This window comes from Oceanobacillus sp. MO10714A (assembly GCF_037072045.1).
Lineage (GTDB): Bacteria > Bacillota > Bacilli > Bacillales > Amphibacillaceae > Oceanobacillus > Oceanobacillus indicireducens.
In genome coordinates this window covers 344,668-401,516 of the sequence record NZ_JAXHDC010000001.1, presented here as the reverse complement: position 1 = coordinate 401,516, position 56,849 = coordinate 344,668, and the positions used below count along the sequence as shown (strand labels likewise).

Below are 56,849 nucleotides of genomic sequence, written 5' to 3'. Positions count from 1 at the left end.
GCTTCTGCCGATCAAGTTTTCCCAGAATAATGATTGCGACTCGTGAATGCCCATGGATGTTCCGGTGGCAAGTGGTGTGTGGGCAAGCTGTGGATGGATATTTTGCTCGTATAAAGCATGACCACCTTCGTGAATAATTCCAAACACTGCCATGCGGAAATCATTTTCGTCGTATCTCGTTGTAATCCGAACATCGTGCAGATTTAATGTAATTTCAAACGGATGAATCGTATCATCTAATCTTCCCGCTTCAAAGTCATAGTTCATCTGCTTTAATACATCAATTGCAAAGTTACGTTGTTGTTCTTTTGGAAAATAACCAAGTACAATGGACGAATCAACATTAGCCTTACTATTATTCACTTTTTCCCGTAACTGAGTTAAGGATTCACGTAGTGCTGGGAATACTTCATCGAGCGTTTTTACGGTCATGCCTGGCTCATATTGATCTAATAGAGCATCATAAATATGGCCTTCGTATCCCCAATAATTCGCGAACCTTTTATTGAATTCCACTAACTTTTCCAAATAGGGCTGGAATAATTGGAAATCAGCTTTCTCCCTGGCTTCTTGCCATGCTGCTTCAGCTTGTCCTTGTAAAGTGACATATTCCTTGTACTCGGCTTGAGGAATCTTATGGTTCCGTTCATAATCCAATTCACATTCTTCAACTGCTTTTTGAATGACTTCATCATCCGTCTTGTTCTTTAGTTCGTCAATGAATTGTTTCATTTTATCAGATGTCTGCATCTCATGAACTTTAGCAGAAAGAATTCCAATTGCTTTTGAACGGGATTCAACACCTTTTTTTGGTATTTTCGTCCGTAAATCCCAATGGGCGAGTGAAATTAATTCATGATAAGCATCAATTTCTTGTAAGTATGCCAGAAAATCTTTTTCCAAATTGCTTTTAGTCATCATTTATTCCCCCTTTACTTTTTTACCAAAATATTGATAATAATTCGTTTGGATAAAACCATTGAATAACTTTCTCTTCTTCGTTGCCTGCTGACCATATTGTTTTTCAAATGTCTCAAATGCTGTAATGATATAGACACTCCAGGATGGATAGTTCCTCATCACTTGACCAAGGTCATTATACATCTGAATGACTTCATCCCGCTCATTTAGCCGTTCACCATACGGCGGGTTACTTACCAAATATCCATTTTCCTTCTGTATAGACAGATCTGCTACTTGCATTTGTTTCCATGTTACAAGATCGCTTAGCCCCGCTTCAATTGCGTTTTCACTTGCTGCTTGGATCATCTTATGACTGATGTCAGAACCTGTTATATCTAAAGGCTGATCATAGTTGGCAAGATCTTCAGCTTCTATTAAAGCTTCATCCCAAAACTTGCTTCTAATCCATGACCATTTTTCTGAAACAAATTCCCGGTTAAAACCTGGTGCGATATTCTGTCCGATAAGGGCTGCCTCAATTGGAATGGTTCCCGAGCCACAGAACGGATCGATAAACGGCTCATCCGGCTTCCAGTTCGTTAATAAAACGAGGGCTGCAGCAAGTGTTTCTTTTAAGGGAGCTTCCCCTTGTCCAACCCGGTAACCGCGTTTATGAAGACCTGCTCCAGAAGTGTCTAATGTTAATGTCGCCACATCATTCAACAGGGAAATTTCTACTTTAAATAATGCTCCTGTTTCCGGCATTTTAGAGACCATGCCATATTTCAATTTCAATCGCTCTGCAATTGCTTTCTTCACGATTGCTTGACAGTCTGGAACACTATATAACGTTGATTTAACGGATTTGCCACTTACAGGAAATTGTCCATCCTCTGCAATATAATTCTCCCAATTTAATGCCTTCGTTCCCTCGAATAATTCATCAAATGTTTTGGCTTCAAATTCACCTACGATAATTTTCACACGGTCTGCTGTACGCAACCATAAATTACAGCGCGGGATTGCAGAAATAGGAGCTTCAAAGATCACTTTTCCATTATCTACTTCTACTTCATAGCCTAATTGCTTAACTTCCATTGCGACAATTGATTCAAGTCCCATCGCTGCTGTTGCAAGTAATTTCACCTTTTGCATACATGATAATTCCCTTCATTTACAGATTATTTTTAGTGTACCATATCAAAGTAAATAAAAAACCTATTTCAGCTACAAAATGTAGCTGAAATAGGTTTTATCATTTTTTATGGAAGACCGTTGAATACTCGATAAGCCATGTTCTGTCCCGCTGTACTGCAAACGGCGGTCTTTAACCTCGTACATTGGGTGTAATCATCTATCTACAGACAAATGTCTGTCCCTCTTTCGGTTCAATTCCCTAATCAAGAGTGCCCCTACCAAAGTTTGGGTTGCTCACTCGTGGGGTTTACCTCGTTCCACCTGAATTGTTTCCAATCCAGCTCCGTCTCTGTGGCACTTTCAAGGAGTGTCTTCCTTATCGTTAGACTTAGGAATTTCTCCTGCCGTTAACCAAATTGGCTACCTTGACTTATCGTTTCGTCAAGCACGAACACTACAAGCATCTCAGCCTGTGTGAGCATGGACTTTCCTCTGCGCAAACGCAGCGATTACATGAGTACTCAACTACCTGCTTACTTTATTTTAGCATAAGATCATCAGAAAGACAATGCACGGCAGTACTTACCAACTATTCCTCAGAGTTGGAGACTTTCTTGCCAAAAACTGCTTTTTCAAGATTGGACAAGCGTTTTAACACATCATAATTCACTTGTGTATTCTGTTGCGGAGCACGTGTTCTCGTATGCTGTTGTTCCACAGAAGATTTCTTTAGTCGATCATTTTCTTGTTGCAATCGCTGGATTTCTTGTTGAAACGCGTCATAATCTTGAATGACAACATCTAAAAATTCATCTACTTCCTTTTGGCTGTAACCACGGAACTCTGCTTTAAAATCTTTTTCATAAATATCTTTCGCATTTAATTGGATTTGATCGAAACTCATCTCTATCACCTCTTATTTTACGATTTTCCAGTTTCAATTATATGATATTATTTGGTTATAGATTCATTACATTATATATCATAACACATTCGCTTATCAATGGTTATTATTTAAGCGAATGAAGTCAGGATGTATCAATGTTTCTAAGGTTTTAACATTTATGTGGTTATTAAATAAATGTATTTAAAACTATTCATTTGGGGGAGATTTGGGGGAGCTTTGGGGGAGCTTTGGGGGGTATATAATTTCAAAATAAATCGTGGACAGGTGCTTAAAAAACTAGACCGCTAACCCAGCGGTCTTTTCTAATCTATCCAAACACCAACAATCGCATCCAACGGCAACTCCATCCCCTCTAATCCTAAATAATTATTCAGCGGATCAACAGCCAATAACTTATCTCTAACTTTGTGATAATCGTGTTCTTTAAAATACTCAACCTCAATCGTCAAATCATCTTTAAGAGCAAATTGTAGCTTTAATAATTTCCGCCAATAGTTGTTCATCGAGCACCGGCTTTTTCCTCCGTTCCTTTTGGCCTCACATTTCTTTCAATAAATTTGCTTACTCAAGAAGCATCATTGATATCCATTGGATTGTTCCTCTGTCGATTACCATTATTACCTCCCTTTCTAATAACATAATTTGATTATGCAGGAACGTTTATTCTCTAACAAGGTAATTTTTTTATTTTTTTAAGATTATGTTTGACAAATTAAGTTTATGGTGATAATTTATAAGTAGCTCATCTACCAAGATGTAGAAGGAGACCGCTGGACTTCGCAATGCGATAACCAGCTTTTTTTATGTTTAATTAGCAACTTCAATTGTTTCTTTTGCATATCTTACATAATCTTCTTTGAACTGTTCTTTGTTTCTCTTTGTAAAAACAGGGTATGCACTGATAAAATTATATTTCTGCGTATATCCTCTCTTTCTATCCTCTTTAAGTATTATTACATAATCGACAATGCCGGATTCATACCTAATGAAATGTTTATAAATCTTATTCTTGTGCCTATCAGTTGTAGGTTTTGTCCAAACAGTTATTCCTTCATCTTTGGTATTTGCCAAATTAATAATCTCTGGTATCCAATGAATTCTAGTCATTCTATATAAACATTCTGTTCTATTTATCTTTTTGAATTCAGTATGTGAATTTGTTAAGTTGCAGTACGTCTTGCACAAAGAGTATGTCTTATCATTATTACATGGAAATATTGTATAATTATGCTTATCTTCAATCGAACATATGTGAAGAAATCTTTCAGGGTATTTAAGTCTATTTCCATTTCCAAGATGAAACCTGTTCATATTAAAGAATATAAATTTCTCATTGTATAGAGCCCTAGCATCTTTATCCATAAATATAGTTGCAAAATATTCTTCTAAATTCTCCAGCATTTCAATAAAAGTGTCTCCCGTCAACACAAGCGGAGAACTTAACTTACCGTATATTCCCGACATTTTGAGGCCTCCACACAAATAAATTAAATTTATTAGTATTACGGGAAGTTGTGTGGTCAAGTTTGATATTATATTGATCAATAATCTTTTCAACAAGCATTTTTTTAGCAGGACTCGCAAATTTACCTCTAAATAATCCTCTATGATAATAAGATAGTACACCGATTAAAAGGTCACATAGTTGCATAACCTCTGATTCATTAGAATGGATTTGCTTTATATCTCTAACAACTCTTTGGCTAAAATCATAATGGCTATTACTCAAAACCTTATGTAATTCAGATACTTTTTTGCCACCGTTTGTATCCTTAATATCTATAAATATTTTATACTTCTCCTCCGGGCGAATCATTGGATTTAATAAGTAATAATACATTCTGTAGTACCAATCATCATACGTGTTTCCAAATTGTTCATGGTCTAATGTTTTCTTGTTAGTAGAGACAATTCCTCTAAAACTCAAATATTCATTTTCAAAGAAATAATCTATGAGTTCGGAATAAAAATCCCATTTCGCCTTAGAAACCTTAGTCCACTTAATTTCAAACCATGAACTAAGATTATGTCTCTCTTTTATATTTCTAATATCAACAAATACTTCTCTTTTCATAAACTCCGGGACGGATAAACCACCGAGCACCATAACGTCAGATAAATCATTCTCCAAGTGACAACTCTCATCACAATATATATATATCATTATTACACCTGCCTAATTTGATGTTTCGAGTTTATTTCCTATTATTCTATCATATATTACAATGTACCTACAATGAACTAGTTACTAAGTGAATTAGACTTACATATCTAAATTGCTATCGAATCCCCCCTTTCTTAAATTTGTTTCGATTGTATGGTTAGGAGGGGATTTTATTATGAGATCTAAAATACCAGGACATTTAGTAAACGGTTATCAGTGGAGTAAATGGGCTGATTATGAAAATTATGTATTTGATGATGAAAAAGCAAGCGGTGCTTTTAGTGGGTTTAAGGATACGCCCAGTAAAGAGGAGTGCGACAAATTATGTGCAGCCCTATCAGGAGAAGTTACTGTGTATAAAATGGCTTGAAAGAAAAACAGCCTCTCAACCGGAAATTAGTTGAGAGGCTTTTTAACTTTAGTAGGGTCGGTTACAACAATGACAGAATTCTCTTTTATGCCTTCTGTTGTGATTGTGTTTGTAACAGCGACACTCCTCATGTCTTCTCTTACAGGAATGACAATGATCATGCTTCTCTCTAGAACAATGTTCATGCCTCTTTTCAAAACATTCATCATGCTTCCTTCTATGGTCGGAATAACACATAACTTATCCCTCCTCTCACATTTAACATATGCGTTTTGAAAAGAGAAGGCTGGACAAAGTTACATAGTAGGAAACACAATTTTGCTGTTGCTGTATTTCGCAGAACATTGCAATTAATAGTCCATAATGTTGAAAAGAAGAAATTAAATAAGCCCAGGGTTTTCCACGCCCTGGGCTTTAGTGTGTTTCCTACATAATTATAACACCTTAATTACACCTTATTTAACTCTCAAACGCTGCCCCGGCTGAATAACATCACTAGTCAAGCCATTAAGGCTCTTGATAGCATTTACAGTAGTATTATACTGTTGAGCGATTCCCCATAAGGTTTCTCCACTTTTTACAGTATGGTAAACAGCACCGCCACCACTGACAATTAACACTTGTCCAGGATAAATATCATCAGATGTCAACCCATTTAAATCTTTAAGTTGCTGTACAGTCATGTTGTGGGCTTGAGCAATACTCCAAAGAGTATCCCCTTTTTTAACCGTGTACGTATTACCTCCACCGCCGGACTTTCTTTTCAATCCTAAGGCTTGAGCAATTCCATTTGCATGTCCCAATGCAATACGATTCAGGTATGCATCTGATTTGAGTTTATTTGCGTCGGCTACTGTATCAATAAAGCCATTTTCGGTTAACACAGCTGGCATACTTGACTCTCGTAACACATGGAAATTCGCACGTTTCTTCCCGCGATCTGCAAAATCGACCTGTTTCATCACTTCTGCATGTAACTTGTCACGGTACGCTACAGTGTTGCTGGATACACTACCGTTGTAAATATAATCTTCATATCCAGTTCCGCCGCCAGCATTGATGTGGATAGATACAAAAAAGTCAGCTCCCCAACTATTTGCATCATTTGTACGCTGGACAAGGCTCTTGGTAGTATCGGTTGTCCGACTCATTCGGATGCTATGCCCTTCATAATCCCGATTCAAAATATCGCGGACTTTTAGAGCGATTTTTAACGTTACATCTTTCTCCTTAAGTCCATTGGCTTGTGCTCCTGGGTCAGTACCACCGTGTCCTGGGTCTAAATAAATTTTACTCATTACAAATCTCCTCCTAGAATTTTTTATTATTAAAAAAGTGGCTTGCCCATTTGGACTAGCCACTTGATTAATCAGTTATTTTATAAAGTGTGTCATTAAAATCAAAAACAACTTATTAGGTGTTTACTTCTCCTTTTTGTCAAAAACATTTTTAAAGAACTCAATAAAAGGATCCATGCTCTTGTCATCCTCGGCCAGTTTAAAATGATTTAATACCGAATTAATTTCACTCAATAAATACCCTAAATAAAGTACATACAGCGCACTGATTCCCAGTGGCTCTGGCATCAATAAGGCAACCGGGATTGAATAAACAAGTAAAATAAATAAAAGCAACTTTCGGGCTATCCCAAAAATTGCTTTAGAACTTGAAAAATCTACTCTTGGATTAAACTTAGCGTTAATCCAACCGACAGTAAAGTCGATAATATTCGCCCCCATAATTAAAGCTAAAATATAAATTAATTTTGTGTTATCTGATTCCAAGAAACGCTGCAACCATTCTATCATTTGCATCTATACTCACCTTTCTTTGTAAAATTATTTTTATTGTATTTATCAAAAATTTAAGCACCCCCATTTGGAGTGCTTAAATTTTTTCTAAGGTTATTGAATTACCGCTGATATTTGTTACCATAAAATCACCCGCAAATGAAGAGTCTGTATTTTCACCTTTAAATTGGATGTGTTTTATTACGGTAGTGTTCCTTATCATTTTAGTAAAAATATGCGTTATAGAGTTTTCTCCCGCGTCAATGATTATGCCTTTTGAGATCCTCGAAAATTGACCTTCACCGACATGTTCAACTTCGTTCACAATAACCTTATTAAATCTTTTAAAAGACATTTTTTCCATCCCCTCCTATCTACCTATTCGACAAGAGGGGGAAAAGTCCTTCTTTTTATTCGCTTATTCCGTCAAACTTTGCTTATATTCGTTTAAATCCTCAACATAACCCTTGGCTTCTTCAATCTTTTTATCGACAACAAAAGTCCGCAAACCATCTGGTTTATCCTTATTTTGCTCATATTGCTCTTTGGTAATTTCAATCGGATCGTTACCACTAATCTTAAATCCATTCGCTATATACTGTAACTCTACACCCGTATATCCTTCGCTGTAACCATTAGCATACTTAAAATTAATTCCCGTTATTGTCACCCTCATCATTATCCTCTCCTTTTTCTAAATTAAATGCATCATATAAAACAGAAAGAGCGTAAGCATCGTTCCCAGAGAACTCCTGCTCACACTCTTCGCTTACTAACTCTTCAATTTTTGATTTGACTACATTTAATGGCTTTAGCATGTTCCCGCCTTCGACAACCACTGAATCTTCAAAGTAAGCCTTTAATTCTTTCTCGAGCTTTTTCGGATCATCTTTAAAATCTTCACGGATTGTTTTCTCACCTTCAATCACGGTATCCAATTCTTTACCAAGATAGTTCGTGAGCTTAGAGCGCATTACACTCTTCAATCCTTTAAAATTCTCCCGTTCCAGGAAACTAATTACCTTACTTAAATCAATATTTCTAATTTCAATTTTCATATCATGCTGCCTCCAATTTATTTATTCTCGCTTCGAGTTTTGCAATTTTTAATACTAGTTCTTCCTTTGTTAGATTAAGATTGTCATCTAATTCTTGGATGGCTTTCCACGACAACGACCGCATAGAATACCCGTCAACCGCATCGCCATCCACAATACAGCTAGGTGTTTCTCGCTCGATGACCAAGCCGATTTCTCTGCCATTTACACCCTCTTTCTCATAGTCATAGATGACAGACTGATTAATTAAGTCGAGTGCACTCCCTTCAAATTTACGAATATCACGCTTAAATTTTTCGCTAGATGTTTCGTAAACCTTGGATGTCCGCAAAGATCGATAGCTTGACGTGGATCCCGGTGCTGTTATTCGCACCTCCCCATCCGAACCTCCCGGTCGAATATAGATATGCTTACCACCAAGGGAGCTGTTAAATGCAAATACATTCCCGAGGATTTTCGCGGCTCGTACATCACGGTAAATGCTGCCTAGCCCTTTGTTAACTACTCTCAATTCGCTATCAGCACCGATATATGCGTTATCCGTGGACGTAATCATAGCTGTGTTGTATATACGTCTCGCGTAAATGTCCCGGTAAGTCGGACTGCCGGAGGAGTTTTCTAAATAGCCTTTATTGACGACATGCATCGCGCTATCTGTCCCCATCCACAAACTAGTGGAGGTCGTTCGGAATCCTGCCCCGTAATAAACGGAAGCCCGTACATCCCTGTATACTCCGCTACTAAGTAAGCCTTGTGACATTACTCGTAATTCTCCGCCATCCGTACCGATATAGAAGTGCCTACCAATTGGCGAGCGTATCGCCCTAGTACGTATATCGATGTAGTCATAGTCCGTACTACTACCGCCCCCACCTAGCGTGCTCCATTTAACAGTACGTACCTCTCCCACTTCTCCGGTATCATCCGCTGCTAAGTAGACGTTTAAATTAGAAGTGCCTAATGCGGCGCTCGTGACTAATTTTGCATCCGCCTGAAATCGCACACTACCACCTGCGTTGTATCCGTAAAAACCAGTAGGACTCATTTGCAAATATCTATTGTTGGCATTTTGCAAACGAATATTTCCGCCTGTTATTTCCATGAAGTCGGTACCGGTAGAAGATCTGAATCTTGAACCGTAAATATCTAATCCTCTAAGATTAATAAGCGTTACTTGTCCAGCATCTAATACTCCGGTAGTGAGTTTTCCCGCATCTATAGAAGTAATATTAGCATTACCAACTCGGAAAGTACCTGTGACTGTTGTGTCGCCGTCAAGGATAAGTTTCTTACCGCTGATTAAAACACCGCTTGTGTCGATGTTAATCTGGTTGATAACGTCGCCTTTCATTACCCTTAAATTGATGTTTTCGGCTAGTTGGCTAATTTGAGATTGGGTATAATTTATGGCATCTTCAGGAGATGGCTGCCATCCTGTAACTGGTCCCCTTTGCAACTGTTCCCTTGCGATTATAAAGCTTAAAGAATCTGATACATTTAACGCCTGAAATCTGGGTTGAAACCAATCATAATCTTTGCGTCTTTTCCCATGAAGGATAACGCGTTTGCTAACACCAGGAGCAATATCCTCCCCTTGTCCTCCACCAGTTGGCGATAATCCGTTTAGATAAACCCTGACAGTATTATTCCCTACGTTTTTAATATAGATCGAATAAGTGTAGTTTTCTTCTAATACCAATGGCTCGGTAGTATAATTTGCTGAAATGTATAGTGCCTTTATAGTATTAGTTCCTCCTGAAGTATCTAATCTATATGCTTCAGGAAATCCCCATTCTTCACTCATATCTACCTTTGTATAAGTGACTTTAGCACCTTGATAACCAGAGCCAAACTTTCCATTTAAATTTTCCGTTTGCTTGAGCAAATTCCGCCCGTCGAGGTTTTCTAAATCATACTTAACACTCTTAATCGCGCTATCCAAACTAGAAGCTGTCTGAGTGAGTATATTAATATTACCCTCGGCATCTTTCATTCTAGTTTGCAAGGTATTGGCTAGCTGTGTGACGGAAGATATGTCACCTTCTGCGTTAGTGATACGATTTTGCAAGCCTTGGGCCGTGTTGGATAACGTACTAATATCACCTTCCGCATTTTCAATCCTCCTGCCGTAACTCTCGGTAGTTTGATTGATTGTAGTGATGTTACCCTCAACACTCTGCATCCTGCTGGTTAACCCCTCGGCCGTAGATAAAGACTCCTGCGCCTTATCAAATGCTGTTTGGGCTTCAGCTAATGCTTCGTTTGCATTGCTTGTGGCTAAATTAGCTTTTTCAACGGCTTCATCTGCCCGATCATGTGCAGAGTTAGCAGTTTCTTCAATGTCTTTCACATCCGCACTAACAATTAGTTGCCATTGAATACCGTCATAACGATAGGTGCGTGTGTATTCGCCGTCGACTACCCTAAACCATATGTCATCAACATTACCTGTTGTCGGTTCATCTGGTCCATAATAGATGGTGTTTTTTCCATTGACAGCACGAATAGCTTGATTGGCGTTTTTATCTATTTCATCAACCTTGTCAATGATTCTTCCAACGTCATTAACTTTATCCGTAAAAGAAGCTTTTACATTACCGACATCGACAGCAATATTTTTCTCTGCAAGCACATCATACTCAATACGATTGACAATAGCCGTACCTTCTACTTTTAACTTGCCATGCCTGACCGTTATGGTGTCACCCATACCAACAAGCTCAAGGACAGCAACATCTTTGTATTCTTCTGTTTCCCAAAGATGTTCAAATTGGACTTCCATTTCAACTTTAGGTTTATCTCTGCCCGTCTCTTCGAACCAGCTACTGGCCACCTTTAATAAATCTTGACTGGTTTCAATGCCTTCTTCGCTCGAAAAGTCCACAGGAAGGATATAAGGCATTTCATAGTCATCAATGTGCGGGCTATCAATATACTTGCCAGGAACAGTGATTAATTGTTCTGGTTCATCTTCCGTGGCTTCTTTATAGACAAACGGAAAAATTCTTGTCTTTAAGCTGCTTATATCAAACTCGGCATTTAGTCCAGTAAGATTCTTTTTATAAATCACTAGGACACCATCATCAGAGCCGCGCCTGTCATGCATAACTAACCTAAAATTGTCGCGTTCAATTTGACCACCCCAGATCTGCAAGACAGAGCCTTCCATACCGCCAATCATTCGTAATGGATTAGTACGGTATAAGTTTGTGCTTGATTGCGTAGTTGTATTTGTGCTGGTCACATCAAACGGATGAGGATAGGCTGTGCTTGATCCGATTAGTTCCATGACCTGCTTCTTGGTTAGATTATTTGCATGTAATTCCTCAACAAAATTATTTCCCAAGTCATACGTGACATGTTGGCCAGCAATAATAAGATTGTCGTTTTCGTGATTTTTGGTGATGGAGTAAATTCTAAACAGCTGCTCTTCTTGCTTATCATTTGCTTTGGCTTTGATAATCATTTCTTCTTGGATAACATCAGCCAGGAAGCCTTCACTGTCATACTCCATATTTAATTCAAACATGCCGTTTAGTTCTTCGGTAGCAATGGCTGAAATGGTTCCGGTTAGTAATCCCAAGCCATTATGGATAAAGTTTGTTTCGTTAGCATTATAAAGCTTTGGGTACATTGGTTACCTCCTTTCTTTGTGACATAAAAAAGAGCCCTAGATAGGCTCTTAAATAAGACTTTTAAAACTTTCAATTAGATGTTTCTCTATTTCTTCAATAGAAAATTTCCCATGTTTACAATACGTTTTGCCATTATCAATGTTAATTTCATCAATATTTGTTACCTGACCATTTTCTTCTTTAGTAACAGATATCTTCTTGTCATCTAGTTTGTACTCTAAAGTAGTATCAAATACTTTAAGATTACACTTATATGCTGAACTACTTATCTGTACTTCTTCATAATGTCCTTCTAGCGCAATATCATTACTATAAAAATTTGATACATAAGTTATTATTTCACTTATAGTTTTCTGTGCTAGTTCACTATCTTTGTTTCTTACTCTTTCTGAAATTTTCCTTCCTAATTCTTCTTTGTCCACTACATTCCCCTCCTACGTAAACTATCTTAAATACATAGTTCAACATAAAAGGAGAAATTCCTTTTATTAATTATTAAATGTACCATGCTCTATTAAAGTAGTTCTGTCTACATGAATCTTATTTCCCTTAATTTGAATACCTTCTTCGCTTATATTAATGGCGCTGATTACCTCGTTTTTGTCGACTTTTGTATTGATTTGACTTTGAAGGTTGCCAGACGCTTGTGTGAGAGTGCTAATTTTCCCTTCTAAATCCTTTATTTTCAATTCCAACTCTTTAATTTTATCCTCCATTTTAGTCCCTCCCGAATTTTTTATAGTGACATTTTTCGCTTCTAATGTTCCGTTTTTTAAATCGATTGAAGTATTTCCATTTTCGCTAATCAACACCTACACCCACCTCCATCTCGGATTAATTTCTAACTTGCTTATGTCTCCATCAAAACTAATCACATTACTTCCATGCCCTAAAACAGGAAAATCACCAATCATATGGTTGTTAAGATTGGTGATAATGCCGTTGTTGTTTCTGTATGCATTCATCAGTTCTGAATCTATAATAATCGTGCCGTTAACGTCCTGTATGGTGATTACTTGGTCATTGATATAGATTTTACCTGTGCCAGTTGCATGCGCTGTGATGACTGGCTGGGATTCATAGCCGGGATTGTTTAGGGTAGTTCTTGTTGTGATGGTTCTGGAAGAATCGGCAATTTCGTATTGGAACGGATCGAGTGTGAAATCAACAATAAACTCACCAAATGTAACAATCTCATTCTCCGCCTCATTAATTTGCGCACTTTTAATTTTATAAAAAACTTCATCATCATCATCAAAAGTTATCATTTTAGCGTTTAGCAAATGCATTTTTGCTTTACGAAAGATCGGTTTGAAACTATCCTTATCTTTCATATAAAAACGTACGGGTAAAGGAATATCCTTATATCCGTACGTTTTTGTTAGTGTGCCGTGCCTTCCCCGTATTTCTACATGCTCGATGTCACGCTCTGGAGTGGGCACAACGATTCTCTCTTTCGGATGGATTCCGTAATCATCTGTATACACATCATTTATTTTAATCTTAGAAGCTTTTAACACTTAACCACCCCAAGCTGCGTTTTTTCTATTACCGATAATATTCAACCCCTCATCTACTTTTCGATTAAGTTTATATAAATCTAAGTCCTTACCTAACAATCTAGCTAGTAGATCGTTGGATTTTTTTAGATATTCGTTTTGCTCCATCAGAAGCTTTAGCACTTCACCATTATCATTACTATCACTTTCCCCACGGACAACAATGTTTGATTCGCTTGTTTTATTATATAAAGAAAGTAACCTGGCCAATTCACTGTTACCTAAAGAGCTTGCCCATCCATCAGTACCTGTTGCATAACGTGGAGCATTCTTAATGATTCTTTTTGTTTCTTGATGTGGTACAACATGCGCCCCTCTCGGCAAGTCCAATAGCGTGTGACTGCTAGGTGATAAAAATGATCGTCCGCTAGGTAATCTAACAAGCTCTGAACCTTTCTCACCAATAACAGCAGGACCACCAGGGTGACCGCTTGGAGGTGTCCCTTTTTCCCAAAATTTCAGCTTACTTAATCCCTTGCCCACAAAATTAATTACTTTCGTCACCGGACTTGATGCTTGCCTATTTACTTCGGCCACATTGCTTGCACGTAATTGGACAAGTTTACTTCTTGGTGCAATAGCTCGCTCATTCAATTTATTTACTGTATTGCCATCTGTGACAGATACCGTTTTACTGACATCTTTTCCAGCCTCTTTCGATCGTTCCTGTTCCTTCTTAATTCCTGCATCAGTTTTTTGATTATTTTTATCAATGGAATTACCTTGCTTATCAAGCTTACTCTTAGTTTGATCGGTAGCATTACCTTTTTGTTTTTCTTTTTCAGTGCCAGTTTCGATTGAATCTTTCACTTGATCCCAAACGCCGAGTTCTTGGAGAATCTTTTTAATCACGTCATCATTCTTTGCTTTTTTATCCTGGAGTGCACTAATCTGCTTATCTATTTCTTTTTTATTAGCACCCTCTTCTTTCTTTTGCTTTTCAAGCTTCTCGATACCTTTATCATACTCTGAATTTTTGTTTTGAAGCTGTTTTACAATGTTACCTTCTTCAACTTTGATTTCAGTTGATTTGGCAAGACTATTAATCTTTTGTTGCTCTTCTTCAGATAGTTTTGAGATTCTTCCTTCTACTAAAGAATTAAGGTCCTTATATAAATCCAATTCGGTATTGATAATATCTTTAGCCTCGTTCTGTCTTTCAACAGTGGCAGAAAGCTTATCATAACGTTCTTGTTCTTTCTCACTCAAACTACCGTTTTTTTCTAACTTACTTTCTAGGTCTTCTAATTCTTCTTTATTTTTATTTATTGCTTTATCAAGGTTAGCTAAACCTTTTTCGCCTTCTTCATTAATGCCTGCTTGTTTCAAGAGGATATTTGCATACTCCCAGTCCATTTCTCGTATTTTTGCAAGTTCTTCTTCAGAGGCTTCAACCGATTCTCTTTTACTTGTTAACTGATCTTGTAACATTAATCTTGCTTCATGTTCCTTATCTGTCAAGATGTCTCTTAACGCTATCTCTTCTTGGACTAATGCTTCTTTTAATTCAGCACTAACATTTTGATCTTGATAAAGTTCGCTTATTTCCTGTAATCTGCTTTCAATCTGTTCTTTACTCAAAAGTGAAGCATTATCAAGTAATAACATTCCTCTTTCGATATCTTCTATTTCTAGATTCTTTTTTGCTATTTCATCAAGTAATCTTTCCTCCTCTTTTAGAGCTATTTTCCTTTGATTCCCTAGCTCTACCCTTGAAGATTCTAGCATTGCCTGCACATACTCATTGACTCGATCAGTATTTTCAGCAAACGCATTTCCTTGTTCACTAATGGACGTTTTCAGATTGGGAGTTTGATCGATAATAGTTTCGTTCGCTTCAAACAGTTTCTTTAATTCATCTTTGGATAAGCCCGATTTCTTTGCTAATTCATCATATTGATTTTGTAGTGCTTCAATTTCACCAGGATTGCTTGATTGGGAAATACGAATATTTAAATCGTTTAATTCAGCTAATTCCGCATTACTTATCTTTGCCTTTCCTGATAACTTATCGAATGATTCGGCTGCTTTCTCAAGTTCTATAGCTTCATCTGTTAATGATTCAGCTAAATCCAGACTAACTTCATTCGCTTTTTTCTTTTCTTTGTACATGGAATAAGCTGCGCCACCGACAGCGGCTAGTCCTGCTACCGCAATACCGCCAACAGCCATTGGCCCTAAACTTGTTAGTCCTGCCACTAAACCGGCTCCGCGAGCAACTCCTATTGCTTTTGATAATTTACCCGTAACTTTTAAAACAGATCCAAGGCCACTTGTTAACTTACCAGCAAGTTGTAAAGCTGGACCGCCAGCGACAACCATTAATCCCAAACGATGAATCATTTGTTTTTGTCCATCATCTAAGTTTTGGTACCACTCGACGACATCCATAATTGAATCTTTCATTTTATTAAATGCTACTCTTGCTGTTTCTCCCATTTCAGCTGCGCGCTGTTGTATTTCTGGTGACTTAAGCATTTCGATAAAATCAGCGAGTGACTTCTTGGAATCTTGGAAAATACCACGCAAGAAATTTTCTCCAATAATGCCGATGTACGCTTTTGTATTGGCAACCATACCATCCCATGATTCGGCATAAGCACTAGCCATACCACCGGCAAAATCTTCCATAACCTTTAAAAAGTCTTTAGATGATACCTTGCCATCCGTAACCATTTCACGGAACTTTTCTGATGACACGCCTAAATGTTTGGACATAGCTTTACTAAATCCTGGCATACCTTGTTCAATGGAATTTAATTCCTGTGTCATCAGTTTTCCGTTACCTTGAACACGGTTGAAAATCATTGCCATTTCTTCAACAGGACGATTTGCACCTACTGCAGCATCACCAACAAGCTTGATATATCGTTCAAGTTCTTTACCTTCTTTTACTCCTGCAGCAAGTGCACCTGCTGCGACTGCTGTACCTTCTGCCATTGTGGTCATTCCACCATCAATAGCTGTCGTTACTTGGTCAGATATGCGTCCAACCTCTTTGGTACTGTAACCTAATCCTTTAAGTTGCGCTTGTGCCGCATCAAGACCTGTAAGGCGTTTCCAGCCAAGAGCACCAACCAATCCAGCTGCTGCGGTAGTAGCAACTAAAGCGGGCTTGGTTATTTTGTTAGTCATTTTGCTACCGACGTCATCCATTTGGGAGCCAAAGGTTTTCAGCTTACCGCCATAACTTTCCAGTTTATCGCCCATCTTAGTCCAATTGGAATTAGCAATACGTTGCTTTTTTTCAAAGTCAGCAAGCTCTTTTTTTGTTCTTTCGATATAACGCTCTAGGTTATTCAGTGCAGCTGCTTGGTTGTTATATTCACGGGCGGCCTTTTCAGCTTCCTTAGAACCATGTCCGTGCTCTTTGACCATTTCTTCATATTCTTTCTTGGCTTCAGCAACTGCACGTTTTTGTACTTCAAGTTTTTTGTTTAATCCGGATAGGCTCGTTTCATATTTTTTGACGCTTTTTTCACCAAAATCAAAAGCAGACATGTTACGTTTCATTTCAGAGTTGACTGTTTTTAAATTATCTTTTAAACCTTTAAGTCCTCTATCAACGGACAAATGGTCTAAATCTAGTTCAATAGCCAAACCTTTTATTTTTTCCAAGTCTGCACCTCCTAACCTAGTAAGTCAAAGAATGAATTTGCTTGTTTGACTTCGACTTTTTCTTTTAGAATTTCCATGACATAATGGACAGGCATATCAAGTATTTCGTTAATGTCCTTGCCTTCTTTCATCAAATCACGTGCAAATTTATCCATGCTCTTCATTAAAGCTTGCGGGGTTATTTCTTCCCCGCTAGGAAGTTTTTTGTATCATCACTCTGCTCCCCACTTGCAACAAAGAATAATATTCCTTCAAGCACCTCTTGAGCATTTCCTTGATCTGTGTAACCAGGTCCAGGAAAACGATTGTAAATATCATCTTTTGTGATTTTTCCGCCGAAAGCTTTTTCTGAAAGAAATTCAATGATTTTGTCATTTTTATCATCATCAGACATTTTGGTATTTCCGATAACTTCATTCAATAAGGACACTGCTTCACGAGACGTTTTAAACGATAAAAATGGCACAGTCCACACCTTTTCAATTTCCGGTTCATCACCGTTATTTACTGCTTCCGGATTTTTAATGAGTTCAATTTTTTCACGTTTTAAATTAGACATCTTCATTCCTCCACATAAAAAATAGAACAGACCTTTTAGGCCTGCTCTTTATTGATTCACCCCTGTATTACTCCCACTTTAAAGTTACTGTTTTATCGGTTGACGTGGCAGTAACATTTACGGGCTTAAGAGGGATTTTCTTCTGGTTTCTTTGCATCAGGATGTTCTACACCAAAAATGACTTTGTACAGCTTATCCCTGTTTTCAGTTTCTCCCGGTTCATCAGCAACAATGATAAAAGTCATATTCTCATCAAAACCATCAACTTCACGCGGCATGAATTCTCCCTCTGTATTATCTGTACCGAATTCAACAGATTCACCCTTCGTATTTCCTTCAACGTCAGCCATTTTGAATTTTCCTTTTGTAAAACCAATATGTTCCGTTGAACCATCTTCCATTGTGCGAGTGAACATACAGCTTACATACGGTGGATTAGGTGACCCAGACAAACCCACTAATTTACCACTCTTCTTCCATCCATAAATAATAGTTCTATCTTCTAGAGGAATTTTGTGGAATTGAGTAGTTAATTGCGTCGCATCAGTAGAGATCGCCATTTCAGCCGTCTCGTTGTCTCCATAAGCCTTAACAATATCTTGTGGTGTACTAATATTAATGTTTTGCAAAAACTTAATACGCTCTGCCTGATCCTCATTAATTCCTGTGTCATCATTTTTCGTTGTTCCATAATAAAAATCCGTTAACCCAGTAAAGGATAAATAATTCTTTTCTGTTTCTGGCATTTATATCACTCCTATAAATTATTAAAATCTTTTCGGTATGCCTTGCCACGATAACGACGAGCATCACGAAAAATGTCATACTCGTTGTCGTATTCATCCATACCGTCAATTTGCCTAAAATTAAGTTTCCACATAAAGTACTGTATTTTATTAGCAATTAGATTACGTTCGTCCATATCTTTTGACCACACGTCAATTTGAAACATGTAATCATCTGTTAACCAAGTATCATCAGCATAATCTCCAGGCTTAGGGACAACTAAAGGGTCAATGATGATATGCGTTTCTTTAATATCAGCAGGCTCTGGATATTCATAAAAATCAATTCTATCGCCTGCCAGATCACTGATAACTGCATCAGCAAGTAGCGCATTATAAATAGTCCATATCATTATATCCCCTCCAATACAGCTTGTTTAATAGCTTCGCGATATGCATTTTCAGCATTACGCATCGCTCGTGCAATTGCACCCTTACGTGGTGGATTCGGAATCTTAACAGTTCCCCATTCATTCAAATGTATAATTCGATAACGGCCATGAGGACCATTAAAATGTACTTTTACAACTTTCACGCCACCAATGTATTGAGGTCCAGATATTGTTATATCTTCAACTGTCCAACCTTTTGCGTATTTCCCACTGGTGCCGATTGATGCCTTTAATTCTTTAACAAAAACCTCTGCGCCTTTAAGTAGCGCCGCATCACTAATACGGTCCATATTCTCTTTACCAAAACGACGATCTAGTTCTTCTAACAGTTCATTAACACCCGTCATTTTAATATCAATCATGTTGCCAATTTCCCAACTATATTAATAAAATTAGGATCTTTAACGTCTGGCTGAACATGCTTAATATTGTAAGGGTCCGGATAAATACTATCCTCGATTTTGACAAAATGCTTATTCGTTGGTGTGTATGAGCCGATGGGATTACGGATGATAATTGTTACTTCTGATAGGGTTCCATTTTGCTTAGCGCGTTCTAAGTCTTTGAGCCATACTCCATCTATCTTGGCCAGGCATTCGAATAAAATTTTCTTTTCTTTTTGCCCTGGCAATGGTCCACTTTTTTCTCCATATTCATAAAAGACAACTGGTGTATTAAAATCGCCGCTTCGATAACGTGGCGGTTTATATTCATTCTTCCACATCTTCATCACCAGCCATTTCAAGACTCAAAGAGATAATTTCACTTAAAAAATTATCCTCAAAATATTCAAGAGCATCATTGTAAGCATAACGAGCACGTTCAAAGACTAGTTCCCTTGCTTTTGTGTGTTTCTTGATGTCAAACTTCCCTATTTTGGATTCGACAAAAGCAATAGAAAAGGACAACAACTCTTTTAAATTGTCATCCTCTCCATCGTGAAAAATATGCATCTTGTCTTTAAATTGTTTTAATAAGTCATCAGTGACCAAGTAGATCACCTCTCTTATTCTTCCGGATCCGGTTCAGGTTCGGTTACATTAACGGTAGCTGTATCAGATTTATTTTCAGCAGTAGCTGTTATTGTCGCTGTTCCTTCACCTATTGCCGTGACAGTACCGTTTTCAACAGTCGCTACTCCATCATCGCTAGATGACCATGTGACATCTTGTTTAGCTGTTGACGGTTCAACTGTTGCGTTTAGTTTACGAGTGGCACCAACTTCTAAATTGTTTGTTTTAGGTGAGACTGTAACTGATTCCACATCGCTATATTTTGTTTTAACAATAACTGGTTCTGATCGTTCAGATTCCTTTTCGCCAATAACTTCGGATACGGAAAAAGAGTACTCTGTGTTAGGAGTTAATCCTTCGACAGTGTACTCTTTACTTTCAATACCTTCCGCTATCAATTCGCCGTCTTGATATACATTATAAGGCATGTACATTCTCCTTTCTCATCTATTAAAAATAGCCCTGATTAAAGGCTAGTCCCACTGTAATTTGGCAGCGGTATCTGTTGCACTAGCCTTTAAATTTACGGGCTGCTTAGGGAGTTTCTTCTTCTCCTGGTACTGGAAATTGAATGTCCAAATCATATACGACTGCTGCTTTATTATCTTTCGGACGCCCGTTTGCGAAACGTTTAATCGTGTAAAGCGTTGCATCTTCAATGGCTAGTGTTTGGTCAAATTTCTTCAACTTGTACCCACCGGCAATAGCCGCAATGTATTCACCTTGTACAAAAAACAATGCTTTTCCAACTGGAATTTCTTCTGAATCAACTACCGTTAAGTTATATGGTAGGTTAGTTACAAATGTCCCTGAATCGTTTTGAATGGTGTGACGAGCATTCACTGCTAACAAATCAATTGGATTCACAACCATAACGACTTTATTTAACACTTTACGGTATTTGTCATCAGCATCTTTAGATAAATTAGAAAGCACTCCATACAATTCACCGACAACAACCTCACCACGTTCAGATGGAGCAAATGTTAATGTTCCACTTGATTCTTTATCTGTAACTGCTCCTGTATCTGGATTAACATCTTTGAGTAAACCAATAGGCTCATCTTGTGCAGGTCCACGACCGTTAACTAGTCCGTATTCAAGTCCAGCTGCTAAAGATTCGATTAAAAGAGTAACCATATAGCGGTCAACCCACACTGGACCAAGTTCTAACATGTCATTCGGGATTGCTCCAAATGCTGTTAATTTAAGCTGGGTAATTTTTTCGTCACGGAATGCAGTGTTAACTTGTCCGCTAATATCTCCCATGATTTCTTTCCATGCGTAAGCAAGTGTTGGGTCAGAATAAATGAATTTCGTGACAGCTCCTAGGTCTTGTAAACCAATAGCTTGTAACAATGGACGATCTTTTACTAGACCCTCAAAAATACGGTCTTGTACAGATTCCGGGAGAACAGACTCATCATTAAAGCCACCATCTTCCACAATTTTATTATAAAAAGCTGTTTCTTCTGATGTTAAAACGTGGCTTCCCCGAGAAACTAACACCTGTGTATCCATGGAAGAGTTACGTGCATCCGCTGTAATTTTCTCTGTTAAATCCTCTTGTAATGCTGTAAACATTTCATCTACTGCATTTTGTAATTGTTCTGGTGTAGCATTTTCATCTTTCAACAATTTTGTATAAGCTTCTTTCTTAGCTTTAAAATTTTCCATTTTACCTTTTAATTTCATAACCATAAATTATTCCTCCTAAATTTGGAATTAAAAAAAGAACCCTCGTCTTTGTGCAGCTGCTGGCTGTTTGGGTTCCTTTTCCTTTTCATTTAATTTTTGTTTCAATTTTGTAATTTCATCTTCAAGACTAATAATTTTCTTTTCAAGCTGTTTATCTTCAGCTTTTATGGTGTTATTAAATTCTTTAGCTTTGTTGGAGAAAATCTCACTTTCGACCTCTTCAGCTGCTACATCATCCACAATTTCATCAATAAAACCATATTCTTTTGCTTTCTTAGCCGACATATAAGTTTCTTCTTCAAGCAGTTTTTTAACTGTGTCGGCATCAACTTTATGAGTGTAAGACGCTAATACAGATTCGCCAATGCTCTCTAAATCATCTGCGACCTTGCGTAAATCTTTAGCATTACCACGCGCAACAGTCCAAGCATTATGAATCATAAGCTGGGTATTAGAATACATTTTTAATATGTCTGCTCCCATAGCAATTACAGATGCGGCACTTGCTGCAATACCTGTAATTATTACAGTAACTTTTCCTTGGTGAGAACGTAAAGTATTCATCATATCGATTCCTAAAAATACATCTCCACCATAAGAATTAATTTCAAGAGTAATATCTTCATCCTCTTTGACGGATCTCATTTTTTGGTTAAAATCCCAAATGGAACTGTTCCAAGAAATGATGTCGCCTTTGATTTTATGCTTCAATCTTTCTCACCTCCTTCAAATGAACATTAATCTTGTCACATCTTTTACTGCAGCAAAACTACGAATGAACACATCTTTATTCATAACATGTACTAATTCATAGGTGTAGCTTCTTTTGTAAAAAGAAAGTTTTTCTACAAAAGACTCTCTAGGAATAACTATAAATTCTCTGATTCCTTCAGCTTCAATTTCCAATATTAAAAACAAAAATGTTTTGTCATTTATAGCCCTATCGAATTCCCGTACTAATTTTTCTTTATTAATTTTCTTCACCACCCTCAACAGCTTCATCACTTGTCGTGTAGTTTTTTGTAATAAAGAATCTATCATGTATGGGATCGTCCGAATGTTCAAAGCCTATTAATTCACGAATTTCATGACCGTTTGCAACAGCTGATCCCCGTAGCTTGTCCGCATCTTGCGCCATCTCGAGCGGACTCTTTTCGTTTACACCATAAACTCTCAGTTGAAGACCATCCTTGTAATCTTTTTCATCAATCAGCTTAGCTGTTAGTTCATCTTTAATTTGTTCCACTAAAGGCTTGGCGGTTAAACGAATGTAAGCTTTCATTGCTGTTTCATATTCGCTTAGTTCCCCAAGCACAAGAGCAGAAGGAATCCCAAGAATATTAGCAATCTGCTTGGTGGTGTCTTTCCTTAATTCTTCCAATTCCTTTACTGGTTGAGCTTTAGTCCCTTGCCCCTTTGTTATTTCGTCATAGTTAAAACCTTTCACTTTTGGAACAATGGCAAATGCACTTTTCTTAAATGCCGCATACATCCGAGATATGAAATCATTTAATGTCTTTCGGCTTTCATCATCCAACTTTTGCGTTGTTTCAATTTCTGCCAATGCTCGAATTTGATTTTCATACATTTTCGTTTCGACCATACGGGAAAACATTTCCGTATAATCCTTGAACATGCCATCTAAAAAACGAGTAAATTTTTTATTGTTGTACGTCATATAAATGACTTCACTCATTTTAAAATCACGCTTAAATGTATAGCCTTTTACAGTCACACTCTTAAAAATATCCTCATAGAGTGCGTATGGTATTTTGTCAAAACTATCAGCAATTAGTAGTTCGTTCGTGTCGCTTAAAATGACAAGCACTTCATTTTCTACTAGTAATGTATAAATGAAGTCTTTCCAAAATTCGGCAGCGCTCTGATTGCTATTCGGTCTAACGTTGAGCATATAATCAAAATCATGATCGATTCGCCTTTTATGTTTAATGAATCGAAAATCAGCCGTTGAAATTGTTCTACCCATTAAATTTACACAAGTTTCTATAGCTGAGTTTTTTAGATATAAACGTTGCTCAACATCTAAGCCAAAGAATTCCCAATCGTCAAGCGCTTCGGATAATTCTTCTCCTGATTCCCTGTTCCGTTTAAACATATCAAGTACACTCAAATTTTAATCACATCCTTTCATGGTGGATTAGGTTTGGATCACTTCTTATCGACAAATAAAAAATATACTTTTTCTAACAAAGCACTAACCACATAAAGAAATGGGATATGCAAGATTGTCAAAATACATATGGCAAACAAAATTAATACAAAATATAAAATAAGGTACAATACACCACCCCTAAAACTCAAAGCTATCAAGAAAATCTAAAACATCATCCACACTTTCATCTTCTAAATCACGGCTTGCCCACATGCCATAAAGAAACATCATGAAGCCATCCGTCTTACGTTTGACCGCTTCTTTTTTCCGGTAGACCTTATTTCCATTAGGGAGCCGTTTCACGAATACGTTATTTGTATACCAGCGCATTAAAGGATTGTCCCCAAAGATTACTCGTTCCTCTGAAAACGAAACTTCTATTTTTGGAGCTAACAAACCACTTGCAGCATCCGGATTACGGATGACCTCAACCTCAAACCCTTCTGTTTCAAACAATGGTTTTAATATTTCCATACGGTAGTTATCACCGATTACTTTTTTAATGTTCCAGCCTTCATCCCTTCGCTGAACAAACCAATCGACCACCATGTAAGGGTCCATCGTTTCTTTATCAATCACACTCAAAAGACCATCGTCTTCCCACTCACGAATTGGAGCGAATTTCCGATGGTCTTTTTTGTTATTCCCTTCCGCTTTTGGTCTGCTGTAAGCATAATGTTTATCAGCAAATGGTTTACAAACATATGAATGTGTTAATTCTTTTGGTACATAATATTTATCTTCTTTCATGAACAACAATCCCATTGCTACAAAGTCACGAACGGATGCATAATCCAAACAACCAATACATTCCCTGCGCTTTAATTCTTCTAGATCATAGGGTTGATTCGTAGCTTTAATCTTTTCCCAAGATGTAACGCTTTTTTCTAAATCTACTTTTGGAAGGTTCATCCGTTTCGTAATGAATTCTTCAAATCCACTAGGTTCATGTTCTAATTTCAAGTATTCCTTTTTTACTCGCCTAAAAAGATTTTCAGCATAAACCGACATAGGTTCGTGAAATTGTGGGTTAGCTTTCTGCCACATATCAAAATCGTGCATTTCATCTTCATCATCAAGAGCACACATAAAAGGGAACAATCCATCTTCACGAACATCAACATGTCCTTCCAGTAGATTCTTTGAACGTTCCTTTAATCTATCAATATAACCATCTCTTATAAATCCATCTGTACCAATATAAAACACTCGATCATAGATTACTTTACCAAGCCCACTTGTAAAAACATCAACAACCTCTGAATCCTCGTATCGATGTACCTCTTCAAAAATAACGCACCCATCACGTAAACCATCTTTTGTTCCAGCGTTAGATGTGTGAAATTGAAAAATGGACCTTGTTTCCCTTCCTTCAATCTGCGCTTTTTTATGGTCAAAATGCTCTTTTAAATTATCATCCATATCGATCGTGTTATAAACTTCGGTAAATGACATTTTCGCTTGTTTCTCACTATTGGCCACAACAGACACATTATAAAAATTAACACCATGTAGATCGCTAATGAAATAATTCGCTAATGTTGATATAAATCCTGTCTTACCTGCTCCACGTGCTTCATAATGAAAGTGTTCATTAAATACTAAAGTATCGTCATCATAAAACAAAAAAATAAAACACACCTTAAATTTCTGTGAAGGTGTGAGCGGAAAATAATATTTCTCTGTAAAGGTTATATAGTTCTCGATTTGTTCATCATCAAAATAAATACCATCCATAGTCAGAACATCTCGTTCCAACCATTCAATCAGTTTAATACGATCTATATTTAAAATTATTTTTCCGCTTCGCCAAGACTGAATATACTCATTCACATATTTGTGAGAAGTATAATTTAATACATTAAGCGTCAAATTAAACTACTCTTTCCTTTTTTCGTATCCTTCTCTTTTACAGGAGGGGGGTCAGGCGCCGGGCCAATACCAATTAAATGTTCAAGTCGTTCAAGTTTCTTAGCAATATCCAATTTTGTCGTAACGGAAGGATTCGTTTTGGCAAATCGTTGGCTACCATTTTCAATCCAAATCATTGTTCCATTTTTTCTTATGTCTGTATCACATTTGGCATCAATTTTTAAAAAGCTAATATATCTTTCAACATATGCTTTTTTCATTGCATCATTTTCGTGCTGTTTTAACAGTTCTTGGCGAAGTTTATTTATATCAGATACTTTCACCCTCTCCACCCCCTATCTGCTCTCAATTCGATTATTTTTAGACAGTTGAGCCCCCTGCCCGGTTCCCCCTTGAACTTTTTTTGCAAAACTTTTTGACCGGGGGCCTGCTACCAGCGTTCATCATCCCACTTAGGTTTTTTCTTTGGTGCGAATTCAAATCGTTTATGCCTTTTGTTGTGATGGAACTTGCACAGCACTCTTAGATTACTATCTTCTAATGCAAGTTCAGGGAAAGTCCTCTAACTCTTTGATGTGATCCACTTCCAAGATAGCATGATCTTTAGTGGTTACACCTCCATCTTCTTTACACCATGCACACTCATAGTTATCACGCTTGAGTATGTCTTCCCTCTTATCTCTCCATGCCTTTGAGTTGTAGAAGTTTCTTTGTTCAGCTTTAGTTAGCACATGTAATCAACTCCATAATAAAAAGACACTTACAATGAAGTAAGTGTCTTAGTTTTATTCAACGGGGTATAACTCTATGGGGATGTCTGCTTTCAGTTTGTCTCCCTCATCCCCGTAGAAGGTATATTCTTCTATGGATAAATCACCCTCACCAAACGTTTCAGCAAAACTATCGTCGCCATAAAAATAAGCGTTACCTCTATACCCTTCCTGGTTTGTTAATTTATATCTTCCTACATCTAAGTCTTCTCCAAAATAATACACGCCAGGATTAATTTTAATTGGTTCATCTTTAACTTTAGCTATTTCACCGTTGATCTTTTCTAACTCTTTTTCTTTTTCCTCTATGTCTGTTTCTAATGAAGTTATTTCTGCCTTATAATCAACAACAGTTTCTAACAGTTCTTCATGCTCAGCAGCTATCTCTTGTAGTTCATCATAATATTCTTTGTTATCGTCCAATTCCTTTGTAATGTCACGCAGTTCAATTTCTTTGTCCGCAATTAGCGATTGCAGTTCATCATACGTTACTTTATCTTCTTCAAGCTCTGCACCTTTTCCGACACCGTAAAGAATTGAAATTATCAGCGCTACAACTAATACTGCAATTATAATAAATAAGTACTTTCTCAACTCAATCACCCCGTAACTTTTTAACTTTATTATGATTGAGTTGGAAACTTTATGCAATTGTTTATGCTACAACTATAAAACAGATTTTCAATAGATTCTATACATTTTATACACCCTAAGAAAATGTTAAGTTATGGGCAAACTTAATTATTTTCATTATTTCAGCGTGTTTACTGTAAATATAATTCGGACTCAAATCTAATTCATCTGCAATATTAATTAGTTTTTTTCCTTCAACATACTTATGATAAAGTATTTTATTATCTAAACCGTCAAACATGCTAATTAACTTTTTAGCATTAAATAAATCATTCATCTTGTGGGCAAGTTCATATTCGAGTGCCGCGATCCTTTCCTCTAACCCTGAAGCAATGGAGTGCTCATTTAATTTGACCTTACTTAAATCACCACTTGTCCACCTTTTCAATTCTCTTTTTTCTCTATCTAGCTGGTATTCAAGATAATCAATTTCATTCGTTAATTTTTGATAGTCAAGCAGCCATTCGTACAAATTGCTTCACCTACCTTTTATGTTTGTTGTCAGAGATGAGTGTCAGAGATTAAAAACCTCAATAAGCTTTATTCTATCAACGTTTATACAACTGTCAGAGATACGGGAAAAAATTCTTTTATATTTTTATTATTGTTCTTTTTTTCTTATTTTTTATTTTTGTTTTATATATACTACTTTATCTATGACAGTAAGAATAAAATATACTATAAAGCTATATATAATAAGGGTCTATGACTGTCAGAGATGTTTTTTTCATCTATGACACTTAAGTTCATTGAAAAACCTTGAAAGCCTTGATATACATAAGTTAATGGGCTGTCATAGATGTTTATGCTATGTCTATGACTCTATCTATGACAGATTTATTATTTAACATATACTTCAGGACGTTTACCATCTTTTGTAATTCTTTTCTTGCCATACCCAGCACTCTTCAAGCGGCGACCAAATTCTGTATTACCTACAGCATTTAAACCATGTTCTTCACAGTAAGCGGCATACATACGATAGGCCGCACTAGTAACCTTTTCATTCATATCGTGTTCTTCTAAGAATGCTACAACACTATCGGACTCTACGAAATATTGTCTCGTAACATCTTCTATCGTTTCGGACTTCGACAGATCACCATTCTTCAGTATCCTTTCTACCCCCGCAAGCGCAAGTTTGAGAAGGTAGCTTTTTGCATTCGGACTGGACAGTTTTTCATCAATGCTCACGTCACGCTCCTGGACAACCGCATCACACGGTATAATTTGCATCCTTCTTTTAATCCCACCAGACTTATCTTTAAAGACGGGCAATTCGTTACAAGTAAAAACCAACGTTGCTTTATTGCTAAAAGCGATAGCTGTTTGGTATATGGGCCTAACCATCACCGGATCACCAGAAGCAATTGTTTTAAAGTTACTGGACTTGTCTAAATAAGAAGCGTCAATGTCATCCGCCACATTAAGGAGCGTACCAATCAAACTGTACACACTGGTATCATCTTCAAACTTATCAAGCGGTACATTTGTGTGTAGCCCCTCAGCGAATGCCTGCAGCATCTTAATTAAAGTTGACTTTCCATTACTACCGGATTCTCCCCAAAAGAAGAATGACTTGTGGGGAAATCCTTTTGTCATCAAAACATGGCCAAACATTTCCTCTATTACATTGCGTAAATCTTTCCGGTTACATGTAAACCAATTAAGGAAATTGTCCACATGCTCATCGTAAGCATCTTCTTTATAATCAATATTTAAGTAATATGGTGTAAAGCCTGGATCCACTTCAACCACTTCATTGTCATAAAGTACATATCCGTTCGCGAACTGTACGGGTAAATCGTCAGCATCTTGTAGTGTTGATTTAATCTGGAATAGATCAAGCAGCTGTTTATGTTGATTTGGTTTAAGGGCTATCAGTTTATCGATGGCTCTTAAGAGTAAATTATTATCATAAATAAAATGATCATCTTGCTTAAAGAAAAGTTTCCCTCGATATAAATGAATATCCAATCTCTCCACCAGAACCTCGCTGGTCATAATAATATCTTTCGGGTCCAGATACTTTTGTTTGGTTGGAGCAGGGTTCTTATTTTTAACTGATTGGATAGTGTTTTTGAGTTCACGCTCATCAAGTGGTTTCGCGAATACGTATTTATTGATGAAATCGGCAAGTTCATTTAATGTTTCGCCGTCTAATGAGTATTGTTCTAAGGTCGACAACAAATGACTGTATAAGGCACTGTTTCGTCCTTGCCCGTCTGTCATTTGATAAATGTCATGCCTTAACTTGCTCGGGTAAAGAAGAAATGGCAGTTCTGGCAAGTCATTTATATTATCAAGATATTGCTCATTTTCCATTCGTCTTAGTTTGCCATTTTGTTTAATGGTGGCATGTGCCCTGGTGCCAGTCTTATAATCCACCTTTGCACCACTGACTGTTAATTTGTCGGTATAGTTACGAAATGGTGTTCGAATATTTTCTGCTGTTGGCCTCTTATACCACAGATGAAACCCTCTGGTGGTATGTACTTTTAAAGTAGGATGGCTTGAATAAATCAAGCCACCTATGTCCGTGTAATCATCAAAATCTACTACAATAATATCTTTATTTAAAATGACCCCTGCATCATCATAATTTTTATGATCTGTTGAAAAAGTCTTAAAGTCATGCTTCGGTACCTTGCCATCTAATTCGATAAAGCGAAGCAAGCAATCACCTCTTTTCTATGGTGCGATGTGGTATAATAGAATAAATTAATTAGTATCCACTACTACCAAATCCATTGGACCCGCGTTCCGTATCTGGTAGTTTTTCTATTTCATAGGCATGTACTTGCGGTAACTTCTGAATGACCAGCTGGGATAGTTTGTCGCCTTTTTTGACGAGATACGTTCCATGTTCGTTTTTACAAAATAAATTATCAATAACAGTTCCATTGATATTAAATGTGTTTCCAAGAAAACGAAAAGAGACATCTGGTGGAAAATCGTTCGTATTGTCAACAATTACCCCAATTTCTCCCGTATACGAATTATCAATCGTTCCAAGCTGCACTCTTAATTTTGTTTTACTTGTCACACCACTTCTTGGTCTTACCTGTGCTTCATATCCATAAGGTAGATTAATTGCTATTCCTGTTTTAATAACTACCGTTTCACCAGGTTCAATAGTCACATTCTCATTTGCGAACAAATCAAAACCTGAATCACTGTAGTGTGCCCTTGCTGGCAAAATTGCATCATCTGCTAGTTTCTTGAAACCTACTTTAATCATTCAGATTCACCCTCCAATTCCTCATAACATTCATCACAATACAATACATGTCCAATATTTTTCATACGATCAAATTCGCAGATTTCCCCGCATTCTGGGCATGGTGTAGGCATATTCATTCAGATTCCTCCCCACTCATTAAAATCCCATATCCAGCAATATCATTCCAAGCATTTTCGTCACCCTGGTTCCCGTTTGCAATCCGCATTTGCTTGTCAAATAAACGAATGAGTCCAAGCATATCGTTATACTGACCCGGTTTAATTCCATTAGGATAGAGTATGTTTAAAAATTCGCCGCTCATATGAAAAGCATCTCCATACATTTCATTTTTGGATTGTACAAGTTCACCAATCCGTTTTCCGGTGTCAATGTAGTTCATTGGTTAGTCTCCCTTCGGTCCTGAAAGTTGTTCTGGTGTTGCCCACTTCAATTCTCTACCTCTGGCTCTTCTCACATAAAAATAAGGACTAAGATACTCTAATCGCTCTTTAGCTTTTGCTTTAGATGCATAGAGTGCAGGTTTCTTTTTGTTCGGATAAGCAGTGATCCAAGCACTCATTCGCTCACCTGTATAATAATCTCTAACCATTTTATCTCCCGCATAAAGTTTACCTGTGCCTTGTTCGGCAATTACATATAGTGGTCTCATTCTAATTCCTCCAACTCAATATTTATAATTTCCGGCATTTCTCCCAGCCGATCCTGTACAACTTTCCGTATTTTTTCCAGTTCTTCACCAAATGTGCCGTGCTTCCTTATAATTTCCTCAATTCTTTCGCCAACTTCATAAAAGAATTTAATTGCCCCTTCTTTCGTGGACATGAATAGATAATCAAAAATGTTCACAGGAATGATCATAATTTTAGCTCCTGTCGTTACCTCGGATACGTTTAGTCGGTCCCCCTTACCAATCGGGATAGCGCAAAATTGGTAATCTCCTACCTGAATGCCATGCCCGACGGCCGGTGTCCACTCTTTCATCGCTAGCCAGAATTGCTGGGGTTGCTCATTTACTGTTATTTTCATTTCCCTCCACCCTTCCATTGATTACTATGCTCAAGTACATAACGCCTACCAGATACATAAATCACAGTTGGAACATGTTTCTTCACTTTATCGACCTTCACAATTGGCCTATACTTTTCTCCTTTGGTGAATTTCCGCATCTAAAATATCCACCCTTCAATTTCTTTAATGTACCAATTCAAATCAATGTGCCGTTTGTTTAATTTGTCTAGTGACTCATTCCAAACCAAGCAGTTTTCCGATGTATAAGGAACTTTTGTATATTTGGTTTCCGCGCCTTTTTTTGTTTTATAGATGGACCCGGAATATTTATCCCTGGAAGCAAAAACGCGATTTACATCTGGAAGCTTTTCAAAATGACTAGTATACGTCCCTTCAAGTAACGTATCCTCTTTCATTTCGTGTGCCATTCCGTCAAATTTCCCGGCTTTCACGACGTTCTGAAACCTTTCGAGCCTATTCGCCCTCCACTCGTTTAAAACCGTCCTATTTGGCTTAATTCCGTCCATATAGTAATCAACTAATGCCTTATCAATAATCGTTAAGCTATTTCGCTCATAGTTCCCACCTTCATGGTTCGCAAACCGGCCACGAGCGTGTAACGTGTCATCGTCATATTTAATTACATAATTGTTCACATCGCGCTGGGCAATCTGTTTAATGTAATCAATCGTAAAATCTAAAGAATAATGTTCTCCAAACAAATGAACGATTTTTAAAATGGATTCTTTCATTACTGGTTCGTACTTGATAATAATTCCATCTGTATTCGTTTGGATAATCTCGCAAAACTTCTCTAATAATAAAATCAAATGAGTAAGAATCAGTTGGCCATTTACAACTACATTATTAGCAGCTTGGGGATTATAAAGGTTTGTCCACTTTGATTTCAACCCGCCATAGACAATATTCAATATAAGCTTGTATGCTTTTTCTATAGGACTTTCAAGTGCTTGTAATTTCTTTCTATCGTTATATATAGCCTGATAATAATCTTGCGCTTTTCCACTTAAAAAGCCATTATTCAAGATCAAGGAAGGATAATAAGACTTCACATCAATCTGCATGAAATGACCTTCTGAAGCATAATTATTTTTAGCAGCGTGCAACCCACCGAATCCATAAATGTGATCTAATCCTGCTAACTTAAAGGTGAACCTTTGTTTTTCCAAGTCTTTAAAATCTCGACCGCCCTGGAACTGTTTCTGAATATCTTTATAAAAATCAATGACGGGCTTAGGAAGTTCGGCAACTGCAAGCTGTTTATCAAAAGATAAGTTCAATCGATCCGCATCTTTACCTTTTCGTGATTTTAAAACATCACTGGCCAAGTTGACCCTGGTCTTTTTTAAAGATGATGCCGGAAGCTGAAATTCTTTCACGACCTCGAATTTACTGGTGAAATAATCTTCTCTTTCTTTAAAAATAAATTGCATAGTTTTCAAGTCTGTTTCAATGTCTGTCTTAGAAATGTCATAAGATAAATTTGCTTGTATTTCTTTTAAATCCAAATCGGGAAGCTCTTGTTTTAAGTCAATGCTAATTGGATTTTGTAAATTTAAAGTGAAGCGTTTCTTTCCTAGTATTCTTTGTAAGGATTCGTATGGATCCATGCCTTTTAAAATACTGGCAAGCAACTTATCATCCATACTGTAATTGTTATAACCAACCAGGAAGCTTATTTGAGACAAAAGGCGCTCTAAAGCGCCCTTGTCTATAATTGTTGTTATTTCATCATCTTTCATAAACACCGCTGACCAATCATTGTAGCCAGAAGCAGTTACTTTATAAAAAGTAAACATGACTTACTCAAACTGCGGTTCGTCACAAATGAAGTTTTGACCGCGTTTCCCTGTTTTTTTGTTTTCCCAGTTGGTTAACGTAAGGTCTACCTCTATTCCCACACCATTCTCGAATGCATCAACTAAACTAGTTTCTGGTGTTTCAAAATCCTCCGGATTCAACTCAACTCCCAATGCACCAGCCACGCGAAGTGCAAGTTTAATGTTCATATTCATGAACCGTTCGTTGTGGAAAGAGATCATTCCGAAATACTTACGACCTTCATAGCCTTCTGAAAGAATCTCAAATTGAAGAGATAACCATTCAAATCCATCATCGTTAGTTCTCCATTCAACATGTTCAAGCATTGCTTCATATGTTCCTTCTGGTAGTTCTTCAAAGTCACTAACTGCACCTTTCTTTACGTCAAAACCTTCTGCTAAAATTTTTGCTGCTGCATCCATTAAACTCATATTTAATCATTCTCCTTTTGTAATTTAATTCTTCTTAATGATTCACTATTCCAGGCTTCAAGCTGCCCTTTCAATTCCAAATATCTTAATTTAAACACTTTCAGTTCATCTTCTGTAATGACTACGTTTGGATTCTGGAAGACTTCTGCCAATTTATTTATATCATGCTGAATATCTTCTTTTATCCAATTGAAATGAGCTTCATCTGTTTTAACAGTGTATTTATTCATTCTGTTGCCACTCTCCTACGTTTACGCGTTCTTGGAGTAGGCTTTTTTGGTTCTGGCTCTTTAGTGTCCTTAACTTCCGTTGTTTTCTCTTGCTTATCCCCTTCGAGCGCTTCTTCACGTTCCTGCTGCTTCAAAGCACGCTCCACTTCCTGCTGTTTTTCCTCTTCTTTAATGATGGCCTCTTGCTCTTTCTTGGAAGTTTTCTGCGACCGATCATAAGCACCGGAAACCGTATCAAGTAATTTAGCAATGCGCTCATCGTCTACTTTGTCCCGAGTGTAATTTTTACGTTTAGAATCAACTCTACGAATATAGTTTTTTCCAACCTTGCGGCATAGAATAGTGTAATCACTATTTCCATTGACAATGTTCAACCATTTCAATTTAAGTGAAGGGACATAACGTTCCACATCATTTTCTGTAATGACATTGACCCTTGATAAATAGAGGACATTCATCCCTGTTTTCATGGTCAATTCTTTCAATCTCATAACCAGGACCCGGACCATCATTTCATGAGTCTGATGACCTTTCCCCCAACCAATATCACCAATGTTTTTTACTCCATGTTCTTCGATAATTTCTTGTTCAAAGAGCGTTACAACATCATCTATTACATCAATAACAATTGTTTCAAATGTGTGGTTACCTGCTTCAAGTTCCGTGATTGCTTGGATTAAGATTTCACTTGCTGGTTTGGTGATTTCCCCTTTTGCATTTCGTTCGTTGCGAATATTGATAGACGGTGTTTCAATCATTTCAGCATTTCCATCGGTATTCATGTTTAACGGATTCGGAAACTCATCTGCAAAGTAGGTTTTACCATGCATGGTTCCTCCAAAGATCACAAAGTTACGCGGCGTTTCTTTCGCTACCTTCCTTTCGTTCTTCGGCAAAATTGATATTGACATATTATTTTTCCTCCTCAACAATTTTAAAAGTCATATTGTTTTGCTTCATAAAAGCTTCCAATGCATCAAGCTGTGATTCCGTTCCAACCACTTCATAAACCTCAATGAATTGCTCTTCATCCTCTGTGGTGGTTGGTGGTTTAATTTCTTGCTTGAACTCGTTGTGCATTTTCTCGGCACCAGCCATCCGTTTTTCTTTTAATTCTTTTTCTCGCTTTTGCTCTAACTGGTTAATGGCATTCTTTGCATCATCTTCAATGATCTGTTTAATCTCATCATTTTCTTTATGACCAATTAAATGTATATAACTACTTTCTAAGAGTTCGGTACCCAGCTTTAAATTGGTAATTTCTACATGTTGCTTAATAAGTTCTTTTTGTGTTTCTTCCGTTAGTTTTTGGGCAATGATTGCATTCGTCTGCTCGTGTAACTCCTCTTCAATCGATTTAAGAGTAGTAGATTTGTTAAGGAAACGATCTTCAATCACAAGTTGGTCCGCAATCTCATCCGCAAGCTGTAAATCCTCAATGACTTGATTACGAATACCCTCCACCTTGATCCGTTTCTCCTCACGCTGTTTCTCATCAAAAGCTTTTGACTGTTCCAGAAGAGGATCAATGACAGAATCAAACTTTTCATTCAATTTTTTAGTCAGTGCTTCAAACTCTTTAATTGGTTCTGTCAGTTGTTTCTTCGTTTTGACCCGGTACTGATCAACTAAGCGCTTGCCTTTTCGTAAATCAGCAATGACCTTGTTGCATTCCTTCGCTTCTTTTTCTGTGAAGGTTAAACCCTCATACTTTTTAAGATTTTCTTCAAGTTGCTTTTCAATCTCTTCATAGTTAAATTCAATGATAGCTGGTTCAAATTTGACCGTTTTTACTTCTAACTCTGTAGCCATAGGCCTCTTTCCTCCTGGTATAATATTTTCTGGTAAACAGTTGTTATAATCCCATTCGCTTGCACCACGATTATTAGAAAGCCAATCGCATCTTTTCCAAAATAGTTCAATCTCATGAAGTAGGTTCTTTATGAAATCATCATCACGTTTTACGATAATAGAAGTGTCTAATCTTTTAGCATCAAATTCCAAATTGAAATCTGCCGGCCGTTCATATAGTGCAAGAACCCCTTGTTCTAAGTCATTTGCAAACATGTAAGCCTGCATCTGTGCTTTATAGACTTCTATTGTTGGTACAGCGCCATGTGTCTTTATTTCAAGTAATGTTTTTGCATCATAATCCACACCGTCTGTGTTGGCCCGAATACTGTTTTCTTCATCGATGGTAGATGTTTCTACAAATTCATAGTCGGTAGTGAGATTGATATACTCCCGAATCTGTGGCTCCATTGCATGGCCGTAAGCTGTATATTCGTTTCCTTGGAAATCCGATTTCGTGATACCAACTTTTTCACTTGCTAGTTCGTACTGTGTTTTAAATTTACTTAATCCAAGGATGACCGGAACGTCCGAACCACCAACATATTTATGGCGGTTCTCTGTTACGTTCGGTTCGTCGCGTTGGAGAAGGGAACTCATAACATTACAACTCCATCCCATTTTTTAATCGTATCGAACACGCGTAATTCTGGGTCATTTTGAGCATTCATAGCTCTTAACCAATCCATTAATTTATTTTCAACTTCTTTCAATGCATAAAATCTTATTTTAGCCGTAAATTGACTATTTACATCCGACAGATGAGCTTCATAACATTGTTCAATGTTCTTTATTATTGAAAGTCGATATTCATTTCCACCTATTAAAATACGTTTGTTTTCAAGCATGATTTGCTCACTCACATCCTCATCTCCTTTTTAAACAATTCTTCTGTAAAATCTTCCTTCCGTTTCAATGCTGCATAAACAGCTTCTTCAACGGACCCTTTTGTCACATATTCATATACAGTTACTTTTTTAGTTTGACCGTTACGGTATGCCCTACCTAGTGCCTGATCATGATTCTGATATGAATACGTTGGCGTATAAATGATGACGATGTTTGCATACTGTAATTCAATGGCAGCAGCCCCGGCTTGATACTGAACAATGGTGACTGAATTTTTCAAGCCATCTTTTTCTTCTTCACTCGGAAGACTGAATTTCTGGCCACTCACTTCATAAACGGTCTTACCTAATTTCTTCATTGCCTTAACCAATTCATCTTTTTCTTTTGTGAAGTTGTAGAAGATGATAATATTTTCTTCTGTCCCTTCTGCCAACATTTCTGTATATTTCAGCTTGTCCTTTTGATTGGCATAGTACCGTAAGCCGTACTGAAGTTTCTGGACCGTGTCATAAAGTTCTAATTCACCGTCGACTTCCAGGACTCTATCTTTATGAATCTTGTTATATTCTGTCGACTTCTTAAACTCTATTGGCTCGTGATGTATTCCAGGTAGATCAAGGCACTCTTCTTTTGCTAGTCTGATAGAAAAAGACTGATAGAGTTTGTTTAGCTTGTCCTTTTCTGTGAAATCGACAACGGCCTTAAATCTTCGGTTGCCAAAGAATTTGTCCTCATAAATCGCATGTTGCTTTAGAAACTGTGTTTTATTCTTGTAATGACCGAACATAATCATGTAAGCAATCGTGTCCTCCCACCCGTTAGAACTTGGTGTAGCACTCAGTAGGAGAAAGTTCGTACTAGCCTGTGAAAGCTTAATTCCTGCCTTGCCACGTTGACTTGTTGGGTTCTTAATGTAATGGCACTCATCATAGACGACAAACCAGCCAGCGAACTCTTTCCAGCGCCTAGCAAGGACACCGTAGCTTAATGACTCATACTCAATGTCGATACCATAATGATTGGAAACAAAATCAATTTCACGATCCCAGCCACCTTCATTTATCTTTTGTGGAGGAGCCACTATCAATAACGGTTCACCATTTGAATGCCTGATGTAATGATGAATAGCCATCATGGTTTTTCCGGTACCGGTATCTGCAGCAATCAAATAGTCTGGATCGATTTTATTGAGTAAGTCTTTCTGAAAATCATATAACACGGAATTCCTTAAGATTTTCCTTCGCTTCTTCGAGACTGTAAGCGACAAAGGCAGCACCTCCCGATTTACGAATTAACTCTATATGTGCCGCCTGAAGCGGACTAACCACACCACCCGGTTGTTTCACTTCAATGGCCACGAACTTCCCATTTACACATGCTGTAATATCCGGTGTGCCAGCACGGCTATAAATAGAACCATGATTCTTAATATGGTAAGCGCCTAAGCTGTCCAGGTAACGTTGTATTGCATTTTCAATGCGTTTTTCGCTCATATACGACCACTAGAACGGAGTAGATCCATATCTGACTTTTTAGCTTTACGTGCTTTTAATTTCTGGTTCGGCTCTTCATAGAAATAGTCTTCCAGTTCTTCCGATGATGTTTGGTTATCCTCAACAAGTTCAGCAATTCCGACCACGTTTAATTCTGTTTGAGTTCGACCTGTTTCTTCCGCAAGTCTTGCTTTATCAAATTTACGAGTATGCGTATTAACGACCGACAAAATATGCGGCACATCATCTTTATAAGCAAGGACATTTCCATGTTCTAAAATGTGCTCAATTATTTTTGCTTCTTTCTTATTAATGAGATCCATATCTTTCTTACGCTGTTTTTTCAGTTGCTCCATTTCGTTAAAAAGACCATTGATTTCTGATTGCTTCAAATGTGTATTTACATTAACATCCATTTTAAAAAAATCTCCCCTCGTGTTATAATGTCAGTAATATATATTTTTTCTTAAATCACCAGTTGGCGCTGGTGGTTTTTTATTTTCTCAACCATGTTAGCTCTAAGGACCTTAAAGCTTTTACCTTTAATACCAAGGTTGCTTTGAATCTCTTTATAGGTATAGCCTGCAATTCGTTGGTGAAATAGATTGTTTTCTTGTTTATTGAAGCCAGATGAAACTTCCTCAAAATAAAACCTGTCTAAAGCTTGCTCTTCAAGATTTATTTCAGAATGAATCGTTTCTACAATCTCTATACCTTCAACTATCTCCGCATTTATACTTTCGCTATAATCACACTGGCGGATTGGTCGCTTTAAATAGCTTAGATAGTCTAGCAATTTCAAACGAATGATCCGATGTGCATAGCTGTCAAAAGACAAGCCATCTTCCATTGGTCGAAAATTTTCACTTGCTTTCCATAGGGCAATCCTACCGACTTGGATTAAATCATCCATTTCAATCCGGTACTTTCACAAATGTATTGTGCTCGGAAATGAATGCGTAAAACGCGTCTTATGATATATTCCTTTTCGAACAGAAAGTCATTTGTTGGCATGAAACTCACCTCCCCTCACTTTCCCAATCGACAACTAATGCAGTCAGTGCTTTTGATTTATCCACCCGACTTTCAAAACGACGTTTCCCGGTTGGTGTTGTCATCCAATGAATAAACTCTGGATTTACATTTAGTGCATCAGCGCATTCTTTTTGAGTGCCCATAACCAAGAAATCATCGCCCTTGTAAACTGCATAAATAGCGTTTCTTGAGTAGGTCATTCCTTTAGGTTTTTCCAAAGTCGTTCACCCCCCTTCAAAACATGTGCCTTCTTAAATAAGATGTAGCTTGTTCGCTAATGTCTCTATCAATCTTCTTGCGATTAAGAGCATGAAGTGTATCCAACGAACGTTCAAGCTTCAACATGACTTCCCTCTTAGAACTAAATTCCGCATTTTCAGCCATATGCAAAGCATTAATTGATGTGTTCATGATGTTTTCTACTTCATCCAGCATTTGTTGCCAATCCTCCATGAGGTAGTGTTCTTTAAGAGCCAATTTTCTTCACCTCACTTATCATTTACTATTTTTTTAAAACAAACATCACACAATAAGCTTCTTTTATTTCTTGGCGGGCTTCCGCATTCGATGCATTTGTTCATTCTGATTCACTCCTTTCAGTGCTTCGGTGACTACCCTTATAACTTCGGGATCATCTGAATATAAGAGATCTTCCAAAGCCTGTTTGTAGCGCTCTATTTTCTTCTGCATTAGATTACTAACATGTTGTCCAGTAGCAATTGCGCTTTCTAAATCTTCAACACGATTGATAAGGTATTGAAGCGCATCCGCCCTCTTTTTACCGTACTCATAATCTTCTTTAGTCTTTTGATTAGAAAGGATTACGTTTATATCTCCTAGCCATTCTTTGGCTTCTTGTATCTGGTCAGTCATTCACTCCCACTCCCTTTCGCATGTTTTATCATTTGTCCAACTGTAACGATTTCGCGTAAATCTGTGGAGTATTCAACAGTTGATAATTTGGCGTGTAGATCACCGTCTGCTACATAATCAAGTAGTTCGTTGCTAAACATTTTTACAATCACCCCTTTCAACCACGGTGCATACTCCAAATCTCTAAGTTCCTGCTGTCTGTAATATTCTTTTCCGTAACCCTCTGTATCCCAGCAGTTCATGCACACTGTACAGGCATCTGGATTAGAAACATTAATACCTTGCCTGTCAACTACTTCAAAATGAAAATCGTCGTTATCTGACAGAATCATCTTTCCGCAGTTATCACAGGGATATGGTTCGTATGACATCACTTATCCCTCCCTAAAATTTTCTTGCATAGCTTACTGCACGATATAAATTCATTACTTCTTCATTTTTTTCGTTATATTTTCTGTCGTACAAAACTGGAATGTTGTACGTCAGTTCCAGGTCATTCATTAACGAACCTAATCTCCTTGTTCGGATTGGTTCATCACATTTATCTATCTCGTAAAATCGTTCCTGATAAGATTGCAGTTCTTCGTGTGCCATTTTTCTCTCTCCCTTTGATTTAGCATCTGTCCATGCACTTTTTTATTTTTACTGCCATTCATCCATAATTTCACGAATTACATTTAAGCTTTCTTCATAAAACCAAAAACGTTTCCCTTTTTCTTTCCTACGTTCCAATAACTTCATCCGTGGATCATGAAGTATTTCTTGTTCCAGGAACGATTTTGACATGCACGTTCGTTTTGCCATTTCATTAATATCCCAAGTGAAAAGCGACTCGTTAATACTTTCATCCAGTTTTCGGTTGATATAATTTCTTATTTCATCTTGGTTTATATCAATCTGAACTTGTGCAGGAATCATCTAATCACCCCTGATATTTAAAATTGTGCAAATGTGCTTAATATGCTCCTGTGCTTTTGGGCCTGTTCTTCTTCCATTAAGAATGTCTGAAAGATATGGTCCTGATATTCCTAGCAACTCTGCAAGTTCTCCATGTTTCATCTTTTTTCTGTAAAGCTCATTTCTTACACGAATACTTAAATCATCTGACATATTTTCACACCCCTCACTTCCTTGTATTATTAGCGTTGCTACCGCCACATAAGCTATAAATCCATACATGATATACCTTCATTGGCTAGGTATCACAGCGCACAAATTAATAATTAGCTAAATAATTAGCGAAAAGCATTGACAAAAATTAAAACTAGATTTAATATATAGACATAGCTAAATAAGACTTTAAAAAGCCTGTAACTACACATTTTATCTGCTCCCCAGCGTAAAAATGTTTTTAGATAGGTCATATTTTTTATTGTCTTTTTTCGCTAATCAAATAGCTTACCTAGAGTATATTAAAACTAGTTTTAAAAGTCAACAGTTTTATTGAAGTTTTTTAAAAGTAGTTTTAATTAACGGGTGCTTAAATGGAAGGAAACGTTGATATGAATGCTTTTGATCGCCTAAAAAATCTTTGCGATGAACAAGGTATTTCTGTGAATACTTTAGAAGAAAGACTAGAAATTGGTAGAAATTCCTTATATTCATGGAAGAAAAATATACCTAAGGGAACCAATTTAATCAAAGTAGCCGACTATTTTGACGTATCCACCGATTATCTTCTTGGTCGTACCGACAAAAAACGTTACTACGATCTAACAGAAAAAGACGAAAGAGATATTGAAAAACAACTAGAGGATATTATCAATAATGTGGAAAGTGAATCGGGGTTTGCAGCATTCGATGGTAGCACACTTGATGAATTAGATGAGGAAAATAGAGAAATCATGATCGCATCTTTAAAAAATGCATTAAGAATGCATAAGCGGTTAGCTAAAAAGAAATTCACTCCTAAGAAATACAGATAAAGGGACTGATTCCGTGGCAATAAAAAAGAAGGTGGGTCAATTAGTTAAGAAGTACGGCACAAACAATCCTTTTGAACTTGCAAAGGCTTTAAATATTGAAGTTATATTTGAACCCTTAGGGAGTTCTCTGGGTTATTTCAGCAGGTTTAATCGTACTTCTATCATACACATCAATGAATCACTCCCTTACGAAAAACAATTGACTACCTGTGCACATGAATTAGGGCATGTATTGTTGCATCCCGATTTAAATACAGCATTTTTAAAAGCTAACACTTACTATCCTACAAGTAAAATCGAACAGGAAGCCAATGAATTTATGTTAGAACTTTTATTTAATCAAAACAATATTGATGCTATAACAATCAAAGAAGCTACTGAAGATTACGGAGTACCTGAACAGTTACTCCATAAAAAATTTTACACTTAAAAGAACACACGTTTCACTTTAAGGAGGTGATGCAAAATAAAAAAATATCTACTCCCCTAAACAAGCATCTGTCCATGCATACGAAAGGGATAGATATTAATGACAAAATTACACAAGACAAAGAAGGATTCAGAGCTGTATTATTATTTCACAGCAAAGAAAGAAAAACGCTGGATGTTCAGACACCGATATTATGACGAGCTTGGTAAGCGCAGGGAAAAATCTAAACAAAGCTTCACAAGCGAAAATGAAGCGTATAGGAAGCTTTTAGAGGTTAGGATAGCTATTAGTAATGGAGACACAAAACAAGTCGAGAACAGCAACATAACTGTATCGGAATGGCTTGATATTTGGTATGAAACTAAGCATGTTGGTTGGGAAATTACTACACAAAAAGACCGTAAGAGATACATCGATGATATTTACAAACCGCGAATCGGTAAATACAAATTATCGAAACTTGACGGCATGACTTATGAAAGAGAATTCATTAATGATTTGCTGGAAGATTATGCACCAAGCTCTATAAAGTTATTTCATAATACATTTAAAATCGCTATAAATGCAGCTGTAACAAACGAAGTTATTAAGAAAAATAATATATCTCATATCACCATTCCAGAAAGGAATAAGAAAGAGGATAATTTTTTAAGTCAATCAGAGTTAAATAAGCTTTTAAATGCTGCTAAAAGCCAAACAAGCATAACAATGAATGCTTTATTTTTCTTCATAGCTAATACAGGTGTACGTAAAGGTGAGGCGCATGGTTTGCGTTGGCGCGATATTGATTTTAAAAATAGGATTATAAAAATAGAACGGACCCGAGATGAGCATGGTATCCGTCCCCCAAAAACGTTAAATAGTTATCGATCTATTCCTGTCGATATTAACACAATTAATAATTTAAAAGAATATCGTTCGTGGTGCAAACAAAAGAAATTCAAGTATGGGGAACATCTAAAAGAAGATAATCTTGTCTTCATTTCAAATCGTGGGGGAATCCCGGTTAGTCATAACGCAATCAATCAAGCCTTATCATCTGTGATTGAAAAAAATGCTATTAAAAAAATAACCCCGCATGGATTACGTCATACGCATGCAACTATTTTATTAAATAAGGGAGTTTCCGTTGCTACGGTTGCAAAGCGATTAGGAAACACTGCTGAAGAAATTCATCGAACTTATGGCCATTCTGATGAAGATGCAGATTTACAAGCGGTAGAAATATTTAGTAAAGCGATAAATAGTTAAACTGGGGGAGGTTTTGGGGGGGACTTTTAAAAAACAACCTCCCAAACCCCGGTATTATCAATGTTTTTCGAACCAATTAATGTTATATATCATAACATATCTGTTTATCAAAGGTTATTATTAAATGGGTGTGTAGTCAAGTTGGGTCAATGCTTATAGATATTAATGCTTTTCCACAAAATTGAACCAGGCAGAAGAGTAAAATAAGAAATATATTTGGATTCAGTGATAATCAGTGTAAAGTACAAGAAAATATTTGGCGGTGAAGAATAATTGAGTGAAGATGTATTGCAGGAAATAAAGTATGCGTAACTAAAAACACACCAAGTTAAATTTTATTATGGTGTGTTTTTTAATAGTAATAACAAAGTGATTTACTAGATTATTTTATTTTATTATTAAGCGTCCAAATCAGTCGGAGTAAACGAAAATGGCAACAACTTCTCCATCGTAAATGTTTTAATATCCTGATTTAGATTGGTGAGATGGATTTCCATATCTTGCGAGAAAAATTCGCTCATCACTTGTCTGCAAGAACCGCATGGTGGTACGGGACGGTTCGTATCTGCTGCAACAGCCATTTCTTCAAATTCTGCTTCCCCATCCGATATTGCTTTGAATATTGCTACTCGCTCCGCACATAAACTGACCGGGTAAGCTGCATTTTCAATATTGCAGCCTGTATAAACTTTCCCTGATTTCGTTCGTACTGCCGCTCCCACTGCAAATTTCGAATATGGCACATACGCGTTTTCCATACTATCAATCGCTTGTTGAACTAATGATTGTTGATACATAATTCTCCCCCATTATTTGTTAGTATTTTCTAATTCCTGAAGTAATTGGTCAAAGATATAGAGAATAGATTTATACAGTTCCATATACCGCTTCGGCCGGGCATCTATAAAGTAGCTATGCATAAGCAGTAGCTCCATATTCTCTCTTGTAGATACGACCTGGTGCGGGTGAACGTTCACTTTCCTTTGCTTCACTATTTCTAGTGTTGCTTCTTCCCATTGTTCAAGCAGTTCATATACCGGATCTGTCTCTCCCTTTACCATTTGAAAGAAGTCCCTGTCCCGGCGATTTTTAGGTGGAGCAGTATTTTCAAATCTTTCTTTAAGACGAATGAGATGCTCTCTTAACTTAGCTGTTTGTTCTCTAACCATTAACATGACTGACCACCTTGTGTGTAAATAATGAAAGTCTAATTCTCTTTCTATCTATATTGTAATAAACTTCCGATCGTAGTTTCAACTTTTTCCATCTCTTGTTGTTGCTTTTGAAATAACTTCCAGATTTCATGATCAGTTCTATTCTTTATTATAACATCTATTTGTTCGAGTTGCTCTGCTATTTCCATTAAGAGTTTTTCTGTGTCCTGCTTCTTAATTCCGTCAGCTACATATAGTTGTTGCAATGCAAATGACATTAGCATCTCCTCCCTTTCCCTTTAGTCATTCGCGCTAGGAAGTTTAGTCTCCTGCCCCGTCGACAAAACTAGAAGTAATCAGTCAAAACTAGTTGTTTTTCTCAAGCAAAGTGGTAAAATATTCACTTCAATTCCGTTTTTCTAACTTACAATTTCATGGTATGATTTCTGTGTATATTTACCGAAAAACGTCTCCTAAATATGTCTCTTTATCATTTTTGTTATATAATGAATATGTACGGTTACTTCCAGACGTTTAATGTAGTAAGGGAGGATTATCGGTTTAGTCAGTAGGAGGAGAAATAATGAACTATCCAAATGGGCGGAAAAGGCGTCCATTGCAAAGGGTAAATAGAGAGATAAAAAATCATAAATATAGTAATCGGGGAATGTCGCTGGAGGAAGACATAAACACGACAAATGAATATTATCTTGCACATAATCAGGCTGTTGTGCATAAAAAACCAACCCCTGTTCAAGTCGTACGGGTGCATTATCCACAGCGAAGTGCAGCTGTCATAACAGAAGCTTATTATAAACAGGCATCCACGACAGATTATAATGGATTGTATCGTGGCAAATATATTGATTTTGAAGCAAAAGAAACAAAGAATAAAACACGATTTCCATTAGCTAATATTCATGAACATCAAATTGCTCATATGGAGCAGATCATTAATCACGGGGGGATAAGTTTTATTATTATCCGCTTTTCAAGCTATAATGAAACATATTTACTTGAAACAGAGAAACTTCTGCCCTTTTGGTACGATCTATTTAAAAAAGGGAAAAAATCAATTTCTTATGAAACAATCCGAGATGAAGCTCATCTCATCCCTTTAAAATTTCAAGCAAGAGTGGACTATTTGTCTGTGATTGACAAGCTTTATTTCACAAAATAATAGTTCAAATGATGGAGGTTTTACTTATGACAGATAAGATGTCGCGATCGGCAAGAAGAAATAAGAAAACAACGAAAAAGAAAACATCGGGAAAACGACCCATATGGAAGACAATTCTCTTTACGATTCTCTTTATTGGATTGGCAGCGGGAATTGTCGGTGGAGCAGTTGGGATATATTGGATAGCGACTGCACCGGATCTCGATCCTGACAAATTGAATGTTCCCCTATCTTCTACATTAAATGATAAATACGGGGAACCCTTTACCACGTTGGAATTAGAGAATCGGGAACAGGTCAAATATGAAGATTTACCTCAAGTACTAATTGACGCTGTAGTTGCTACAGAAGATGCTCGTTTCTTTGAACATAAGGGAATTGATTTACGAAGACTGGGCGGCGCTATTGTCGCTAACATTACGGATGGGTTCGGCTCGCAAGGTGCAAGTACAATTACCCATCAGGTAGTAGAGAACTTTTTCTTATCCAATGAAAAGCAAATTAAATTAAAGGTGCAGGAACAGTGGCTCGCACTGCAACTTGAAAGAAAATATTCTAAAGAAGAAATTTTAGAAATGTATTTAAATAAAATTTTCTACGGAAATAATTCGTATGGCGTTGTAGCAGCAGCGAAATCCTATTTCGGTGTGGAGGATTTAAATGATCTAACCTTGGCACAAGCGGCGATTTTAGCTGGATTACCACAACGGCCTACTGCATATAACCCATTCCGTGATCCAGAGCTTACAGCTTACCGGATGAATACGGTGCTTGATCTAATGGTACGCCATGGCAAGGTTACAGAAGAAGAAGCAAACGAGGCACGTGAAGTTGATATTGTCGCAATGCTCGCAGAACCTGAGGAAAGCTCTACGAAATACGGTGCGTTTATCGATAAAGTGGCCGATGAAATCAGTGAGAAATTAGAAGGCATCAATATTTATACAGATGGTTTAAAAATCAATACAACGCTTGATACAAATGCTCAGGAACGGGTTGAACTTCTATTAACAGATACGGAAGCTAACCCGCTGAATTATGGTAGTGATAATGTACAAGGTGCGATTGTTGTTACCGATACGAAAACAGGTGCTATACAAGCAATTGGCGGACGTCGTAATAGTACGGGCAGTCAAGAATTGAACTATGCGATAGATAAAAGGCCTAATTTGCAACCTGGTTCCACGATTAAACCAATCATGTCTTACGGACCGGCAATAGAGTATGACAAGATTTCTACGTATCACCAAATCAATGACGATGCGCCATACCAAGGACCAGGAATGGAAAAACCGATTAACAATATCACCCGTACTTACTCTGGTTGGGTTAGCGCTCGGACAGCATTAAGTCAATCCCTGAATGTTCCTGCGGTGAAACTTTTTGAAGAAGTAGGTGCAGACCGGGCGAAGAGTTTTGGTGAACAGGTTGGACTGGATATGCCAGATGACCTTTATGCTTCCGATGCTATCGGCGGTGGTAGTTTAACTGTTACGCCGCTGGAAATGGCAAGTGCCTTCAGTGTGTTTGGTAACGGAGGAGTTTATACAGAACCATATGCTGTAGAATCAGTTGAATTCCCAGACGGAAGCACGGTTGAGCTTCGGCCGGATTCAGAACCAGCTATTGAAGACTACACGGCTTACATGATCACGGATATGCTGAAAACTGTCTTTACGGACGGAACATGGGCGTCTGGTAGCATGGGCGGTTTACCGGTAGCTGGTAAGACAGGAACAACGAACGTCGATGACGGTTCAGCGGGAGACCGCTGGTTTGTAGGATATACGACCAACTACACTGTATCTACTTGGGTTGGTGAGAATATTGTAGATGGAAAACGAGTAGGACTTCCAGATTCGGTGGATTGGACGATCGCCCAGCAAATGTTCCGGGAAACGATGCTCCATGTGTCGGAAGGTATTGATACAGCCGATTTCCAACAACCAGATTCTGTTGTGAAATTAGCGATAGAACGTGGAACAAATCCACCAGAGCTCGCAAGTGATCACACACCTGCCGCTCAAAAGGTTACCGAGCTATTCGTTCGGGGGTCTGAACCGACAACAACATCGGAAAAATTTGATCAGCTTGATGCAGTTAGCGGACTGAATGCAACCTATAATGAAGATGATCATTCAATCCACGTGGAATGGGATTATGACACGGATAGTGATGTCTCCTTTGCAGTGAGTGCGAGTGTTGATGGTGGCTCCATGCAAGAATTAGCGACAACAGAGGATATGTCCTTAGATATATCCGAAGTAGAAGCTGGGGCAAAGTACACGATTCAAGTCGTAGCGATTAGCAACGAAAATAATTCCATAACAAGTGAGCCTGCATCCACATCGATTACGGTACCAGGTGGAGATGAGGAGGAAGAGGAAGAAGAAAATATCCCTCCAGTCTCTGGTCTAAGCGCAACGTACGTGGAAGACCAAGGAATAATCGATGTTTCATGGAATTATGATGGTCCTCCCGCTGCTTTCGAAGTGACTGTCAACGGTGGACAAACGCAAACCGTACAGTCTCAAGGTATTGAGATAAGTGGTACATTCTCCCCTGGAGAAACCTATTCAATCAGTGTAACTCCAATTGGGCAAGAAGGTGACGTACGCGGCGATACTCAATCAACATCTGTCAGCATACCACAAGCAGAAGAGCCTGAAGAACCAGAGGAAGAACCAGTAGAAGAGGCACCAGAACCAGAAGAAGATGAGGATGAAGGTGAAGAAGCACCACCTGAAGAGGATGAAACTCCCGATGAGGAAGAACCATCCGACGAATAACAAGAAAGCAAAGAAGGAAAAAAGGAAAGCTTATCTGTCGCTATACAGATAAGCTTTCCTTTATTTTTTGCTCTCTATTTCAAGCTTTCGCATCCGTTTTTTCCCTTCTCGACAAAGATCAAGAAGTGGGCATTCCGGACAATTGGGATTTCTCGCTTTACAGTGGTACCTTCCAAAAAAGATTAATCGGTGATGCGTCTCTGACCATTCTTCCCGCGGTATTTTCCGCATCAAGGTCTCTTCCACTTCCAGTACAGAATCCTTCCAGCGGCATATCCCTAATCGCTTGGACACCCGTTCCACATGAGTATCAACCGCGATCGCCGGCTCATTAAAAGCGATGGAAGCAACGACATTCGCTGTCTTTCTGCCGACCCCTGCCAGCTTCATGAGCTCTTCCTTTGTTTCAGGAACCTTCCCTCCATGTTTATCGATCAAAACGTGGCAAAGTTTTTGGATGTTCTTTGCTTTTGTACGGTAAAGCCCGATTGAACGAATATCCTGCTGAAGTTCTTCCAGTGGTACCGCGATATAATCTTCAGGTGTTTTATATTTCTTAAATAAATCTGCCGTAACTTTATTCACTAGTTTATCCGTGCATTGTGCGGATAACACAACAGCAATCAATAATTCAAATGGATTTGAATGGACGAGCTCGCCCTCCGCATCAGGGAACATTTCTGCAATCGTATCTAATACATGTCTAATCTCTTTTAAATTCAGCATCTAACTAGTCTTCCCCTTCCAGCCAGTTATAGTAGATCGATGTGTCTCTTTTTGCCGTTTGCGCAGGTTGCTGCTGATTTACTTGCTGATGACTGTGAAACTTCCTGCTTGTATTTCTTGCTTGCTCGACGGAATGGATTCCCTTCTTCTTCCATTCTCGCAAGATACGGTCAATATATTTAAAGTTTAATTTACCCATAAGTACTGATTCTCTAAGCCCTGCCTTAATTAGCGCCGGGCTGATCTTGTCTTCATCCAACCACGTATTAATCATTTCGATTTCAAATGGAGAAATCGGCCGACCGAACTCCTGTTCAAACAAAATAAAAATCGTCCCTGTCGTGTTTTCTTCTTGTTCTTTTTCTTCACTATAAAGTTTTTCGAGTAACGGCTGGACAGAGTAGGCTTCTGAAATTTGACCTTGCTCATTTTCCCTTGGCTCAATCGTTAATAAATCCTTTTGAATAAGCTTCATTAAAATGTCGGAGCAATGTTTCTCACTAATTGTCAATGGTTCAGCCAGTTCAGCGGGGGTTGGGAAATTGTTCTTCTCTTTGAAAAAATAAATAAGTTGTAGAACAAGCACAAGCTCGGTTTCATTTAAACCAAGTTTCGTGTAGTTTGTCAGCAATCTGCCGGGGATATGTAATTGATCGTGTAATATTTCTTCCAGTGGATTTGTTTCAAACATGTTAGGTACCTCCTTATTAGAAAACTTAGTTGTCACCAAGCATTTCGATGACAACCTCAGTTTCACTTATGCAGTAAGAAAAGATTTATACTTATCCTTCTGCCAAGTAAACATGCGAATTCCGATTCTTGGTTACTCAACTTCGCAGACTTAAACAACCAAGTATTCTTTTTTCTTCTTTTTTAAAACTTAACATATCTTCTGATTGCTTTCATACAGCGTAAGTGTCTTGCTCTTTCAGTTTTTTTTGCGTTCTGATTACCGTTCAGTTTCCCGGCGGACGGATGCTTTCCACGGGCACGGCCTCAGCCTCCTCGGAAGAAAACCGCTTCCTGCGGGGTCTTCGGACACGTGCTTTTCCCGTAGGAGTCACCGTCCGCCGGGCAACTGAACTAGTAGAGAACGTTATTATTAATGGAAACTATCGCATTGTAATGAGCTATTTATTTCTAAATGAAAAATAGTGTTCCAAATCAGGTTTACCCTCGGAGCAGTCCAGACACCTCGAGACTCCTGCAGGAGGAAAGGCATAGGTGAGACCCCACAGGGCGACAGCCCGAGGAGGCTCACCAGCCGCCTGCGGAAAGCGAGAGGTGTCTGGACTGCGAACCTCCAGGTAAGAGTTGCACTTACGCTGTATGAAATCAGTAGTTTAGGGTAAGTTAATCAATTGTAAATCCCTTGCTTTAAGCTGCAAGGGATTTATAATCACATTTATTTATGGATGCAATCTATTTAACAGACGCGGGAATGGAATCGTTTCGCGAATATGTTCGACACCCGTAAGCCATGCTACTGTACGCTCAAGGCCAAGACCGAATCCGGAGTGTGGAATGCTTCCATATTTCCGCAGTTCCAAATACCACTCATAGGCTGGACCGGTTAATCCGTGTTCCTCATAGCGCTGTTTCATCAAGTCGTAATCATGAATGCGTTCTGAGCCGCCAATCACTTCTCCGTATCCTTCTGGCGCGATTAAATCAGCACAAAGAACTACATCATCCCGCTCTGGATGCGGCTGCATATAAAATGCTTTAATGTCTTTCGGATAATTTACGATAAAGACAGGGTTATCGAAGTTATCGGCAATTGCTGTTTCATGTGGGGCACCGAAGTCGTCTCCCCATTCAATATCATCGAAGCCTTTTTCTTTCAGCAATTCAATAGCTTCATCATATGTGATTCTTGGGAATGGTGCTTGTATCTGCTCAAGTTTGGATATATCCCTCTCTAATACGTCTAACTCTAGTTTACAGTTCTTCAATACAGATTGAATAAGGAACATGACATAATTTTCTTGTATAACGAGACTCTCTTCATGTTCGATAAACGCCATCTCTGGTTCAATCATCCAGAATTCAATCAAATGTCTTCGGGTTTTAGACTTTTCAGCACGGAATGTCGGTCCGAATGAGAATACCTTTCCTAGCGCCATCGCGGCTGCTTCCATATAAAGCTGTCCACTCTGGGATAAATAAGCTTCTTCATCAAAGTATTTCGTATGGAATAATTCAGTTGTCCCTTCAGCTGAAGAAGCTGTCAGAATTGGTGGATCGACTTTAACAAATCCTTGATTATTGAAAAATTCATACGTTGCCCGAATGATTTCATTACGGACTTTCATGATTGCATGCTGCTTTTTCGAACGTAGCCATAAATGCCGATGATCCATTAGAAATTCCGTTCCATGCTCTTTCGGCGTAATTGGATAATCTTCTGCTTCATGTATCACTTCAAGATTTGTTACATGCATTTCATAACCGAAAGCAGAGCGTTTATCTTCCACAATTTTTCCTGTAATATAAATCGATGTTTCCTGTGTTAAATTTTTCGCTGTTTGGAAAACTTCTTCCTCTATATCATTTTTTGCTACAACTGCTTGCATAAAACCGGTTCCGTCACGTAATTGTAGGAAGGCAATCTTCCCACTGGAACGTTTATTTGCAAGCCAAGCTCCTATTGTTACTTCTTTTTCATTATAATCAGGTGCTTGAGAAATCGTAATCTTCATCTTTATACCTCCATAAATCGATCTTTAATGAGTTTCGACAAAACGTTTAATCCGTTTTGCCGCTTCTTTTAAGTCGTCTAATGATAAACAATAGGATAGTCTCACATTTTCCGGTGCGCCAAATCCAGTACCTGGCACCATGGCGACTTTTTCTTCTTCTAATATAGCTGTTACCCATTCATCAACCGTGTCAAAGCCATTTTTCCGCACGGCTTCTGTTACATCCGGGAATAAATAGAATGCTCCTTTTGGTTTTTCACATTTGATGCCTGGAATTTCACTGATTAAGTTGTAAAAGACATCCAAGCGTTCCGCAAATATATCTCTCATTTTCCGAACTTCGCTTTCGTCCATGGAAAGTGCGGCAACAGATGCGTACTGAGCAATAGAAACAGGGTTGGACGTCGAATGAGAGGAAACATTATTCATTGCTTGAATAAGCTCTTTCTCTCCGGCTGCATAACCAATTCTCCAGCCTGTCATTGCATATGTTTTTGAAACGCCATTAATAACTACCGTTTGTTTCTTTAGCTCTGGACTGATGGAAGCGATGGATACATGTTCTTCATCAGAATAAATAAGCTTTTCATAAATTTCATCTGAAACGATAAGGATATTATGCTTGAGGCAAATTTCGCCAATCGCTTCAAGTTCTTCTTTTGAATACATCATTCCCGTTGGGTTGCTCGGTGAATTGATAATAATTGCTTTTGTGTTGCTTGTAATAGCTTTTTCCAATTCTTCTAGTTGAACCTTGAAATCATGTTCTGCCTTCGTAGGAATGAATACAGGTACTCCCTCTGCAAGTTTCACTTGTTCTGGATAACTTACCCAAAAAGGGGCAGGGATGAGTACTTCATCGCCTTTATTTAAAAGCACTTGGAACAGTGCATAAAGTGCATGCTTTGCTCCCATTGTGACAATGATTTCATCTTTTGCGAAGTTGAGCTGATGATCCCTCTCCATTTTCTTTTGGATTGCTTCAATTAGCTCGGAGATCCCACCAGTCGGTGTATATTTTGTAAGGCCTGCTTGCATTGCTTGAATAGCCGCTTCAATAATCGGTTCTGGTGTATTAAAATCTGGCTCTCCGGCTCCTAACCCAATGATATCATGACCTTGGCTTTTCAATTCGTTCGCTTTAGCAGTAATGGCCAGTGTCGATGAGGGAGTTATTGTTTTTACTCTGTTCGCTAATTCCATCTGTTCTTTCCTCCTAATTGAACTGTCTTAAATAACGGATATCTTCATACTGGGATCCATCATAGATTGAGCGATAATCGAATACATATCGGTCAAACTCATCATAATAGACGAGTTCCCATAGTATTTCATCATCCAGCAAAGCCGGCGTTATTTTCACTAATTGACAAGCACTGCAGTCAGACTGCCACATATCGATCATGGAAGATGGTGACAGAACCTCGGTTGAATCGACTGTCGTCAATGTTTTCTCATTTCCTTCCAGTGGGTAAAAAATAATTTTACCCTTGCCTTCTTCATTTTTTCCGTAAACGACATGATAAGCAGCTTCCCCATTAAAGTTTTCGATTTTTGATATCTCCGTAATTCCTGTTTGATTTAACATTTCCCGTTTTGTATCTTCATGGCCTTTGGTGCGTTCGGAGTTTAAATCCATGTATAAAAAGATACCATAAATAAGCATAGAAATAAACAGAAGGAGAAAGATAATCATGCTAAAAATCAACCATTTTCGTCTTGTTTCAGCCATTTTTTCACACCTCTTCAGACAGGTTCACTAATTCTTCCCTGTGTTTATAAAAAATTGTTAGCCATAGAACAAATCCAGTGGCTTATACTAAGAGTAGTAACGGCTCTCGTGCCATTATTATTCCTCCCATAAAACTGGACGGGATCACGTTGCAAAATTTTTCTCCCCCATACCATTCGTTTGCTACTGTATTTATTACAGTAGCTTTTTTCTTAAAACCATACCCTCGCTTGTTTAATTAAGGATTGGGTGGAGTCATTTAGTATTGGTACCTCTGGTATGGAGTCTGTGAAATATCTTCCATATCGTGCTGTCACAATTCTTGAGTCACAAATGAAAACAATCCCTCTATCGCTAGACGAACGGATAAGACGTCCAAATCCTTGTTTGAATTTAATAACAGCGTTTGGTAAAGATAATTCCATAAATGGATTTTTTCCCGCTTCCTTCAATTCCTGCGATTTTGCTTCATAAACCGGGTGTGCCGGTGGCTGGAAAGGAAGTCGGACAATCATCAGACAGGATAAATCCCCACCAGGAATATCAACACCCTCCCAGAAGGAGCTTGTACCGAGTAAGATCGAACGTTCAAAGCTTTGGAAATTCTTCTTCAATCTTGTTCTGCTTCCGCTCGTAACCCCTTGGCCAATAAGCATATATTTGTCATCTGTCATTATTTCTTTCAAGAGTTTATAGGACTTCCTTAACATATCATAAGAAGTAAACAGTACAAGCATTCTCCCTTCCGTCACTTCTGCCAGAGAAAGAATTGCTTCACTCGTCGCATAGATATAATCATCCATATTTCCATATTTAATATCCGGGAAATCATTTGGAATCAGCAATTGTACCTGGTCTTTAAATGAGAATGGTGAACGGATTTGTTTTGTAATCAGCCGCTCTTCCCGAAGACCTAGTCTTTTTTCAATAAAATTGAATGAATTCTTCATCGTCAGCGTAGCACTAGTTAAAATGACGCTGTCTTTCTTCGCGAATAATTCCTCGCCAAGCAACGTTGAGACGGTAGTCGGTTCACTATATAAATAAACGGCCTGTTGATACCCCTTCGTGTCCATTTCGAGCCATTGTACATGATTAATATGCTGATCCACTAAAAAGAGCAATTCCAAATGATCAATATGCTCTTGCAAATTCTCAATGACTTGAATAAGTTCCTGCCTGTCGTTCTTCACATAATCTTCCGTATCGTCAAGGCTCTTATCCATGAGGGATAGAAAATGAATGAGATTACGGTAATAAAAAATAAGGCGATTCACCATTTCTGTTATGGTTTCCCAATTGGAAGAATTCACTTCCTCTTTACTGAATCGGAACTGGATTCTGCCAACATCACTTAATGATTTATCTTTTTTCCGTTGTTTCGTCACGTAAGCATGTAAATATTGGAAGAGATCATCAATTTCATTTTTCGTATTTGCAATTAATTCATCCCATTTATCGACCGAAAAGTTATCCTCTATATTATCGTATTTGCCAATTATATAATTGAAAAATTTCGTATCCTCCGAACGGCCAATTTGATTTAACATATAATGCATCGTTATATTGTCCAGCTTTAATCCGTAATGATAGGCTGCAGTATCTTCCAAATGATGGGCTTCATCGATAATCAATTTGTCGTAATCAGGAAGAAATTGATAATCGTTAAACATATCCGTACATAACAGGGCATGATTCGTTATAATTAAATCAGCTCGTTGGGCTCTTCGTCTTGCGCGAGTATAAAACGAATACCGGAACCAAGGAGATGTGACATCGAGCTTCCTTTCCGCATCCGCTGAAACCCTTTGGAAAAATGTATAGCCACTCGTTGGGATTTGAATTTCATCAATATCACCAGTCAAGGTTTCCGTAAGCCAGACGAGTAAGATTGCCTTCGTTAGCGTAATATCATAATTGTCGCGTTCCGGATGGGTTAGTTCATAGGCAAAGCGTTCCAAGCTTAAATAATGGTTTCTACCTTTTAACAGTGCTGCTTCAAATGGAAAATCCACAGTTTTGTGTACTAAAGGAATCTCTTCGTCAAGGAGCTGGGTCTGTAATTGTGTAGTATGTGTGCTAATGATGATGCGTTTGTTTTGTTTCACGGCCTCATATACAGCTGGAAGCAAATAAGCAAGGGATTTACCTGTACCGGTTTCCGCTTCAATTAATGCATGTTCTCCACTACAGAAAGCATCATACACCGTTTCGGACATTTCTCGCTGACCACTTCTCTTCTCATACTTTTCAAATTGTTTTTCCAGTGTACCGTTATCCTCATAAATATGATCTAGATAGTCTCCAAAAGAAGTTGTTAATATCGTTTCTTCTTGGGTCATCTTCTCTGTCATTTTAAATGCGAGTCCATTATATGTAGTAAACTTCGCTTCATTGGCAAATTCAAAACTATTCTGCTCCATCGCTTCATCCAGTAAAACAGCAAGGTTTGATTTAAACATTGGTTCCAATTTCGCCAGATTAGCGAGCGTTTCATACGGAAGACTAAACAATTTCTCTTTTAATTTCAAGAACAACCTAGCCGTGACATAAGCATCAGATAACGCCCGGTGCGGGTCATCGTGATATATATCAAGATAATCCGTAATCTGCGATAATTTATAGCTTGGTGCTTTCGGATAAAGAATCCGAGATAATTCGACCGTGTCAATAACAGGATTCCTTAAGGGTTTCCTCCCACTGTTCACTAATTCAGTATTTAAAAAACCCATGTCAAAAGGAACGTTATGGGCAATTAGATAACTATCCTCAAATAACTCCATTATTTTGTCCGCTTTTTCGTTAAAGTACGGTGCGTCTTTAACATCATCATTTGTTATATTCGTCAGATTGGTTATAAATGGAGGAATTTGTTTGTTTGGATTTAAAAAGGTATCTCTTTTATCGATAATTTCATCATTTTTAATGATTACCATACCGATTTCGATGATTTTATCGTCATTATCAGGCGAATGCCCGGTTGTTTCTAAGTCAATCACAACAAATTTATTCAATTCCACACCTCCGTCCTCTCTATTATATACGTCAATTCGTCCAAAAGAAAACTC

The 56,849-nt window shown here is 37.8% G+C and carries 72 protein-coding genes and 1 other RNA gene (1 of these 73 running past the window's edge); 6 read left to right on the top strand and 67 right to left on the bottom strand.

From position 1 onward, the window contains the following. From SPD53_RS02265 to SPD53_RS02235, 7 genes are all read right to left on the bottom strand, one after another. A protein-coding gene (locus SPD53_RS02265; protein ID WP_442946192.1) for a carboxypeptidase M32 crosses the window boundary here: on the bottom strand, positions 1–921 show its 5' portion. Its footprint begins 579 nt before the window's first position; 921 of the gene's 1,500 nt are visible here — the first part of the coding sequence; it begins with the start codon at positions 919–921; its stop codon lies beyond the left edge, outside the window. Next, complete coding sequence (locus tag SPD53_RS02260; protein WP_336251543.1) at positions 922–2,058, bottom strand: THUMP domain-containing class I SAM-dependent RNA methyltransferase; 1,137 nt, start codon at positions 2,056–2,058, stop codon at positions 922–924. It lies immediately after the preceding gene. A 127-nt stretch (positions 2,059–2,185) separates the two neighbouring features. Then, an RNA gene (gene rnpB, locus SPD53_RS02255) (RNase P RNA component class B) lies at positions 2,186–2,561 on the bottom strand. Between the two features lie 68 nt (positions 2,562–2,629). Beyond that, complete coding sequence (gpsB, locus tag SPD53_RS02250; protein WP_156855853.1) at positions 2,630–2,944, bottom strand: cell division regulator GpsB; 315 nt, start codon at positions 2,942–2,944, stop codon at positions 2,630–2,632. 305 nt (positions 2,945–3,249) lie between these two features. Next, positions 3,250–3,450 (bottom strand): hypothetical protein, encoded by a 201-nt coding sequence (locus tag SPD53_RS02245; RefSeq protein WP_336251542.1) that lies wholly within the window; start codon positions 3,448–3,450, stop codon positions 3,250–3,252. Between the two features lie 304 nt (positions 3,451–3,754). Next, a complete protein-coding gene (locus SPD53_RS02240) occupies positions 3,755–4,411 on the bottom strand; it encodes a hypothetical protein (RefSeq protein ID WP_336251541.1) in 657 nt (218 codons plus the stop codon). Beyond that, entirely contained in the window at positions 4,392–5,078 is a 687-nt protein-coding gene (locus SPD53_RS02235) for a DUF3800 domain-containing protein (RefSeq protein ID WP_442946193.1), read from the bottom strand. Before SPD53_RS02235 ends, SPD53_RS02240 begins: the two co-directional genes overlap by 20 nt. Positions 5,079–5,286: 208 nt before the next feature. On the opposite strand from SPD53_RS02235, the gene SPD53_RS02230 reads away from it, so the two are divergent. Beyond that, positions 5,287–5,481, top strand: coding sequence for a hypothetical protein (locus tag SPD53_RS02230; RefSeq protein ID WP_336251539.1), 195 nt, complete (start codon positions 5,287–5,289; stop codon positions 5,479–5,481). Positions 5,482–5,507: 26 nt separating this feature from the next. Here SPD53_RS02230 and SPD53_RS02225 read toward each other — a convergent pair whose 3' ends face one another. The 51 genes from SPD53_RS02225 to SPD53_RS01970 form a co-directional block, all read right to left on the bottom strand. Beyond that, a complete protein-coding gene (locus tag SPD53_RS02225) occupies positions 5,508–5,666 on the bottom strand; it encodes a hypothetical protein (RefSeq protein ID WP_336251538.1) in 159 nt (52 codons plus the stop codon). Between the two features lie 270 nt (positions 5,667–5,936). Next, entirely contained in the window at positions 5,937–6,779 is an 843-nt protein-coding gene (locus SPD53_RS02220) for an N-acetylmuramoyl-L-alanine amidase (protein WP_336251537.1), read from the bottom strand. A gap of 123 nt (positions 6,780–6,902) precedes the next feature. Further along, a complete protein-coding gene (locus SPD53_RS02215; RefSeq protein WP_336251536.1) occupies positions 6,903–7,295 on the bottom strand; it encodes a phage holin family protein in 393 nt (130 codons plus the stop codon). Positions 7,296–7,368: 73 nt separating this feature from the next. Beyond that, positions 7,369–7,626: a hypothetical protein gene (locus tag SPD53_RS02210; RefSeq protein WP_336251535.1), complete on the bottom strand. Its 258-nt coding sequence runs from the start codon at positions 7,624–7,626 to the stop codon at positions 7,369–7,371. Positions 7,627–7,689: 63 nt separating this feature from the next. Continuing rightward, positions 7,690–7,947 (bottom strand): hypothetical protein, encoded by a 258-nt coding sequence (locus tag SPD53_RS02205; RefSeq protein ID WP_336251534.1) that lies wholly within the window; start codon positions 7,945–7,947, stop codon positions 7,690–7,692. Next, positions 7,922–8,329 carry a hypothetical protein gene (locus SPD53_RS02200; RefSeq protein WP_336251533.1) on the bottom strand — a complete coding sequence of 136 codons (408 nt, stop codon included), beginning with the start codon at positions 8,327–8,329 and terminating at the stop codon, positions 7,922–7,924. Before SPD53_RS02200 ends, SPD53_RS02205 begins: the two co-directional genes overlap by 26 nt. 1 nt (position 8,330) lies before the next feature. Beyond that, on the bottom strand, positions 8,331–11,963 hold the full coding sequence (locus tag SPD53_RS02195; RefSeq protein ID WP_336251532.1) for a phage tail spike protein: 3,633 nt from the start codon (positions 11,961–11,963) through the stop codon (positions 8,331–8,333). 48 nt (positions 11,964–12,011) lie between these two features. Next, entirely contained in the window at positions 12,012–12,386 is a 375-nt protein-coding gene (locus SPD53_RS02190) for a hypothetical protein (protein WP_336251531.1), read from the bottom strand. 66 nt (positions 12,387–12,452) lie between these two features. Then, positions 12,453–12,776 carry a hypothetical protein gene (locus SPD53_RS02185; RefSeq protein WP_336251530.1) on the bottom strand — a complete coding sequence of 108 codons (324 nt, stop codon included), beginning with the start codon at positions 12,774–12,776 and terminating at the stop codon, positions 12,453–12,455. After that, positions 12,777–13,484: a distal tail protein Dit gene (locus SPD53_RS02180; RefSeq protein WP_336251529.1), complete on the bottom strand. Its 708-nt coding sequence runs from the start codon at positions 13,482–13,484 to the stop codon at positions 12,777–12,779. Next, on the bottom strand, positions 13,485–17,141 hold the full coding sequence (locus tag SPD53_RS02175; protein WP_336251528.1) for a tape measure protein: 3,657 nt from the start codon (positions 17,139–17,141) through the stop codon (positions 13,485–13,487). 11 nt (positions 17,142–17,152) lie between these two features. After that, the gene (gene gpGT, locus SPD53_RS02170) at positions 17,153–17,296 is read right to left on the bottom strand and encodes a phage tail assembly chaperone GT (protein WP_336251527.1); all 144 of its coding nucleotides are present in this window, start codon (positions 17,294–17,296) and stop codon (positions 17,153–17,155) included. 23 nt (positions 17,297–17,319) lie between these two features. Continuing rightward, on the bottom strand, positions 17,320–17,700 hold the full coding sequence (gene gpG / locus SPD53_RS02165; protein ID WP_336251526.1) for a phage tail assembly chaperone G: 381 nt from the start codon (positions 17,698–17,700) through the stop codon (positions 17,320–17,322). Positions 17,701–17,825: 125 nt separating this feature from the next. Continuing rightward, the gene (locus tag SPD53_RS02160) at positions 17,826–18,446 is read right to left on the bottom strand and encodes a major tail protein (RefSeq protein WP_336251525.1); all 621 of its coding nucleotides are present in this window, start codon (positions 18,444–18,446) and stop codon (positions 17,826–17,828) included. 11 nt (positions 18,447–18,457) lie between these two features. Continuing rightward, positions 18,458–18,838, bottom strand: coding sequence for a hypothetical protein (locus SPD53_RS02155; RefSeq protein WP_336251524.1), 381 nt, complete (start codon positions 18,836–18,838; stop codon positions 18,458–18,460). Next, positions 18,838–19,239: an HK97 gp10 family phage protein gene (locus SPD53_RS02150; RefSeq protein ID WP_336251523.1), complete on the bottom strand. Its 402-nt coding sequence runs from the start codon at positions 19,237–19,239 to the stop codon at positions 18,838–18,840. The genes SPD53_RS02155 and SPD53_RS02150 overlap by 1 nt, the downstream gene beginning before the upstream one ends. Further along, positions 19,236–19,601 (bottom strand): phage head-tail adapter protein, encoded by a 366-nt coding sequence (locus tag SPD53_RS02145; RefSeq protein ID WP_336251522.1) that lies wholly within the window; start codon positions 19,599–19,601, stop codon positions 19,236–19,238. The genes SPD53_RS02150 and SPD53_RS02145 overlap by 4 nt, the downstream gene beginning before the upstream one ends. Further along, on the bottom strand, positions 19,588–19,830 hold the full coding sequence (locus SPD53_RS02140) for a phage gp6-like head-tail connector protein (protein ID WP_336251576.1): 243 nt from the start codon (positions 19,828–19,830) through the stop codon (positions 19,588–19,590). Before SPD53_RS02140 ends, SPD53_RS02145 begins: the two co-directional genes overlap by 14 nt. 53 nt (positions 19,831–19,883) lie before the next feature. Continuing rightward, positions 19,884–20,318, bottom strand: coding sequence for an Ig-like domain-containing protein (locus SPD53_RS02135; protein WP_336251521.1), 435 nt, complete (start codon positions 20,316–20,318; stop codon positions 19,884–19,886). A 106-nt stretch (positions 20,319–20,424) separates the two neighbouring features. Further along, positions 20,425–21,591, bottom strand: coding sequence for a phage major capsid protein (locus tag SPD53_RS02130; RefSeq protein ID WP_336251520.1), 1,167 nt, complete (start codon positions 21,589–21,591; stop codon positions 20,425–20,427). 24 nt (positions 21,592–21,615) lie between these two features. Beyond that, positions 21,616–22,299, bottom strand: coding sequence for a head maturation protease, ClpP-related (locus SPD53_RS02125; protein ID WP_336251519.1), 684 nt, complete (start codon positions 22,297–22,299; stop codon positions 21,616–21,618). Between the two features lie 15 nt (positions 22,300–22,314). Then, positions 22,315–22,572 (bottom strand): hypothetical protein, encoded by a 258-nt coding sequence (locus tag SPD53_RS02120; RefSeq protein ID WP_336251518.1) that lies wholly within the window; start codon positions 22,570–22,572, stop codon positions 22,315–22,317. Next, the gene (locus SPD53_RS02115) at positions 22,559–23,719 is read right to left on the bottom strand and encodes a phage portal protein (protein WP_336251517.1); all 1,161 of its coding nucleotides are present in this window, start codon (positions 23,717–23,719) and stop codon (positions 22,559–22,561) included. Before SPD53_RS02115 ends, SPD53_RS02120 begins: the two co-directional genes overlap by 14 nt. A 180-nt stretch (positions 23,720–23,899) precedes the next feature. Continuing rightward, a complete protein-coding gene (locus SPD53_RS02110; RefSeq protein ID WP_336251516.1) occupies positions 23,900–25,594 on the bottom strand; it encodes a terminase TerL endonuclease subunit in 1,695 nt (564 codons plus the stop codon). A gap of 35 nt (positions 25,595–25,629) precedes the next feature. Further along, positions 25,630–25,956, bottom strand: a complete 327-nt coding sequence (locus tag SPD53_RS02105; RefSeq protein WP_336251515.1) for a P27 family phage terminase small subunit — start codon at positions 25,954–25,956, stop codon at positions 25,630–25,632. Positions 25,957–26,418: 462 nt separating this feature from the next. After that, positions 26,419–26,997 (bottom strand): hypothetical protein, encoded by a 579-nt coding sequence (locus tag SPD53_RS02095; protein ID WP_336251514.1) that lies wholly within the window; start codon positions 26,995–26,997, stop codon positions 26,419–26,421. 115 nt (positions 26,998–27,112) lie between these two features. Then, entirely contained in the window at positions 27,113–27,508 is a 396-nt protein-coding gene (locus SPD53_RS02090) for a hypothetical protein (protein WP_188857378.1), read from the bottom strand. A gap of 368 nt (positions 27,509–27,876) precedes the next feature. Then, a complete protein-coding gene (locus SPD53_RS02085) occupies positions 27,877–29,712 on the bottom strand; it encodes a phage/plasmid primase, P4 family (protein ID WP_188857381.1) in 1,836 nt (611 codons plus the stop codon). Positions 29,713–29,761: 49 nt separating this feature from the next. Beyond that, positions 29,762–30,277: a dUTP diphosphatase gene (locus SPD53_RS02080; RefSeq protein ID WP_336251513.1), complete on the bottom strand. Its 516-nt coding sequence runs from the start codon at positions 30,275–30,277 to the stop codon at positions 29,762–29,764. After that, positions 30,274–30,396 (bottom strand): hypothetical protein, encoded by a 123-nt coding sequence (locus SPD53_RS02075; protein ID WP_336251512.1) that lies wholly within the window; start codon positions 30,394–30,396, stop codon positions 30,274–30,276. Before SPD53_RS02075 ends, SPD53_RS02080 begins: the two co-directional genes overlap by 4 nt. Then, positions 30,393–30,659, bottom strand: a complete 267-nt coding sequence (locus SPD53_RS02070) for a hypothetical protein (RefSeq protein ID WP_336251511.1) — start codon at positions 30,657–30,659, stop codon at positions 30,393–30,395. The genes SPD53_RS02075 and SPD53_RS02070 overlap by 4 nt, the downstream gene beginning before the upstream one ends. Positions 30,660–30,662: 3 nt before the next feature. Continuing rightward, positions 30,663–30,929, bottom strand: coding sequence for a hypothetical protein (locus SPD53_RS02065; protein ID WP_188857390.1), 267 nt, complete (start codon positions 30,927–30,929; stop codon positions 30,663–30,665). Further along, complete coding sequence (locus SPD53_RS02060) at positions 30,926–31,306, bottom strand: hypothetical protein (protein ID WP_336251510.1); 381 nt, start codon at positions 31,304–31,306, stop codon at positions 30,926–30,928. The genes SPD53_RS02065 and SPD53_RS02060 overlap by 4 nt, the downstream gene beginning before the upstream one ends. Then, complete coding sequence (locus SPD53_RS02055) at positions 31,303–31,446, bottom strand: hypothetical protein (protein ID WP_188857397.1); 144 nt, start codon at positions 31,444–31,446, stop codon at positions 31,303–31,305. The genes SPD53_RS02060 and SPD53_RS02055 overlap by 4 nt, the downstream gene beginning before the upstream one ends. Then, positions 31,447–33,108 carry a DNA polymerase B gene (locus SPD53_RS02050; RefSeq protein WP_336251509.1) on the bottom strand — a complete coding sequence of 554 codons (1,662 nt, stop codon included), beginning with the start codon at positions 33,106–33,108 and terminating at the stop codon, positions 31,447–31,449. It abuts the gene before it with no gap. 3 nt (positions 33,109–33,111) lie between these two features. Further along, positions 33,112–33,561: a DUF669 domain-containing protein gene (locus SPD53_RS02045; protein WP_336251508.1), complete on the bottom strand. Its 450-nt coding sequence runs from the start codon at positions 33,559–33,561 to the stop codon at positions 33,112–33,114. Positions 33,562–33,563: 2 nt separating this feature from the next. After that, positions 33,564–33,791 carry a hypothetical protein gene (locus SPD53_RS02040; protein WP_336251507.1) on the bottom strand — a complete coding sequence of 76 codons (228 nt, stop codon included), beginning with the start codon at positions 33,789–33,791 and terminating at the stop codon, positions 33,564–33,566. Further along, on the bottom strand, positions 33,788–34,702 hold the full coding sequence (locus SPD53_RS02035; protein ID WP_336251506.1) for an AAA family ATPase: 915 nt from the start codon (positions 34,700–34,702) through the stop codon (positions 33,788–33,790). The genes SPD53_RS02040 and SPD53_RS02035 overlap by 4 nt, the downstream gene beginning before the upstream one ends. 1 nt (position 34,703) lies before the next feature. Continuing rightward, positions 34,704–36,242, bottom strand: a complete 1,539-nt coding sequence (locus SPD53_RS02030) for a DUF1351 domain-containing protein (protein ID WP_336251505.1) — start codon at positions 36,240–36,242, stop codon at positions 34,704–34,706. Then, positions 36,239–36,505, bottom strand: coding sequence for a hypothetical protein (locus tag SPD53_RS02025; RefSeq protein ID WP_336251504.1), 267 nt, complete (start codon positions 36,503–36,505; stop codon positions 36,239–36,241). The genes SPD53_RS02030 and SPD53_RS02025 overlap by 4 nt, the downstream gene beginning before the upstream one ends. After that, positions 36,502–37,710, bottom strand: coding sequence for a DEAD/DEAH box helicase (locus SPD53_RS02020; protein ID WP_336251503.1), 1,209 nt, complete (start codon positions 37,708–37,710; stop codon positions 36,502–36,504). Before SPD53_RS02020 ends, SPD53_RS02025 begins: the two co-directional genes overlap by 4 nt. Then, on the bottom strand, positions 37,700–37,984 hold the full coding sequence (locus SPD53_RS02015) for a VRR-NUC domain-containing protein (RefSeq protein ID WP_336251502.1): 285 nt from the start codon (positions 37,982–37,984) through the stop codon (positions 37,700–37,702). The genes SPD53_RS02020 and SPD53_RS02015 overlap by 11 nt, the downstream gene beginning before the upstream one ends. Next, the gene (locus SPD53_RS02010) at positions 37,981–38,400 is read right to left on the bottom strand and encodes a hypothetical protein (RefSeq protein ID WP_336251501.1); all 420 of its coding nucleotides are present in this window, start codon (positions 38,398–38,400) and stop codon (positions 37,981–37,983) included. Before SPD53_RS02010 ends, SPD53_RS02015 begins: the two co-directional genes overlap by 4 nt. 50 nt (positions 38,401–38,450) lie before the next feature. Then, the gene (locus tag SPD53_RS02005; protein WP_336251500.1) at positions 38,451–38,897 is read right to left on the bottom strand and encodes a sigma-70 family RNA polymerase sigma factor; all 447 of its coding nucleotides are present in this window, start codon (positions 38,895–38,897) and stop codon (positions 38,451–38,453) included. 106 nt (positions 38,898–39,003) lie between these two features. Continuing rightward, positions 39,004–39,237 (bottom strand): hypothetical protein, encoded by a 234-nt coding sequence (locus SPD53_RS02000; RefSeq protein ID WP_229782682.1) that lies wholly within the window; start codon positions 39,235–39,237, stop codon positions 39,004–39,006. A gap of 16 nt (positions 39,238–39,253) precedes the next feature. Further along, on the bottom strand, positions 39,254–39,472 hold the full coding sequence (locus SPD53_RS01995) for a hypothetical protein (protein ID WP_188857416.1): 219 nt from the start codon (positions 39,470–39,472) through the stop codon (positions 39,254–39,256). An 87-nt stretch (positions 39,473–39,559) separates the two neighbouring features. Then, the gene (locus tag SPD53_RS01990; RefSeq protein ID WP_336251499.1) at positions 39,560–39,892 is read right to left on the bottom strand and encodes a hypothetical protein; all 333 of its coding nucleotides are present in this window, start codon (positions 39,890–39,892) and stop codon (positions 39,560–39,562) included. Further along, a complete protein-coding gene (locus SPD53_RS01985; protein ID WP_336251498.1) occupies positions 39,889–40,263 on the bottom strand; it encodes a hypothetical protein in 375 nt (124 codons plus the stop codon). Before SPD53_RS01985 ends, SPD53_RS01990 begins: the two co-directional genes overlap by 4 nt. A gap of 13 nt (positions 40,264–40,276) precedes the next feature. After that, positions 40,277–40,486, bottom strand: coding sequence for a hypothetical protein (locus SPD53_RS01980; RefSeq protein WP_336251497.1), 210 nt, complete (start codon positions 40,484–40,486; stop codon positions 40,277–40,279). A gap of 48 nt (positions 40,487–40,534) precedes the next feature. Beyond that, positions 40,535–40,810, bottom strand: a complete 276-nt coding sequence (locus SPD53_RS01975) for a hypothetical protein (RefSeq protein ID WP_336251496.1) — start codon at positions 40,808–40,810, stop codon at positions 40,535–40,537. Then, complete coding sequence (locus SPD53_RS01970) at positions 40,811–41,071, bottom strand: helix-turn-helix domain-containing protein (protein WP_442946172.1); 261 nt, start codon at positions 41,069–41,071, stop codon at positions 40,811–40,813. A gap of 323 nt (positions 41,072–41,394) precedes the next feature. Between SPD53_RS01970 and SPD53_RS01965 the strand changes: the two genes are divergently transcribed. The 3 genes from SPD53_RS01965 to SPD53_RS01955 all read left to right on the top strand — a co-directional run bounded on the left by SPD53_RS01965 (position 41,395) and on the right by SPD53_RS01955 (position 43,498). Then, positions 41,395–41,817: a helix-turn-helix domain-containing protein gene (locus SPD53_RS01965; protein WP_336251495.1), complete on the top strand. Its 423-nt coding sequence runs from the start codon at positions 41,395–41,397 to the stop codon at positions 41,815–41,817. A gap of 13 nt (positions 41,818–41,830) precedes the next feature. Next, positions 41,831–42,247, top strand: a complete 417-nt coding sequence (locus SPD53_RS01960; RefSeq protein ID WP_336251494.1) for an ImmA/IrrE family metallo-endopeptidase — start codon at positions 41,831–41,833, stop codon at positions 42,245–42,247. 99 nt (positions 42,248–42,346) lie between these two features. Then, positions 42,347–43,498, top strand: coding sequence for a tyrosine-type recombinase/integrase (locus SPD53_RS01955; RefSeq protein WP_336251493.1), 1,152 nt, complete (start codon positions 42,347–42,349; stop codon positions 43,496–43,498). Between the two features lie 398 nt (positions 43,499–43,896). Here the strand turns inward: SPD53_RS01955 and SPD53_RS01950 are convergent, their stop codons facing one another. The 3 genes from SPD53_RS01950 to SPD53_RS01940 are packed head-to-tail and all read right to left on the bottom strand — an operon-like array spanning position 43,897 to position 44,930. After that, positions 43,897–44,295 carry a cytidine deaminase gene (locus SPD53_RS01950; protein ID WP_336251492.1) on the bottom strand — a complete coding sequence of 133 codons (399 nt, stop codon included), beginning with the start codon at positions 44,293–44,295 and terminating at the stop codon, positions 43,897–43,899. A gap of 12 nt (positions 44,296–44,307) precedes the next feature. Then, the gene (locus tag SPD53_RS01945) at positions 44,308–44,673 is read right to left on the bottom strand and encodes a YppE family protein (protein WP_336251491.1); all 366 of its coding nucleotides are present in this window, start codon (positions 44,671–44,673) and stop codon (positions 44,308–44,310) included. 44 nt (positions 44,674–44,717) lie between these two features. Further along, positions 44,718–44,930, bottom strand: coding sequence for a hypothetical protein (locus tag SPD53_RS01940; RefSeq protein ID WP_156855856.1), 213 nt, complete (start codon positions 44,928–44,930; stop codon positions 44,718–44,720). Between the two features lie 305 nt (positions 44,931–45,235). Here SPD53_RS01940 and recU point away from each other — a divergent pair, with 305 nt between their 5' ends. After that, positions 45,236–45,832, top strand: a complete 597-nt coding sequence (recU, locus tag SPD53_RS01935; RefSeq protein ID WP_336251490.1) for a Holliday junction resolvase RecU — start codon at positions 45,236–45,238, stop codon at positions 45,830–45,832. Between the two features lie 26 nt (positions 45,833–45,858). Continuing rightward, positions 45,859–48,621 carry a PBP1A family penicillin-binding protein gene (locus tag SPD53_RS01930; protein WP_336251489.1) on the top strand — a complete coding sequence of 921 codons (2,763 nt, stop codon included), beginning with the start codon at positions 45,859–45,861 and terminating at the stop codon, positions 48,619–48,621. 60 nt (positions 48,622–48,681) lie between these two features. Here the strand turns inward: SPD53_RS01930 and nth are convergent, their stop codons facing one another. The 6 genes from nth to dinG all read right to left on the bottom strand — a co-directional run bounded on the left by nth (position 48,682) and on the right by dinG (position 56,801). Further along, positions 48,682–49,347 carry an endonuclease III gene (nth, locus tag SPD53_RS01925; RefSeq protein WP_156855859.1) on the bottom strand — a complete coding sequence of 222 codons (666 nt, stop codon included), beginning with the start codon at positions 49,345–49,347 and terminating at the stop codon, positions 48,682–48,684. A 4-nt stretch (positions 49,348–49,351) separates the two neighbouring features. Beyond that, positions 49,352–50,038 (bottom strand): DnaD domain-containing protein, encoded by a 687-nt coding sequence (locus tag SPD53_RS01920; protein ID WP_156855860.1) that lies wholly within the window; start codon positions 50,036–50,038, stop codon positions 49,352–49,354. A gap of 718 nt (positions 50,039–50,756) precedes the next feature. Next, complete coding sequence (asnS, locus tag SPD53_RS01915; protein WP_336251488.1) at positions 50,757–52,049, bottom strand: asparagine--tRNA ligase; 1,293 nt, start codon at positions 52,047–52,049, stop codon at positions 50,757–50,759. Positions 52,050–52,073: 24 nt separating this feature from the next. Then, positions 52,074–53,252 (bottom strand): pyridoxal phosphate-dependent aminotransferase, encoded by a 1,179-nt coding sequence (locus tag SPD53_RS01910; protein WP_336251487.1) that lies wholly within the window; start codon positions 53,250–53,252, stop codon positions 52,074–52,076. A gap of 13 nt (positions 53,253–53,265) precedes the next feature. Next, the gene (locus SPD53_RS01905; RefSeq protein WP_336251486.1) at positions 53,266–53,781 is read right to left on the bottom strand and encodes a cell wall elongation regulator TseB-like domain-containing protein; all 516 of its coding nucleotides are present in this window, start codon (positions 53,779–53,781) and stop codon (positions 53,266–53,268) included. A 212-nt stretch (positions 53,782–53,993) separates the two neighbouring features. Continuing rightward, entirely contained in the window at positions 53,994–56,801 is a 2,808-nt protein-coding gene (gene dinG / locus SPD53_RS01900; protein ID WP_336251485.1) for an ATP-dependent DNA helicase DinG, read from the bottom strand. Positions 56,802–56,849: the final 48 nt, after the last annotated feature.

Bases quoted from the DNA above. Each gene is read 5' to 3' on its own strand.
- SPD53_RS02260 (WP_336251543.1), bottom strand. From the start codon at position 2,058: ATGCAAAAGGTGAAATTACTTGCAACAGCAGCGATGGGACTTGAATCA.
- gpsB (WP_156855853.1), bottom strand. From the start codon at position 2,944: ATGAGTTTCGATCAAATCCAATTAAATGCGAAAGATATTTATGAAAAA.
- SPD53_RS02245 (WP_336251542.1), bottom strand. From the start codon at position 3,450: ATGAACAACTATTGGCGGAAATTATTAAAGCTACAATTTGCTCTTAAA.
- SPD53_RS02240 (WP_336251541.1), bottom strand. From the start codon at position 4,411: ATGTCGGGAATATACGGTAAGTTAAGTTCTCCGCTTGTGTTGACGGGA.
- SPD53_RS02230 (WP_336251539.1), top strand. From the start codon at position 5,287: ATGAGATCTAAAATACCAGGACATTTAGTAAACGGTTATCAGTGGAGT.
- SPD53_RS02225 (WP_336251538.1), bottom strand. From the start codon at position 5,666: ATGAACATTGTTCTAGAGAGAAGCATGATCATTGTCATTCCTGTAAGA.
- SPD53_RS02220 (WP_336251537.1), bottom strand. From the start codon at position 6,779: ATGAGTAAAATTTATTTAGACCCAGGACACGGTGGTACTGACCCAGGA.
- SPD53_RS02215 (WP_336251536.1), bottom strand. From the start codon at position 7,295: ATGCAAATGATAGAATGGTTGCAGCGTTTCTTGGAATCAGATAACACA.
- SPD53_RS02210 (WP_336251535.1), bottom strand. From the start codon at position 7,626: ATGTCTTTTAAAAGATTTAATAAGGTTATTGTGAACGAAGTTGAACAT.
- SPD53_RS02205 (WP_336251534.1), bottom strand. From the start codon at position 7,947: ATGAGGGTGACAATAACGGGAATTAATTTTAAGTATGCTAATGGTTAC.
- SPD53_RS02200 (WP_336251533.1), bottom strand. From the start codon at position 8,329: ATGAAAATTGAAATTAGAAATATTGATTTAAGTAAGGTAATTAGTTTC.
- SPD53_RS02195 (WP_336251532.1), bottom strand. From the start codon at position 11,963: ATGTACCCAAAGCTTTATAATGCTAACGAAACAAACTTTATCCATAAT.
- gpGT (WP_336251527.1), bottom strand. From the start codon at position 17,296: ATGGATAAATTTGCACGTGATTTGATGAAAGAAGGCAAGGACATTAAC.
- gpG (WP_336251526.1), bottom strand. From the start codon at position 17,700: ATGTCTAATTTAAAACGTGAAAAAATTGAACTCATTAAAAATCCGGAA.
- SPD53_RS02160 (WP_336251525.1), bottom strand. From the start codon at position 18,446: ATGCCAGAAACAGAAAAGAATTATTTATCCTTTACTGGGTTAACGGAT.
- SPD53_RS02155 (WP_336251524.1), bottom strand. From the start codon at position 18,838: ATGATATGGACTATTTATAATGCGCTACTTGCTGATGCAGTTATCAGT.
- SPD53_RS02150 (WP_336251523.1), bottom strand. From the start codon at position 19,239: ATGATTGATATTAAAATGACGGGTGTTAATGAACTGTTAGAAGAACTA.
- SPD53_RS02145 (WP_336251522.1), bottom strand. From the start codon at position 19,601: ATGTGGAAGAATGAATATAAACCGCCACGTTATCGAAGCGGCGATTTT.
- SPD53_RS02140 (WP_336251576.1), bottom strand. From the start codon at position 19,830: ATGCATATTTTTCACGATGGAGAGGATGACAATTTAAAAGAGTTGTTG.
- SPD53_RS02135 (WP_336251521.1), bottom strand. From the start codon at position 20,318: ATGCCTTATAATGTATATCAAGACGGCGAATTGATAGCGGAAGGTATT.
- SPD53_RS02130 (WP_336251520.1), bottom strand. From the start codon at position 21,591: ATGGTTATGAAATTAAAAGGTAAAATGGAAAATTTTAAAGCTAAGAAA.
- SPD53_RS02080 (WP_336251513.1), bottom strand. From the start codon at position 30,277: ATGATTAAAGTAGGTTTCAAGAAACTAGCAGATGATGCAATTTTGCCA.
- SPD53_RS02075 (WP_336251512.1), bottom strand. From the start codon at position 30,396: ATGAATATGCCTACACCATGCCCAGAATGCGGGGAAATCTGCGAATTT.
- SPD53_RS02070 (WP_336251511.1), bottom strand. From the start codon at position 30,659: ATGAACTACATTGACACCGGAAAACGGATTGGTGAACTTGTACAATCC.
- SPD53_RS02065 (WP_188857390.1), bottom strand. From the start codon at position 30,929: ATGAGACCACTATATGTAATTGCCGAACAAGGCACAGGTAAACTTTAT.
- SPD53_RS02060 (WP_336251510.1), bottom strand. From the start codon at position 31,306: ATGAAAATAACAGTAAATGAGCAACCCCAGCAATTCTGGCTAGCGATG.
- SPD53_RS02055 (WP_188857397.1), bottom strand. From the start codon at position 31,446: ATGCGGAAATTCACCAAAGGAGAAAAGTATAGGCCAATTGTGAAGGTC.
- SPD53_RS02050 (WP_336251509.1), bottom strand. From the start codon at position 33,108: ATGTTTACTTTTTATAAAGTAACTGCTTCTGGCTACAATGATTGGTCA.
- SPD53_RS02045 (WP_336251508.1), bottom strand. From the start codon at position 33,561: ATGAGTTTAATGGATGCAGCAGCAAAAATTTTAGCAGAAGGTTTTGAC.
- SPD53_RS02040 (WP_336251507.1), bottom strand. From the start codon at position 33,791: ATGAATAAATACACTGTTAAAACAGATGAAGCTCATTTCAATTGGATA.
- SPD53_RS02035 (WP_336251506.1), bottom strand. From the start codon at position 34,702: ATGTCAATATCAATTTTGCCGAAGAACGAAAGGAAGGTAGCGAAAGAA.
- SPD53_RS02030 (WP_336251505.1), bottom strand. From the start codon at position 36,242: ATGAGTTCCCTTCTCCAACGCGACGAACCGAACGTAACAGAGAACCGC.
- SPD53_RS02015 (WP_336251502.1), bottom strand. From the start codon at position 37,984: ATGAGCGAAAAACGCATTGAAAATGCAATACAACGTTACCTGGACAGC.
- SPD53_RS02010 (WP_336251501.1), bottom strand. From the start codon at position 38,400: ATGGATGTTAATGTAAATACACATTTGAAGCAATCAGAAATCAATGGT.
- SPD53_RS02005 (WP_336251500.1), bottom strand. From the start codon at position 38,897: ATGGATGATTTAATCCAAGTCGGTAGGATTGCCCTATGGAAAGCAAGT.
- SPD53_RS01995 (WP_188857416.1), bottom strand. From the start codon at position 39,472: ATGGAGGATTGGCAACAAATGCTGGATGAAGTAGAAAACATCATGAAC.
- SPD53_RS01990 (WP_336251499.1), bottom strand. From the start codon at position 39,892: ATGACTGACCAGATACAAGAAGCCAAAGAATGGCTAGGAGATATAAAC.
- SPD53_RS01985 (WP_336251498.1), bottom strand. From the start codon at position 40,263: ATGTCATACGAACCATATCCCTGTGATAACTGCGGAAAGATGATTCTG.
- SPD53_RS01980 (WP_336251497.1), bottom strand. From the start codon at position 40,486: ATGGCACACGAAGAACTGCAATCTTATCAGGAACGATTTTACGAGATA.
- SPD53_RS01975 (WP_336251496.1), bottom strand. From the start codon at position 40,810: ATGATTCCTGCACAAGTTCAGATTGATATAAACCAAGATGAAATAAGA.
- SPD53_RS01970 (WP_442946172.1), bottom strand. From the start codon at position 41,071: ATGTATGGATTTATAGCTTATGTGGCGGTAGCAACGCTAATAATACAA.
- SPD53_RS01965 (WP_336251495.1), top strand. From the start codon at position 41,395: ATGAATGCTTTTGATCGCCTAAAAAATCTTTGCGATGAACAAGGTATT.
- SPD53_RS01955 (WP_336251493.1), top strand. From the start codon at position 42,347: ATGACAAAATTACACAAGACAAAGAAGGATTCAGAGCTGTATTATTAT.
- SPD53_RS01950 (WP_336251492.1), bottom strand. From the start codon at position 44,295: ATGTATCAACAATCATTAGTTCAACAAGCGATTGATAGTATGGAAAAC.
- SPD53_RS01945 (WP_336251491.1), bottom strand. From the start codon at position 44,673: ATGTTAATGGTTAGAGAACAAACAGCTAAGTTAAGAGAGCATCTCATT.
- SPD53_RS01940 (WP_156855856.1), bottom strand. From the start codon at position 44,930: ATGTCATTTGCATTGCAACAACTATATGTAGCTGACGGAATTAAGAAG.
- recU (WP_336251490.1), top strand. From the start codon at position 45,236: ATGAACTATCCAAATGGGCGGAAAAGGCGTCCATTGCAAAGGGTAAAT.
- SPD53_RS01930 (WP_336251489.1), top strand. From the start codon at position 45,859: ATGACAGATAAGATGTCGCGATCGGCAAGAAGAAATAAGAAAACAACG.
- nth (WP_156855859.1), bottom strand. From the start codon at position 49,347: ATGCTGAATTTAAAAGAGATTAGACATGTATTAGATACGATTGCAGAA.
- SPD53_RS01920 (WP_156855860.1), bottom strand. From the start codon at position 50,038: ATGTTTGAAACAAATCCACTGGAAGAAATATTACACGATCAATTACAT.
- asnS (WP_336251488.1), bottom strand. From the start codon at position 52,049: ATGAAGATTACGATTTCTCAAGCACCTGATTATAATGAAAAAGAAGTA.
- SPD53_RS01910 (WP_336251487.1), bottom strand. From the start codon at position 53,252: ATGGAATTAGCGAACAGAGTAAAAACAATAACTCCCTCATCGACACTG.
- SPD53_RS01905 (WP_336251486.1), bottom strand. From the start codon at position 53,781: ATGGCTGAAACAAGACGAAAATGGTTGATTTTTAGCATGATTATCTTT.